Source organism: Otoolea muris (assembly GCF_943193115.1).
Lineage (GTDB): Bacteria > Bacillota > Clostridia > Lachnospirales > Lachnospiraceae > Otoolea > Otoolea muris.
The window spans coordinates 1-57,671 of record NZ_CALPCY010000029.1; the positions used below are offsets into that span (position 1 = coordinate 1).

The 57,671-nt window shown below is 51.9% G+C and carries 22 protein-coding genes (1 of these 22 running past the window's edge); 6 read left to right on the forward strand and 16 right to left on the reverse strand.

The features are described 5' to 3' along the window. The first annotated feature begins 247 nt into the window (after nucleotides 1–247). From tnpA to NFS31_RS27835, 6 genes are all read left to right on the forward strand, one after another. Nucleotides 248–688 (forward strand): IS200/IS605 family transposase, encoded by a 441-nt coding sequence (gene tnpA / locus NFS31_RS16410; RefSeq protein ID WP_251497314.1) that lies wholly within the window; start codon nucleotides 248–250, stop codon nucleotides 686–688. A 392-nt stretch (nucleotides 689–1,080) separates the two neighbouring features. Then, nucleotides 1,081–1,512, forward strand: a complete 432-nt coding sequence (locus NFS31_RS16415; protein WP_069431961.1) for a sigma-70 family RNA polymerase sigma factor — start codon at nucleotides 1,081–1,083, stop codon at nucleotides 1,510–1,512. 5 nt (nucleotides 1,513–1,517) lie between these two features. Then, the gene (locus tag NFS31_RS16420) at nucleotides 1,518–1,754 is read left to right on the forward strand and encodes a helix-turn-helix domain-containing protein (protein ID WP_069431962.1); all 237 of its coding nucleotides are present in this window, start codon (nucleotides 1,518–1,520) and stop codon (nucleotides 1,752–1,754) included. A gap of 437 nt (nucleotides 1,755–2,191) precedes the next feature. Then, a complete protein-coding gene (locus NFS31_RS16425; RefSeq protein ID WP_160259185.1) occupies nucleotides 2,192–2,395 on the forward strand; it encodes an excisionase in 204 nt (67 codons plus the stop codon). Between the two features lie 80 nt (nucleotides 2,396–2,475). Continuing rightward, nucleotides 2,476–3,669 carry a tyrosine-type recombinase/integrase gene (locus NFS31_RS16430; RefSeq protein WP_160259169.1) on the forward strand — a complete coding sequence of 398 codons (1,194 nt, stop codon included), beginning with the start codon at nucleotides 2,476–2,478 and terminating at the stop codon, nucleotides 3,667–3,669. 327 nt (nucleotides 3,670–3,996) lie between these two features. After that, nucleotides 3,997–4,152, forward strand: a complete 156-nt coding sequence (locus tag NFS31_RS27835) for a helix-turn-helix transcriptional regulator (protein WP_334303099.1) — start codon at nucleotides 3,997–3,999, stop codon at nucleotides 4,150–4,152. Between the two features lie 481 nt (nucleotides 4,153–4,633). Here the strand turns inward: NFS31_RS27835 and NFS31_RS16440 are convergent, their stop codons facing one another. From NFS31_RS16440 to NFS31_RS16515, 16 genes are all read right to left on the reverse strand, one after another. Further along, a complete protein-coding gene (locus tag NFS31_RS16440; RefSeq protein ID WP_251497317.1) occupies nucleotides 4,634–5,038 on the reverse strand; it encodes a hypothetical protein in 405 nt (134 codons plus the stop codon). Nucleotides 5,039–5,247: 209 nt separating this feature from the next. Then, complete coding sequence (locus NFS31_RS16445; protein ID WP_251497320.1) at nucleotides 5,248–6,222, reverse strand: hypothetical protein; 975 nt, start codon at nucleotides 6,220–6,222, stop codon at nucleotides 5,248–5,250. A gap of 153 nt (nucleotides 6,223–6,375) precedes the next feature. Next, nucleotides 6,376–8,001 (reverse strand): hypothetical protein, encoded by a 1,626-nt coding sequence (locus tag NFS31_RS16450; protein ID WP_251497323.1) that lies wholly within the window; start codon nucleotides 7,999–8,001, stop codon nucleotides 6,376–6,378. A 481-nt stretch (nucleotides 8,002–8,482) separates the two neighbouring features. Further along, a complete protein-coding gene (locus NFS31_RS16455) occupies nucleotides 8,483–9,364 on the reverse strand; it encodes an Rpn family recombination-promoting nuclease/putative transposase (protein WP_251497326.1) in 882 nt (293 codons plus the stop codon). Nucleotides 9,365–10,498: 1,134 nt separating this feature from the next. Continuing rightward, nucleotides 10,499–30,082, reverse strand: a complete 19,584-nt coding sequence (locus NFS31_RS16460) for a collagen binding domain-containing protein (protein ID WP_251497329.1) — start codon at nucleotides 30,080–30,082, stop codon at nucleotides 10,499–10,501. A gap of 571 nt (nucleotides 30,083–30,653) precedes the next feature. Further along, a complete protein-coding gene (locus tag NFS31_RS16465; RefSeq protein ID WP_251497331.1) occupies nucleotides 30,654–31,541 on the reverse strand; it encodes a hypothetical protein in 888 nt (295 codons plus the stop codon). A gap of 356 nt (nucleotides 31,542–31,897) precedes the next feature. Continuing rightward, complete coding sequence (locus tag NFS31_RS16470; RefSeq protein ID WP_251497334.1) at nucleotides 31,898–32,818, reverse strand: DUF5688 family protein; 921 nt, start codon at nucleotides 32,816–32,818, stop codon at nucleotides 31,898–31,900. Between the two features lie 594 nt (nucleotides 32,819–33,412). After that, nucleotides 33,413–33,937 (reverse strand): hypothetical protein, encoded by a 525-nt coding sequence (locus tag NFS31_RS16475; RefSeq protein WP_160303917.1) that lies wholly within the window; start codon nucleotides 33,935–33,937, stop codon nucleotides 33,413–33,415. A 162-nt stretch (nucleotides 33,938–34,099) separates the two neighbouring features. Continuing rightward, a complete protein-coding gene (locus tag NFS31_RS16480; protein ID WP_160303918.1) occupies nucleotides 34,100–34,309 on the reverse strand; it encodes a hypothetical protein in 210 nt (69 codons plus the stop codon). A 15-nt stretch (nucleotides 34,310–34,324) separates the two neighbouring features. Continuing rightward, nucleotides 34,325–35,080, reverse strand: coding sequence for a single-stranded DNA-binding protein (locus NFS31_RS16485; protein WP_160303919.1), 756 nt, complete (start codon nucleotides 35,078–35,080; stop codon nucleotides 34,325–34,327). Between the two features lie 197 nt (nucleotides 35,081–35,277). After that, a complete protein-coding gene (locus NFS31_RS16490; protein WP_251497337.1) occupies nucleotides 35,278–39,741 on the reverse strand; it encodes a bacterial Ig-like domain-containing protein in 4,464 nt (1,487 codons plus the stop codon). Between the two features lie 293 nt (nucleotides 39,742–40,034). Then, the gene (locus NFS31_RS16495; protein WP_251497340.1) at nucleotides 40,035–49,403 is read right to left on the reverse strand and encodes a hypothetical protein; all 9,369 of its coding nucleotides are present in this window, start codon (nucleotides 49,401–49,403) and stop codon (nucleotides 40,035–40,037) included. A gap of 270 nt (nucleotides 49,404–49,673) precedes the next feature. Next, nucleotides 49,674–55,874 (reverse strand): MucBP domain-containing protein, encoded by a 6,201-nt coding sequence (locus NFS31_RS16500; RefSeq protein WP_251497343.1) that lies wholly within the window; start codon nucleotides 55,872–55,874, stop codon nucleotides 49,674–49,676. A 69-nt stretch (nucleotides 55,875–55,943) separates the two neighbouring features. After that, entirely contained in the window at nucleotides 55,944–56,420 is a 477-nt protein-coding gene (locus NFS31_RS16505; RefSeq protein ID WP_160303923.1) for a hypothetical protein, read from the reverse strand. Nucleotides 56,421–56,565: 145 nt separating this feature from the next. After that, nucleotides 56,566–57,243, reverse strand: a complete 678-nt coding sequence (locus tag NFS31_RS16510; RefSeq protein ID WP_251497346.1) for a hypothetical protein — start codon at nucleotides 57,241–57,243, stop codon at nucleotides 56,566–56,568. 188 nt (nucleotides 57,244–57,431) lie between these two features. Continuing rightward, on the reverse strand, nucleotides 57,432–57,671 hold the 3' portion of the coding sequence (locus tag NFS31_RS16515; RefSeq protein WP_251497349.1) for a hypothetical protein. 21 nt of this gene lie beyond the right edge of the window; only the last 240 of its 261 coding nucleotides appear in the window; its start codon lies off the right edge, out of view; the stop codon is at nucleotides 57,432–57,434.

Sequence of the window (57,671 nt, forward strand, 5' to 3'; positions counted from 1 at the left end):
AGCAGCCACTTCCCTGTGCTTTTTATCATATACGGCGGCTTTGAGAAATCGGAGCCGTCATTTTTTTCTGTCTGCGCTTTTCGATTCATAGCAGGCAATAGTAGGCGGCTTATGAGAGGACGCCGCCATGCTTATTGTCTGTATAATGGGGTTAAAACCCTCGCCTTTAGGCGAAACCTTTAGGTAAACCCCATACCTTCAAGTTTAGATGACATAAAAAATGGAATACTAAACTTGAGGTGAAAATATGGAAAATTACAGGAAATCAGCACATTGCACATATGACATAAAGTATCACTTAGTATGGATAACAAAATATCGGAAACCCATATTGTTAGGGAAAATAGCTGTTAGAACTAGGGAACTAGTCCGAATGGTCTGCCAGAATAATGAAGTGCAGATTTTGGCAGGGCATGTGGGCAGTGACCACATACATCTGCTGGTGTCAGTGCCGCCGCACTTGTCAGCAAGTAAGCTGGTACAATATATAAAAGGCAACACCTCCAGAAAGTTACAGATGGAATATAAGGAACTAAACAAACAATTTTGGGGACAACATTTGTGGGCAAGAGGATATTTTGTGGCAAGCAGTGGAAATGTTACAGATGAAATTATCAGAGAATATATACAAAACCAAGATTTACAGGAAAGAAATAACTCTGATAACTTCGAGGTAGGATCACCGTAGAAAAATAATGATAATCTTGCGGAGAGACAACTTTAGGCTGCTTTAGCAGCAGAGCGAACCTACCGGCTTTAGCCGGTAGTGGTTCAGTTATCTTCGCCCTAATTCACTCAATAACCACTTAAAAAAAGCCTTACCCCGCCACGGGATAAGCTCGCATATGAGTATGAACTATATCGTGTAATTTCATATCGTTTCGCTTCTTTCTTCGCCCGGCTGGTCTGCCACCAGCCGGGCGTTTTTTGTCGTTTTCTGCGGTCTGCTTCACCGCTTAATAAATATTTTGAGAAATTTTCAAATAGGAGGCGATTAGCGGGCAGGCGGCGGAAAACCGTTCGCTTTGTTGGCGGAAAGGGAGAGAACCACCTATACCCCCATAGAAAGGGGGTGAGAAGATGGAAGCTATCCCCCGTGACTATGGCGAACGGTGCCAGTTTGACCGCTACTGTAAGCTGGTGCTGTACCATGAGGCCCTTGACTACCTGCGGGAAATGCAGCGCCGCCGCGACCGTGAAACGTCGTTCGACGCTCTACCGCAGGCAGAAATGGACAAGCTCTGCACGGAAGATCATTACCCCAGTGACAGCTATATTTTTAGCTCTCATGGGTACGACTTATTGATCGACAATGAGCTTGTGGCCGACGCATTTTCCAGTCTGTCCAAAGACGCGCAAAGTATCTTGATCCTGCGCTGCGTTCTGGATATGACCGATCAGGAAATAGCCGACCTTATGGGAATGAGCCGCAGCGCCGTCCAACGGCGCAGGGCGAAAACGCTGAAAGAGCTTCGGACAAAACTATTGGCAATCATGCCGGAGGGAGGTTGAACCGTATGAAGCAGCCCAATTACAAAGGCAGGGAGCTTTTGCCTTATTCGGTGATTGAAGCGGCCCGCGCTGGGGAAGCTGACGCCGTGGATCGCGTGCTGCGGTACTACGATGGCTACATAAACAAACTGTGTACCCGCAAGCTCTACGACGAATACGGCCAGCCTCATGTCCGCGTGGACGAGTTTATGAAACACCGTCTGCAAATTAAGCTCATTCATTCCATCGTCATCACTACCTGATGACACGGCCCCCGGCCAGAGGAAACGGCCTTACCCTTTCCACGTTTCCCTGATCCCCGGAGGCCGCAGGGCTGCACTTTGATAAAGAAAGCGACGCAAGACAACGGCGGCGCAGCATAGGGCAAACGGACACATTCCGTCTGTACCGAGCCGGGCGGCGGGTGCGCCATGATACTTTCCCCTACGGAGAAAGCGGAGCGACCAACACCATGCCGTAATGCAAGCGTGGCAGCTTGCGGGCGATAACATGCAGGCGGGACAATGATACTCCCTTGTCGTCGCAGTCCGAGCGTTAAAAGCGTCGCAGGCAACGAGCAGGGCCGCATGAGAACCATGCGGGGGTGAGATTCCCGTGGAGCTGTGCCAGCAGCCGTCCGTTATTATGCCCCTTTTGTAACTGGAAACCATTTTTCTACTTCGTGAAAGGGGGCAACATGATGGAAACAACTGATGTGCCTATCTGGGAAAAATACACGCTTACCATTGAGGAAGCGTCTAAATATTTCCGTATCGGGGAGAACAAATTGCGTAAGCTGGCGGAGGAAAACACCAAGTCCGGCTGGGTGATTTTCAACGGTAATCGGATTCAGATCAAGCGGAAACAGTTTGAAAAAATAATTGATACTTTGGACGTAATATGATGTAATTTGTCCTTGAATATGCTATAATAGGTGTAGGCATATCAAGGCTCTTTCCGACAGGGAAAGGAGCATGACGCACTATGTCAGAGAAAAGACGGGACAGCAAAAATAGATTATTGCAGTCCGGAGAGAGCCGGAGAAAAGACGGAAGATATGCTTACAAATATACAGATACCTTTGGTAAACCGAAGTTCCTTTATTCGTGGAAATTGACGCCTACGGACAAGATTCCGGCAGGAAAACGCGACGATATATCGTTGAGGGAAAAGGAAGCAATTTTACTGAAAGACCTTAACGACGGGATCGACCCCATAGGAAAGAAAATGACCGTCTGCCAGCTTTATGCAAAGCAGATCAGGCAGAGGGGAAACGTCAGGCACAACACCGAAAATGGACGTGCGCGGTTGATGAAGATTCTCGAACAGGATAAGCTCGGTTCTTGCAGCATTGAGAGTGTGAAGCTGTCAGACGCGAAAGAATGGGCGCTTAGAATGAAAGAGAAAGGCTATTCCTTTAAGACCATCAGCAACGACAAGCGCTCCTTGAAAGCGGCGTTTTATACCGCCATACAGGACGATTGTATCAGGAAAAATCCTTTTGACTTCAAGCTGAATACCGTCCTGAAAGACAATACGGAACCAAAGGTGCCTCTCACACCAGCACAGGAAGAAAGTTTCCTGTCCTTTGCCCAAGGTGACAAGGTTTATCAGAAGTATTATGATGAACTCATTATCCTATTGGGGACAGGGCTTCGTATTTCTGAATTATGCGGATTGACTGATACCGACATTGACTTTAATAACCGGATCATCAACGTAGACCACCAGCTTTTGAAAAGCTCAAAGATTGGCTACTATGTTGAAGTCCCCAAGACGGAAAGCGGCGTCAGACAGATTCCCATGAGCGACAAAGTGTATCAGGCGTTCAAGCGAGTGTTGCAGAACCGCAAAGGTGCAAAACCCATTATCATTGATGGGTACGGCAATTTCCTGTTTTTGAATCGGGACGGCCTGCCGAAAGTTGCAGTCAATTATGACAGCATGTTTAAGGGACTTGCCAAGAAATACAACAAGACCCATGAAGAAGCATTACCCAAGGTAATGACGCCCCACACCTTACGGCATACGTTCTGCACGAATATGGCAAATAAGGGAATGAACCCGAAAGCATTACAGTATCTTATGGGCCACTCCAACATCACCATGACGCTGAACTATTACGCTCATGCAACATTCGATTCCGCAAAGGCAGAGATGGATCGGCTGGCGGCTTAGTAGTACGAGGCGGTTTTACTACTACTTATACTACTTTTGAAAGCGAAAACATGAGAGGATATAAAAGTATTTGTGAGTTTCTTCCACATGGGAAATGCCGGGAAAGCCTGAAAATACAGGCTATACCGGCATATAAGAACTTATAAAAGGATAATCAAAAATTAGTTTTAATTTTGATATAAAAGTTTATACAATGGTATTGACCTCAATATTGGTCTAAGAAAGGAAGATACAAATGGAACAGAAATTACGGAGAGACAGAAACATCGGCAGCAATCTAAATCCCTTCGTGAAAAGCACAACATTTCACAGGAAAAACTTTGTGCTTTGTTACAACGTCGCGGTTGTGACATTGGTCGCTCCACTTACGCTAAATATGAAAATGGAGAATTGAATATCAAAGTCAGTGTCCTCATAGAATTGCGCAAAATATATGACTGCGCCTATGGTGATTTCTTTGAGGGATTAGACATTCAGGAATAGCCTGTTTCTGGCCATACCGTTTTTCGTGATATTATTGCTACTGATTCTTTTTCACTTCATTTTGCCGTCTATAACCGCATGAAAAAAGACTTAAACGCATTTGTCTAAGTCCTCCCACTGTCGGTTTTTTATTTTTTATTCGCACCGGAACGTAACCTCATGTCCCGGGTCTTCTCTGATCAGCATTTTTTTCACGTCCTCAGCCATCATGTGTTATCCAACGCAGCCTGGACGACATCGACCAGCTTTTTCCATCTAAGTATGCCCAGATGGTTTTTGTTTTCTTTCTCTTCATTTTTTCTCCTTTTGCGTGTATTTTTCAGGCATAGAAAGCGTACAGGCGCTTCATAGGATGTTTCCTATGCATTCCAGCAGCTATCCTGCAAGCTTCTTCTTCGTCATGTGCCTGTATGGTACATGGTTCCCTGGTACAGCATCGTGCCAGAGCGGTTCGTATTTCTCATCATAGGCGGCCTCCTTATCAGCAGACAGCTATTTCTGCATCATCTTTCCTGATTTCAAGGTTGTCACAGGCGATCAGATAGCCCTTTAGGATATCACATATGGAATCCCTGTCCATATTCCGCCAGTCATAGCTGCACCCATAATCCGCTGCCCCGAAATTGTCCCAGGAATAATAATCCACGCATCCCAGCGCGAACCGGGCTGGATCATAGGCTTCCCTGGCCATCCCGATGAAGCCCATCACGGCCTCCTGGTCTATCCATGGTTCGGTGACGTCCACCCTGCAATGGCCGAACTGGAACTGGCCTGGTTCGTCCGGGTAAGGATTGCAGCAGAGGATATCATAGACGTTCTCCTCATGCTCCGCGTCAACCAGACGCCCATACTCAAAAAAGTCTTTGTCTCCATAGTTGACATACATGTTTTGCTCTCTCCTTTCTCTTATGCCTGATGTTTGTTCCATGGAAAGTATGGGCATATAGAGGGAGCCTGCCGCGCCAAAAATAAACGCCATGATGGTTTCTTTTAGCAGCCTAAGAAATGTATCTGCTGAAACCGCAAATAAAACAAGGCGGGAGAACCCCGCCCTGCATAAGGGAATATACGAGTTATTTGTTTTTGGGGATGGGCTCAATCCAGGATGGTGATCTTCCTGCATCGGATCTTCCCACCATCATGCACGACTCTGGCGACGTCACAGTAATACACCTTGCAGGCTACTGTCAGGCCGCCGCTGAATAATGCAATTTCCTTCTTTGTCCATACGGAAAAACCAAAGGGATCTTCGGCGCCAAAAGTGTCTGCGAACGTCTCATAGGTTTCCCCTGGCATATACCGGTACTGGAAGTTGAAATTGTCGTATCTGTCATCGCGGATGTTTTTATACGCAATGAAAAAGTCTTTATGGCATTCGTACAGGCCTGTCCGGCGAACCGCCTCCTCCAGTTCGGACGCATTTTTGTAGAGCCAGTTATCGTTTATAGCGTCCCAGTCCAGCAGGGCGCTGTATTCCTGGATAAAACCTTCCGTCAGGTACTGGTGTGCGGAAACCTCTTTCCAATCTACCTTATCTGCAAACTTCCGGATGAAATCTTCCGTCAAAGGCTGATAACCGGAGATCATACGCCAGTCCACCCTGTTCGCAAACTCCCGGATAAAATCTTCCGTCAAAGGCTGATAACCGGAGATCAGGCGCCAATTCACCCTGTCCGCAAACTCCCGGATGAAATCTTCCGTCAGGTACTGGTAATAAGAGATCATGCACCAATCCACCCTGTCCGCAAATTCCCGGATAAAGCTTTCCGTCAGGGGCTGACAGAGTGAGATCCGTGTCCAGTCCACCCTGTCCGCAAACTCCCGGATAAATCCTTCCGTCAGGTGCTGGGCGCTGGATATCCTGTCCCATCTCACCCTGTCCGCAAACTCCCGGATGAAATCTTCTGTCAGGCGCTGGTAATGGGAGATCCGGCTCCAAACCACCTGATCTGCGAACTCCCGGATAAAGTCCTCTGTCAGAAACTGCTCACACGAAATCGCCCGCCAATTGACCGCGTCTCTGCTGAGTTCCCCTCCCTGCAATTGTTGTATCACTTCTTTCGCTGTCATTGAAATCCCGCAGGAGGCCCCGCCTGGATTTTTTAGCCCAGACAGGGCAGAATGCGGCAGGAACCGGACAGTTCCCATAAAGGATCCGCCTGCCGCAACCTCCTGCCCCCTCCTCTCTGTTGTGTTTGATCAAGCTTGTGGGCGGCCGGCGTATTACTCCTGCATGCCATCCGGCCCTGCGCCGCCGTCCGTCACTTTCCAATAATATTCATACATTTCCGGGTACCGGTACATCATCTCACAAATGTCGGAACCAGACTTTGTCGTCGTGTCCACACACCACAGCGCATGGATCCGCCGGATGTATGCGTCATCCATGATCCCCTCCCAGATACGGTCCCACATGGCATCCGTGAGCAGGACATGGCGGTCATATCCCCTGAGGAAACAATCCTCCCGCCCACTCGCGCCCAGTGCCTGGAACTCCCCAAAGTATTTTTCCGAGAACCCGTGCAACTGCCTGCACAGGGTCAGCAGCCATTCTTCCAGCTTTGGCTCGACCCGGCATCCTTCGCGCCATGCGCCCAGGCCGTCTTTGTCCACCACGTCATACTTTTCAGCCAATTCTTCTCTTTCCTTTTCGCGTTCGCCGGCCATCTCTTCCAGCCTGCCGTCATAGAGCATGGACTGGACGCTTTCTTTCTTGTCTTCCCCGGCCTGCCGTTCCAGCGCCCGGCCGATGGTTCCGTCGATGTCGCAGCTTTCGCCGCATACCTCCCTGCAGGACTCCCGGATCTCTTCCAGCGGGACATACGCATTGACATTGTGGTTCCCAAGGCCAAACAGGCCGCCGAACATCCTTTTCATCAGGGCGCCGATATCGTCCACTGTATCCTTTTCCGGATTCTGCCGGTCCGTCCGCGTGAAGTCGTACGTCTCCTTCTCCTGCACATGCAGCTTGATACTGACGATCACCTGCAGGAAATCTTCCAGAGGGAGCCGCCTGCCTTCTGGATCCGACACAAGCATCCGGCACAGGTTCTTGAAGTCTCCATCCATCTCCAGATAACGCCTGACCGTGCGCTCCAACTCCATCGTCCCCGCATCGCAGCCCTTGAAGGCATCCCGGAAATACGCATACCAGCCGTCAGACTCTTTTTCCTGGAGGAAATCCCCCAGTTCCCAACCGCCCTCTAAAGACAACTCGATCATTTTCTCCACAAGTTCCCTGCCTTTAAGCCCGATCGCTGAAAGGCGCCGGTGCAGCGCTTCTTTTCTACATACGGCAGGAAGCGAGACTGGCCTGCCGAGCTCCTGGCTGGCCCAGGAAACTGCCCTCCTGCACTGTGCCAGGTTGATATCCCCGGACACTGCCGCACAGCCTTCCGGCAGCCTGTCCTCTGCCATGCAGGCGATGGCCAGCAGGGGAATATGGCTGCGCTCCCCCTGGGTCTTCCCGCCAAAAACATTCGTGGTGTTCTCAGGCTGGCGCCAATCCGACGCATCCATCAAGACAGCAAGGATATCTGCCTCATCGCTCCCAGGGCCTCCTTCTCCATGCAGATATTCATGGATATCGCTATATAATATATAATCCTCCGTATTGCTTCCCGTCTCCATATCTCCCACGCTGCGCCAGCCCTGGCATTCCCGGCCGAAGATGCCTGTTCTGCTCCTGCTGCGCGTCCCACAGACATAATCGCGCCCGTTCTTAGACTTTTTTACGACGTCCAGAAACGGAAAGGCATCGACCAGCTTAAGTGACTCCTGGTACACCGCCTGCCAGTCCTCCGGGCGAATCTTCCATGGCATGATCTCAAGATTCAAAAAGATCCCCATATCGTTTTCCTCCTTTTTTGTTTGGATGGCCGCCCAGACCATGAAAGGCCAGGCTCCTGATAAAAAGTATGGCTCATATTTTCATCAGGATTTTTCTGCGGATAGATAAAACCGGGGCAGTTTTTTGTGATGAGCAAAGCCAGGGCAATTTGTCTGTTTATTCCATGTCCGGCGCAGTTTCGCCATACAATCACTATTACTTTCACCCGTATAATAAGTTATTTTTGTAAAATTCTCAACAAAATTACGGTTTTTTATTGCCAAATAATAAGGATTGCAAAAGTATGAATAATTACTATAAAATATAGCTTTTTATTGTCAAAGCGATGATGCGGCAGGAAAGCCCCTGCGAGGGCCTTTTTTCTCCGCAGCCGGAAAAATTTTTGAGAAATTCATCCCCACCCATAGAGGGTGATGGATTTCTTGCTGAGAAATGGTAAAAAAACACCCCGGCATGACACAGGGGCGTTTTGGGGAGATACTACTTCACTGCGGCAGATTTTCCTGTTACCTGGTTCATTACCGCATATATTTTTTCAACGTCATATTCAGGTACATAAGAGGAAGCCACAGAAACAATATCCTGGATTGTGGATTCTTCCTCCTCCAGCTCATCTGCGATCACCGCTGTACTTTTTCCTTTGATGATTTTTTTGCATACGGAATCGATCAATTTCAAAATGCGGCCTTCCATGCGGCCTTCCTCACGGCCTTCCTCACGGCCCTCCACGAAGATCCGGTCCACAACGCTTTCCATTTGCTTCGCTCCTTCCTCGGTTTCCTTAAGCCGCCTGTTCTCGGCAGCCAGTTCCGGATAATGCATTTTTTGGGGATCCTTGCACCAGAAATCCTGCATCAGCCTCCCAAGTGGCGTGTCATCCTGATTTTTGCCATTTACGTATATGATATGGGAACCGTCCCTGAACAGCTTCCCAGTCTCCAGGATCATCCGCTCAATATGGTATATCGGCAGCCCTCCTTTCAGCACGTCATTCGCCGTGATCAGGATCACATACTGTTCCGGGAGTTTCCCGTAAGCGTCCCCGGGCAGCGCCGTGTTGGCGTCCAGCAGGCTCCCGTTATACCTGGCCCGTTTCGGCACTGCGCCCGCATCGCTCCTCTGGACTTCGATATTGCACAGCCGCTTATCAGACGCAATGGCTTTGACATCCATCCGGATGGCGCGGCCATACAGGCTGCTGACCGTCTCCTGCGTCTGGACTTCCTGCACTTCGAGCCATGGATCCTCCAGGATGATGCGCAGGACAAGCCTCGCGCAGTCCTTATTCTGCAGGACGGCTGACATTAACAGGTCATCCATCATGCACAGCCCCTTAATATACTCTAGCCTTTTCTGGTCCATTTTCTTGCCTTCCTTTCTTTATATTATATGTTTTTTCTGCTCCCCCGTCAAGGCAGTTTCTTGCGCCAGCATGGCGATCTCCTTCATTTCCATTTCGTTCAGGTTGAAAATCTTTTCCATTGTTCTCCTTTCGTCATAAGACATCTCTTTTTTCCTTTCTGCCCATGCGGCATCATAGCATGGCTTCCAGGGCGCTTTGTTTTTTTACTTTTCTTGAAATCCGTATCCTCTCTTTCTCGATGCCTCGTACGTTTTCACGGAAAGTATGGAAATGGCGGCGTTCCAAAAGATCGAAAAAAAGCCCCGGCATTATGCCGGTTCTTTCTGAACTTTGGGTATTCGCATATTCTCAGATTTTGCTACAAGCCACCAAATTGGCTTAGTAAATCAAAATGAGAATAACGGAGTTACCCAAACTTCAGAAAGAACCATTATGCCAGGGGGGTAAAAAGATACTTGTCTGTACATTGCAGTTCTCTCAATACTCCGTTCTCGCTGTTTTTGTCCTGAGAAATGACTCTATAATTAAGTGACTTTTCTGTTTCCATTAATAGTAAATGCGATGACTTCGCTGCAGCCATAGTCTTCCCGGTATATTGAATAATAATTAACTGACCTAATCTATATTCGATTTTACACCAACAGCTTTGGCTTCTTCCTGGCTGATTTCATCCATCTTAGGAACTGTCTCGAAATAACTTCCCATATTCCTTGTCTTTTTCTCCGACAGCGCTACTCAAAAATCAGTTATAGTGAACGACAAAAATTTTTGTTTTTGGCGTTCACTGCGCCGATTTTGCGCTGCGTGAAACGCAGTATCTACCTTTGCAAAATCGTGCGCATCCCCCGTAGTAAACGACAAATTATTTTGTCGTTTACTATACATAGCCCGCTATGCGCCTGATTTTTGAGCAGCGCTCCCGAAGAATAATCCTGCGGACTAATGGGAAGTTATTTCGAGACAGTTCCTTATCAATATTATCCGCAATCTTATATGTTCCATTTGCAATCCCCAATGTTCTTTTCCTGTTTATTCAGAGTTGCTTCATTGCTGAAAATATTACACAGAAAGCCGCGGGGCGCAGGTCATATCCTGCGCGTCCCCTGCGGCTTTCTGCTTCATTTTATAAACCCTTATGCCTTTTTCTTTCTCTTCTTTCTACTTAGAATGACAATCCCGCTCATACTTGCCGCGAATATTCCGAACAGGTACGGCATGCGGCTGTTATCCCCGTCATCCCCGGTTGGCGGCAGCTTATGCCAGCCTCCGTCGGAATCATACCATCCGCCACGTTTGAACCCGTTCTCATACCTGGCAGTGATCCTGCCTCTCCTTTCCCTTTTGTAATCGTACATGGTCGTTGCGCCTTCAACAGCGCCGTTTTCCGAGACATGGAAGGTGATATATCCGTCCACCACGTCGTACCCTTCCGGCGCTTCAAGCTCAATCACTGCGTAATGTCCGGGTTTGGCAGCCTGGAAGGTGATTTTCCCGTCTTTGTCCGTGACGCCCTCACAGGCAACCCCGCCGTCCTCATCGGCAACGCACAGCCTTGCGCCCTTAAGAAGCGCCCCTGTATCCCCGTCCCGTTTGGTCACGGTAACGGTCGTCTGTCTGTAGTTCGGCGCGTGGAAGGTGGTCACGCCTCCGGCTACGACACCGCTTGTTACAGTAAATGTAAATTCCTGTCCCGCGGCCTGGTAGCCTTTTGCAGCTTCCGCTTCCACGATCCGGTAGTCCCCGTCCGTTAGGGAGCTGACCCTCGCATACCCGTTCCTGTCTGTCTTCACTTTTTTGAATACCTCGCCGTCCCGGTATACCTGGAAGGTTACCCCGCTGATCGGCTCCATGGTGTTCCCATCATATTTGTAGACGGTCACATATGGCCTGGATGGGGTATTCCCGCCGTCTTCAGAAGGCCTGTGGGGCTTATCCGGGCTTGTGGGCCTGGTCGGCTTATCCGGCCTGGTCGGTTCTTCCGGCGCCTCCGGTTCGGTCGGTTTTTCAGGCTCTTCCGGCTTGTCCGGTGTCTTCGCATCATGCATGGTCACTGTAATGAGTCTGCCGTCTCGTGGCGCTGTAAACGTTACATCCGATGCCAGGTCGTACCCTTCTGGCGCTTTCTCCTCATGAAGGATATAATTTTCGCTTCCGTTTAGGAGGCCCGTGATCTCCACTCCGCCTCCCCTTGCTGCAAAGCGTACCGCTTCTCCTTTCCTGATGGAGCCGTCATGCTCCATGGATGGAATCTGTGTGTCACGCAGAGCCTCCAGTATGGAGCCGTCCCCGCGGCGGATCACAAACTGTCCGCCTGCCAGTGCTTCTCCGTTTGTTGACTGTTTCAGGATGACCGCCCTGCTCGGCGCGTCCTTCATGCGGACCACGTTGTCCACAACTTCGATCTCGTACTTTACGCCTTCTGCATGGATATGCCCCTGTCTGTCAACCGCATTCCCGTTCTGGTCGATGGTTACCATGGTATCCCCATCCTTATAAGTCCCGTCAGGCTGTACGGCAATAGCAGTTGGGAATCCGTCCTTATCGTACAGGAGCGGTGTCCCGTCTTTGTCCACATAATGGGCGTCTGTCACCTTTCCGTTCTCATCAACGGTAAATTCAATGTCCTCGCTGTAGCCGTAGCCGTCGGGCGCTTTCTCCTCGTGATAACGGTACGTGGTGCTTCCGGATAACATATCCTCCATCACGTAAGGCTCCCCGCCCGAGATCCAGGAGTCGATCAGGGTCGTGGCGCCGTTTGGCTCCACCCGCCTTAACTCGCATTCTGCTCCCGGGATCTCCTGGCCGGCAAAATCTTCTTTGGTAAATGTTACAGTGTTCGGGAGCTTTTCATCGCTCATGACTGCCTGAACATCCTCCCCATAATGGGAGACAGTGAACTTCACGTCCCTGGCTTTCTTGTAGCCTGCCGGGGCGCTCACCTCATGGAGCCAGTAGCTCTTGTCAGCCTCCAGGACGGCATCCCACTGCTGCCATTCGCCGTTCATGGTAAAGCTGTCGATCAGGATATGCTCCTTGTCCTCGCTGAGCACCTGAAAAACACCTCCGGTCAGGATATGATCCGGATTGTTTACTTCATTTTTCAGCAGCCAGATATATGGGTAATCCGGCTTGTTATCAGTCTGCACGGGGGTATTGCCCTCGTCTTCTTTGTCCGGGATTCCGGGATATTCATCCGGGCCGCCCTCAGTGCCGTCCGGTTTCTCTGCTTTTACATCATAGGTCTTTGCCACGTTTAAGTAACCGCTGCCGTCATCCTGCGCGTGGAAGGAAAGCTTCTCAGGCGCTGTCTGAGCCACTTTCGCGGTAAAGGTCACTGCTGCTTCCTCTCCTGGTAAAATGCGGATCTTCGCCACTGTGGTTCCGACTCCGACGCCGGCTTCCTCTATAGCCTCGCCATCAATCTCTGTGATCGTAAGATCCTCAAAATACTTCCGGATCCGGTAGTCGAACTCGTCTGTCACGTACATGGTTAGAGGCATGCCGCCTGTGTTGGAGATCCGTACCACGTATGTCACAGTGTCTCCCCTGCTGAACCCGTAACGGCCGCTCCCTTCCTTTTCAGGCGCTCTGGCTGTCCTGGTTTTGTCCATGGCGTAGGATGGGTTATTCCCGTTTTCGTCAGGCTCCTGCACCGGCGTGTTGGCTGTATCTTCCTTATCGCCTAACTCATCCGGGTAGTCATCCTTTGTGACGGTCTTTTCAGTGACTGTATCGCCCTTGCCGTCCCCGTCCCTGTCCTCGCCGCTGTACTCTGTGTAGGTTCCGGTTACGTCTGTTGCCCGGGCCGTGTTCAGGTAGCCAAGGCCATCATCAACGCGATGGCCAGACAGGAGTTCTTTTGCCGCCTCCAGCACGTCTGCTTCATAACGGATGACCGCGTATCCGCCGACTGCCAGTTTCAGCTTCACCTCATTTACTTCCATGCTGACAAGCTCACCCATGGTAGTTCCCTCCCGGCCGTCCTGGTGGTAGAACCTTACAGCCGTTGCTTTAGGTGTGCTGAAATAACCCGCCTCCTCAAAGCTGTCTGTCACCGTCATGAACAGGTCTGTCTCGCCCGTGTTGGTCACAGTCACGTCATACAGTACCCGATCGCCATGGAAGAATCCGTACTCCCCTCTCCCGCTCTTTTGGGGCGCTGAGGACACACGCTCCTTTTCCAGTTCGTAATCAGGGTGCGTTCCCTGGGGCTCGGGCTTCGGCTCCGGTATCTCATCCGGCGGCGTCGCCACCTTGATCTCCCGGTTCCGCATTTCAATGATCTGGCTCTTTCCGTCTTCACTGACGGTAAAAGGAACATCGTAACTGTAGTAATAGCCTTCCACGGTTTCCTTCTCATGAAGGATATAGGTCTCGCCCGCGGTCAGCTTTTTCTCCAGCCTGAAGATCCCGGTCCCGTCCGTAGTCCATTCAGCCACTACGTTCCTATCCTTGTCAAGCACCTGGAGCACTGCCCCTGCCAGGGGCTGCCCGGTGGTGGAATCGGTCTTTTTAATAACCACATTGGTCGGCTCATCCGCCATGTCCACCTGGATATCTTCCCCATAATGGGAAACAGTGAATTTCACGTCTTCCGCCGTCGCGTAGCCTTCAGGCGGCGTTACCTCATGGAGCCAGTAGCTGTGGTCTGCCTGTAACATGGTATCCCACTGCTGCCAGGTTCCGTCCATCGTAAAGTTGTCGATTAGAACCTCTGTTTTATCCTCGCTGAGCACCTGGAAGGTTCCGCCCTTAAGGATATGCTCCGGGTCGCCGATGGTATGCTTTAACAGCCAGATGACTGGTTTCTCTGCGTCCGGTTCCTCCGGCTTATCCGGCGGAGTTGCCACGGTAACCTCGCGGTTTTGCATCTCAACTGTCTGAGGGCGTCCGTCCCTATTTACGGTAAAGGTGATGTCGCGGCTGTAATAGTACCCGTCCACGGTTTCCTTTTCCCGGAGTATATAGGTTTCGCCCGCTATAAGCTTCTTTTCCAGTTTAAAGGTTCCGGTTCCGTCCGTGATCCACTCGGCAATAATGTTTTCCTCTCTGTCGAGTACCTGCAGTGTTGCCCCTGCCAGGGACTCGCCGGTAACGGAATCTGTCTTTCTGATGGTCACGTCAGTCGGCGCGTCTTTCATGATGACCGTGTTGCCAATGACGTCAATCTCCAGCTTCACGCCTTCTGCGATAACCTTCTTATCCTTGTCCACGGCGTTCCCGTTCCGATCAATCCGGACTGTTTCGCCGTTTAACTCATAGCTTTTGTCCGCTTTTACCCGGATCCCGGTGGTAAAGCCGTATTTATCATAGAGAACCGGGTTCCCTTCTGCGTCCACAAAATGGGCGTCTGTCACCACGCCGCTTCCGTCCAGGGTGAACTCCATATCAGCGCTGGCAGCGTAGCCTTCCGGCGCGGATATCTCATGGTAGATATAAGTCCCTTCTGGTTTCAGCTTTCCTTTGAGTGTATATGGGGATCCATTGGATACCCATGTGTACGCCTCGTCAGTCCCCTTCTTTCTCACTTCAAGTGAGGCTCCCGGGACGCTGTTTCCGGACAGATCTTCCTTCGCGAACGTCACTTCGTCTTTCGCCGGCTGGTCTGTCATGGAGACATGGATGTCATCCCCATAGTGGGACACGGTGAATTTCACGTCCTCCCCCTTTAAGTAGCCTTCCGGCGGCGTTATCTCGCGCAGCCAGTAGGTCTTGTCAGCTTCCAGGACGACGTTCCACTGCTGCCAGGCAGCGTCCATGGTAAAGTTTTCCATAACAACCGTATTCTTATCCTCGCTCAGGATCTGGAAAGTGCCTCCCGAAAGGATATGGTTAAGGTCGTTCACTTCGTTCTTCAGGATCCAGATATAGGGGTAACCGGGCTTTTCTTCTTCCGTCTGTACAGGGGTGTTGGCCTCGTCCTCTTTATCCGGGATGCCCGGGTACTCATCCGGGCCGCCCTCGCCGCCGTCTGGCTTCTGCGCCCTTACATTATAGGTCTTCGCCACGTTTAAGTAGCCGCCTCCGTCATCTTCGGCATGGAACGCCAGCTTCTCCGGCGCTGTTTCCGCTACCGTCGCGGTAAAGGTAACGATCGCTTCCTCTCCCGGTTCCATACGGATTTTCGCCACTGTGGTTCCAATCCCAGCGCCGGCTTCCTCTATGGCATTGCCGTCAATTTTTGTGATCCTAAGGCCTGTGAAGTATTTCCGGATCCGGTAGTCAAACTCATCTGTCACATACATGGTCAGCGGCATGTCGCCGGTGTTGGCGATATGCACATCATAGTCCACGCTATCCCCGCGGCAAAAGCCGTACTTTCCTTCACTGCCCTTTTCAGGCGCCCCATCCACCCTGGCCTTGTCCATGGTGTAGGATGGGTTTTCCCCGTCTTCATCAGGCTCCTGCACCGGCGTGTTGGCGGTGTCTTCCTTATCCCCTAACTCCTCCGGGTAGTCGTCCGTTGTGACGGTCTTTTCGGTGACGGTATCTCCTTTGCCGTCCCCGTCCTTGTCCTCGCCGCTGTACTCTATATAAGTTCCGGTTACATCCGCCGTCCGGGCCGTGTTCAGATAGCCAAGGCCGTCATCAACGCTATGGCCGGACAGAAGTTCTTTCGCCGCCTCCAGCACGTCCGCTTCATAACGGATGACCGCGTATCCGCCGACTGCCAGCTTCAGCTTCACTTCATTGCCTTCCATGCTGACAAGCTCGCCCATGGAGATGCCTTCCCGGCCGTCTTTGTGGTAGAACCTTACGGCTGTCGCCTCGGGAACGCTGAAATAGCCTGCCTCCTCAAAGCTGTCCGTCACGGTCATGGACAGGTCTGTCTCGCCTGTGTTAGTCACGGTCACGTCATACAGCACCCGGTCGCCCCGGAAGAATCCGTACTCCCCGCTTCCGCTCTTTTCAGGCGACAAGGATACGCGCTCCTTTTCCAGCTCATAATCCGGGTGTGTGCCCTGGGGATCCGGTTTGGGATCCGGGTATTCATCCGGCGGAGTCACAACGATAATCTCGCGGTTTCGCATTTCTACCACCTGCTCCCCTTCCCCTGTTACCGTGAACTGGACATCGTAGCTGTAATAATACCCTTCAGGCGTCCCGCTCTCGCGGAGGGTGTAGGTCTCGCCTTTTACCAGCTCTTTGCTGACCTTAAAGGTTCCTGTTCCGTCTGTGATCCATTCCTTAATGACCTTTTTATCTTTGTCAAGGATCTGGAGGGTTGCTCCTGCCAGGGGTTCCCTGGTGACAGAATCCGTCTTTTTGATGATAACATCAGTCGGTTCATCTTCCATATCCACCTGGATGTCCTCCCCGTAATGGGAAACAGTGAATTTTACGTCTTCTGCCGTAGCGTAGCCTTCTGGCGGCGTTACCTCATGGAGCCAGTAGCTGTGATCCGCTTTCAGCACCGTATCCCACTGCTGCCAGACCCCATCCATCGTAAAGCTGTCGATCAGAACCTCTTTCTTATCCTCGTTTAGTACCTGGAAGGTTCCGCCTTTCAGGATATTATTCGGGTCTCCCACTTCATGCTTCAGTAACCAGATGACCGGCTTCTCTTTATCCGGTTCCTCCGGCTTATCCGGCGGCGTCACCACAGTGATCCCGGTATTCTCCATTGTGACCGTCTGGGGCCTGCCATCCGTGTTCACAGTAAACCCGATATCTCTGCTGTAGTAATAACCGTCCACCGTCTCCTTCTCCCGCAGGATATAGGATTCTCCCGCTTCCAGCGTCTTTTCCAGCTTAAAAGTTCCCGTCCCGTCCGTGGTCCACTGGGCAATGACATGTTCTTTTCCGTCAATCACCTGAATCACCTGCAGAATAGCTCCTGCCAGGGGATTCCCCGTAACGGAATCTACTTTGATAAGTTCCACGTCAGTGGGCGCGTCCTTCATGACCACAGTGTTATCTACAACCGGAATGTCTTTCTGAACGCCTTTTGCCACAATGGTTCCGTCTGCGTCCACGGCGTTTCCGTCTGCGTTAATGGTAATGATGGTCTCTCCGTCCTTACAGGCGCCATCCTCCTGGACGGTGATGGTAGTGGGGTAGCCATCCTTATCGTACAGGATCGTCTCCCCATTTTTATTGATATAGTGTGCTCTGGTGACATTACCATCTTTATCGACAGTAAACTCAATGTCCTCGCTGTAGCCGTAGCCCTCCGGCGCTTTTTCCTCGTGGTAGATATAAGTAACGTCAGAGGAAAGCTTTCCTGTGATGACATGTTCTTCCTTACCGGAAGTCCACGCGTCAATCAGGGTCTTTGTGCCGTCCGCTTCCTTCTTATAGAGGAGGCATTCGGCGCCTTCCACTTCCTTGCCGGCAAGATCTGTCTTGGAAAACGCGATCTGGGTTCTTACATCCTCCATTCGCACCAGTGTCGTCATACCGGGCTTCACGTATGGGATTGTAAACATCACATCATCCGCCAGTTTAAACCCTTCCGGCGCCGCCTCCTCACGCAGGTAATACTCTTTTCCGGCAGAGAGCTGTCCAGTGATATCCACTCCGCTTCCGTCTGTTGTAAACACCAGCTTCTCGCCTTTCAGGATAAACCCGTCATGCTCCATGGATGGGATCTCTGTGTTGGAAATGGCTTTTACCGGGTTCTTTCCGGAATCCAGGATGCTGAACAGCCCCCCGGCTATGCCTCTTCCGGATTCGTCTGTTTTCAGGATCTGTACCTTTACCGGCTCATCCCTGATGACCACGGTATTGCCAGCCGCCGGGATCTCCGCCTGTACCTGTTTTGCCAGAACCGCCCCGTCTGTGCCAATAGCATCCCCGTCTCCATTGATTATAACCGTTTCGCCGTTCAGGGAATAAGTTCCGTCCCCGTTTACGATGATCCCGGTCGGGTATCCGTTCCCGTCACACAGGACTGTATTGCCGTTCGCGTCCACGTAATGGGAGCTTTCCACGTTTCCTTCATCATTTACCGTGAATACCACATCCACACTGTAGCCGTAGCCTTCCGGCGCTTTCTCCTCGTGGTAGAGATAGACCTTTCCCGGCGCCAGCTTGTCCTTAATCACATGCCCGGCAGCGCTGGAAACCCATGACTCAATAAGCATATTTTCTTCCTGGCCGTACTCATACAGGACGCATACGGCCCCGGCTACCCCGTTCCCCGCGAAATCCTGCTTGGCAAAGGTGATGCCGTCATTCTTCCGCTTGTCGGTCATAACCACCTCCACTTTTTCGCCGTAATGCCCGACGGTAAATTTCACATCTTCCGCGGGAAGGTAGCCTTTTGGCGGTGTTACTTCATGGAGCCAATAGGTATTTCCTGCTTTCAGCACAGCGATCCACTGTTTCCAGGTATTTCCGATACCGAACCTGTCATCTCCTGCGTCGAGCACGTCCGTGACTGCCTGGCCGTTTTCATCCAGGATCTGGAATGTGCCGCCCGGCAGGATGTGGGACGGGTCGCTGATGCTGTTTTTCAGCAGCCAGATGATTGGGTACTCCGCCTCGTCTGGCCCTGGCGGGTTCTCCTTTGGCGGCTCTTCCGGTGTCTGGACCGGCGTATGGGCATCGTCCTCCTTGTCCGGGATGCCAGGGTATTCATCCGGTCCGCCTTCTGTGCCGTCCGGCTTCTCGGCCCTTACTTCATAAGTCCTTGCGATGTTTAAGTATCCGTTCCCATCATCGGTTTCAAGGAATGCCAGGCGTTCCGGGGCTGTCTGGCTTACCGTCGCCTCATAGATAACGACTGCTTCCCTGCCCGGTTCGAGCCGGATTCTTGCGGTATCCGTCCCAACACCCATTCCGCTTTCAGAAATATCTTCCCCGTCGATCTTCACAATCTTAAGGCCTTCAAAGTACGTCCTGATCTCATAAGCGAATTCATCGGATACGTACATTTTAAGAGGCATGTCGCCTGTATTTTTGATATGGATCTCATAGGCAACGGTATCTCCCCTCAGGAAGCCGTACCTTCCGGCGCTGTCCTTTTCCGGGGCTTTTGCCGGTCTGGTCTTATCCAGGGCATAGGATGGGTTCTCACCGTTTTCGTCAGGCTCCTGCACCGGCGTGTTGGCGGAGTCCTCCTTATCCCCAAGTTCATCCGGATAGTCTTGTTTTGTCACTGTCACTTCTGTGACCGTGTCGCCCTTGCCGTCTCCGTCCTCATCTTCTCCGCTGTATTCCTTATAGGTTCCTGTTACATTGGCAGTCGTCGCCGTATTCAGGTAGCCAAGCCCGTCATCTGCCGCCGCGCCTGACAGGAATTCCTTTGCCTGATCCCTGACGTCAGCCGAGTAAGTAACGACGGCATATCCACCGGGCCGGATGGTAATGTTGGCCACAGAGCCGCTGATCCGGTTTAAGCTGCCCATGCTGCTGATCTGCCGCCCGGTTTCGCTGGCAAAGAAACGGACCGCCGATACTTCCGGCTCTGTAAAGCCGCCAGGCTCCTCAAAGGCGTCATCCACGTCCATAGTCAGGGTGATCTCCCCGGTGTTTACGACCGTTACGTCGTAGTAAACTTTATCTCCATGGAAGAATCCGTACTTGTCCATTCCGGCTTTCGATGGCGCGGGGCTTACCCGCTCTTTCTCCATGGCGTACTCCGGCTTCGTGCCTTCCGGCTCCGGGGCCGGTTTTGGCAGCTCGTCCGGCGGTGTCTGGACGATAATCTTCCGATTTTGCATCTCCACGACCTGTTCCCCGCCGCCGCGGTTCACGACAAACTCAATGTCATAGCTGTAATAATAGCCGTCAACCGTCTCCTGCTCCCGCAGGGTGTAGGTTTCGCCTGCTTCCAGCCGGCCTGTAAGCCGGAATATACCTGTTTCGTCCGTTGTCCACTCCGCTACCTTGTCAGCCGGATCATACTGTGCGTATGGCGCCTTCTTCTTTCCTTTGTAGACCTGCAGGACTGCTCCGGGAAGGCTTACGCCCGTCAACTGGTCCACTTTTTTGAATACCACATCGGTCGGCTCATCATCCATATCCACCTGGATATCCGCCCCGAAGTGGGAAACCGTAAATTTCATGTCTTCTGCCACTTCGTAGCCTTCTGGAGGCGTTACCTCATGGAGCCAGTAGCTGTGATCCGCTTTCAGCACGGTATCCCACTGCTGCCAGGTCCCGTCCATCGTAAAGCTGTCTATCAGGACTTCTTTCTTATCCTCACTGAGCACCTGGAAGGTTCCGCCCTTCAGGATATTGTCCGGATCCCCCGCTTCATGCTTCAGTAACCAGATGACTGGCTTCTTCTTATCCGGCTCCTCCGGCTTATCCGGCGGCGTTACTACGGTGATCTCAGTGTTTTCCATCATGACTGTCTGAGGTCTGCCATCCCTGTTCACGGTGAACGCGATGTCCCTGCTGTAGTAATAGCCATCCACGGTCTCCTTCTCCCTGAGGATATAGGATTCTCCCGCTGCCAGGGTCTTTTCCAGTTTAAAGGCTCCCGTCCCGTCTGTAGTCCACTGGGCGACGACGCGCTCTTCCCCGTCAATTGCCTGGATTACCTGCAGGATGGCCCCCGCCAGGGGGGCGCCTGTGACGGAATCCACTTTGAGGAATTTCACATCAGTGGGCGCATCCTTCATGGCCACTACATTATCTACAACCGGCATGTCTTTCTGGACGCCTTCCGCCACAGTATTCCCGTCTGCGTCCACCGCATTTCCGTCAGTGTTGATAGTAATGACGGCTTCTCCGTCCTTATAAGTACCGTCCTCCTGGACGGTGATAGTGGTCGGGCAGCCGTCCTTATCATACAGGATAGTCTCCCCGTTTCCGTTAATATAGTGAGCGTTGGTGACATTGCCATCCTTATCGACTCTAAATTCAATGTCCTCGCTGTATCCAAAGCCTTCCGGCGCTTTCTCTTCATGGTAGATATACGTGGTATTGGAGGAAAGCTTTCCGGTGATGACATGTTCTTTCTTGCCGGAAGTCCAGGCGTCAACAAGGGTCTTTGCGCCGTCCGCTTCCTTCTTATAAAGGACGCATTCCGCGCCTTCCACCTCCTGCCCGGCGAAATCCGTCTTGGCGAAGGATACGCCCAGGGGTTTGTCCGTCATTTCGATCCGGTTGTTTACCACCTTGACTTCCGTATCATCCCCGTCATAGCGGGCGTTCCGGATCACCCCGGCTTCGTCTACGGTAAAGAGGATATCCGGCGCCGCCCGGTAGCCTTCCGGGACTTTGGCCTCATGGTAGCGGTAATTCTTCCCGCTCTCCAGGATGCCGTCAAACTCCATGGCCTCTGTGGTGGATCTCCATGTCCGGATCAGGCTCCATGCACCATCCTCGTTCTCCACATACAGCTCCAGTGAAGCTCCGGCGATCAGGTTCCCGTCCTCGTCTGCTTTGGCAAAACGCGCCGGGATCTTCCGGTTCGCCATGGACACTGCCACCCGTTCCGCCTGGTTGTATACAGGGGCCGTAAATGTAACGCCTGTCTGGTTAAGGGAATAGCCTTTTGGCGCTTCGTTCTCCTTTAAGGTATAGCTCTTTCCTGCCTCCAGCAGCCCGTCAATGCGGATTCCTGTTTTCTTTGCCATAAAGATTAAGCTTTCCCCTTTCTGGATCATGCCTTCATGCTCCAGGGATGGGATGCTGGTGTCCTTAACTGCTTTTACAGGCGCGCCGTCCTCACCGCAGATGCTGTAGGAACCGCCTTCCAGGGCGTTCCCGTTATCATCGCACTTGGTGAATATGCTCTTAACAGGCTCATCCTTCATGATAACCACGTTATCCGTTACCGGGATAGCCAGGGCGACTCCCCTGGCGTATACGTGCCCGTTGGCGTCAACCGCATCCCCGTTTTCATTGATCTCAATGGCCGTAGTTTTGTCCCTGTAGGTTCCGTTATCCAGGGCGATGATGCTGGTAGGGAAGCCTGCCTGGTCATAAAGAACCTTATTTCCGTCCGGATCCAGGTAATGGGCATCTATAATCTTCCCGGCCCTGTCCACAGTGAATGCGATGTCATAACTATAGCTGTATCCCGCTGCTGCCAGCTCTTCATGGTACAGGTATGCAGCCCCGGTTTTCAGGATCTTTTCCAGGGTATGGGGACCTCCCTCCGCGCTTGTCCATCGGTCGATCTGTTCCGTTGTCCCGTCCGCTTTTTTCTCTGAAAGCGTGCAGACAGCTCCCACTACTTCCCTGCCGGCGAAATCGGTCTTTTCAAAGGAAGCCGTCACCTGATCATCCTTCATGATAACCACGTTGCCCTCCACCGGAAGTTCCACTGCCGCGCCTTCCACAACTGTCTTCCCTGCTTTATCCACCAGGTTCCCGCCTATAAGTGTCAGCTCCTCACCGTTTAGCTGGTAGATATCCCCTGCCAGCGTCTCAGTGAATATAACATCCGTGGCGCGTCCGTCAGAGCCGTATACCAGGCTCTTCCCTTCCCCGTTTACATACCTGGCGTGAAGGACGCTTCCGTCCTTTCCTAAGGTAAACCGGATTGAGGCGCTGTATGCGTAGCCTTCCGGCGCCGCGGTCTCCCGGTACAGGTACTCTTTCCCTGTCTCTAGGACGCCTTTTATGGCGTGGGGTCCGCCTTCTTGGGAAACCCAGGAATCTATAGCCTTCCAACCGCCTGCATGCATCACCAGGAGCTCACATTCCGCTCCGGCAACCTCCGCCCCCGCGAAATCCTTTTTCCCAAAGGATACCCTGGTCTTTTCATTATAGACCGGCGCGACCACGTCCTCGCCGTAATGGCTCACGGTAAACGCCGTATCAGCTTCCGGCAGGATATATCCGGCAGGAGCCTTAGTCTCCCGCAGGTGATATGTCTTGTCTGCCTCTAGGACGATATCCCATTCCTTCCAGCTTCCGGTCATAGTGAAATGCCCGTCGCCGTCCGGGTCGGTGATCTCCATCACGACAGTTTCCGCTCCGTCCTCCGCTTTGTCGATCACCTGGTACGAACCGCCCGGGATTACCGGCTGGCCCGCCGCGCCCTGCTGGGCCTTGTCGCCTTTCACAAGCCAGATGAAGGGATACCCGCCGGGCGTCTGCACCGGCTCTTCCGGGAACTCCTCCGGTGTCACAACGATGATAGGACGGTTGCGCATCTCAACGGTCTGCGGCTTTCCGTCTGTGTTGACTGTGAAGGTCACATCATAGCTGTAGTAATAGCCGTTTACGGTTTCCTTTTCATGAAGGGTATAGGTTTCCCCGGCGGTCAGTTTCGCCTTCATCTGGAAACTGCCAGTCTCATCCGTAGTCCATTCCGCCACAACGGCGCCTTCCCGGTCAATGACCTGGAGCACCGCTCCGGCCAGGGGCTGCCCGGTTTTGGCGTCAACCTTGTTAAACTGTACGTCCGTTACAGCATCCTGCATGATCACGCGGTCAACCGCCCCGTCTTCTGATACTGTAAAGGGAATCGGCTCAGACACCGTATAGCCCTCTGGAGCGGAAAGCTCTTTAAGAAAGTACGTCTTTCCCGGATCCAGGAGCCCTGTGAACACCTCCACGTCCCTGGCAGTCGTCCAGGTGAGGGGGGCGCCGTCCGCGTCATTTATGGTATTCCCATCTGCGTCTGTGATTGTAAGCACAGCTCCGGCCAGAGGGCTCTGGGTTTCTTTTGCCAGCTTATTTGTTTCCACGGTGCTGGGCCGGTTCAGCAGGATGAAATTGACCACCCGGCATTTTTCATCCAGGCCAAACCCGTACCCCGCTGTCACATGGTCGCGGTCCGACAGCCGGATGATCTCGTTTAAGTAGTAGGACTGGCCTTTCTTTAAGAGAGCCCGGTCCGCGGTGATGTTGCGGGTGCTTACGAACTGCTCATTCACGGTCGCGTCTTCCCCGATCGTCCCCTCCGCTGTCTTACGATCCGTCTTAAACCCGTCAGATACGTTCGTACCTGCGGCGACTTTGTATTCCGTGTTATCAGGGAGGCTGTTGATGACAAGGTAGTCGTCCCCGGTCAGTGTCACGGTAAACGCTTTCTGCTGTCCGTATGCCTCCATCGTGCCGGAGTACAGCCTGGTCCGGTAGTCATAGGAGCCCTGGAGCGGGTTCCCATCCCCGCCTGTCAGTGTCACGGTATAGATAAATTCCGCTGTCCCGTTCTCCGGGTCGGTTCCGGTCACAGCATTGGAGATGACAAGGGAATCATTCCCGGAAAAAGGCCCTGTCTTCCCGCTGGCCACTACAGGATTTAAATAGGAAAGCTGGGAGTTTCCGGATATTACCTTCATCGAAACGGCTGTCAGCGCATCGCTGTTTACATTTGCCGTAATAATCAGCCTCCCGGATTCCTCCGTTGTCTCATAAAGCCAGGAGCCATCCCCCACAGGGAGCGCCCCGGGGGCAGTCCGGCTGATGGTCAGCCCGGTTCCCGGGTATATAAAGATCTTCTTTCCCCTGCCCTGGTAATCCACCTGGTAGGTGATGACATCGCCTGCCTTCACCCCGGAACGATCTTTCCCAGCCCTGCTGTTATCCGCGACCGCCAGGGCAACCGCGTGGCCGGATTGCGGATTTAAGATAACGGTATCCGAGCCGTCCGCGGCGATCTCATAAATCCTGTTCCCCTCCCCGTCTGTGACGGCCACCCTGGGGTCGGAGGCGTACTGCGCCCACACCACAACCTCATTATCCACCAGCTCCGCCAGGAATGTGACCGAGTCCACCGCATGAACGCTTGTGTCGGACATGGTGACATAGGTGCGGGCGTTATACCGGCGCCCCTCTGTCACTTCCTGGGCGGTAAGGAGGATCCTCCCGTTCTTTTCCACGCCCCTCTCAAAGGATGTCCCGGTGTCCAAATCAGTGATAACTGCTTTAGTGCCGGCTATGGTGCGTGTGCTGGTATGCATGGCTTCCACCTCGCCGTTTTCATCTGTATCAAAGGAGATGAACCCGATCTCTTCCGGGTCAGTCCAGATCCTGTCAATTCCAAGCCCGTTCTTGCTGACGTGGAAGAACACGTCTCCCTGCATGGCATACCCGCCTGGCACAGAAGACTCATGCAGGACATAGGAGGTGTCCGGCGTGATTCCCCGCAGCCCAAACTCATCCTCATCATCACTCACAGTCCATGTCCACTCACTCTTTTTATTCCCATCAGAATGCCATTTCCCGTCTGTATATTCCGCTTTGGTAACCTCCAGCACAGTACCCGGGACGATTTCCCCGGAGTAAAGGTCGCGTTTGGAGATGGAAATTCGGGAAGGTTCGTTTTTGACATACAGGACGCCGCCCCGGATACTGTCGTCGCTGTTGCCCCACATGCTGCAGGTATACCCGTCATTCTGCTCCGTCAGGGTAAACTCATGCTGCCTGGTGTCCAGCGCATATCCGGCCGGGGCCGTAGTCTCCCGCAGGACAAAGGTGTACGGGAGGATCGCGCCGTCCTGGCCGAACCTTCCGGTGTCTGCGATATTCATGGCCGCTTCCCCGTTTTCATCCGTCACAAGAGCGCCGATCACTGCCCCGGTATCTTTATTGGTAAGCTCGAATACCGCGTTGGACAGGGGCGTTCCCTTCTGGTCGGTTTTATTTATCCGCACTGCCAGGGGCGCGGGCCGGTTGACCATGGCAAACGCCGCCAGTTCTGCGTCTGTGGTTTCCTGTGTGATGTGAAACTCCACAGGGGCCGCATCCAGCATATAGCTCATGCCCTCCGGCTCCACCAGGTAATACCATCCGTCGCTTACATCCTTCACGGTATGCGGTTTTGGCTGGCCGATCATCTCTTTCGTGATCAGCTCCCGGTCATATTCGTACTGGGTATAGACGCCGTCGCCTCCGGTTGTCCAGCTATCCACAAGCGCTGCCCCGGCCGGGATCTTTCCTTCCTTAAAGGCTTCCTGCGGATCCTGGATCTGCGTCCCGCTCCGGTACAGTTTTAAGTTTACCCCGGCCACAACAGCCGCTTTTGCCCTGTCATTTGTGTAATGGGCTTCATTGCCGTAGTACCCGGCAAAATACTGCCCGTTCCCGTTTACCGTGTACTTGGCGATCTTCATTTCTTTTTTCTTATTTTCGATATCGAAGATCTGGATATCCCCGGTCTCCTGGACTTTAATCTCCTTGTCGCCGGTTACCGCGAAGCCTTCCGGGGCTTCCAGCTCATGGATCCGGTAATTCCCGGCAGGCAGGTAGTCGAACCGGCGGGTTCCGTCAACAGTCAGGTATGTCACGGCCCCTGCGTATTTTCCTTCCAGCTTCTGATACTCAAACTGGTAATCCATGATATAGGACTGGTATCCGGCGGAACTGGAATCGTCATCCACAGACGCGCAGATGTGGATCACAGTTCCGTTATCCACGTTCCAGTATTGGTCGCCCATGCTGGTTGTGGCCGCTTTGTCCTTTACCGCCAACAGCGCCGCTGCGTACTCAAAGCTCCCTGCCCCATCCTCCTTCGCCCCGTAAGCGGCAGCGAAGCCTTCCGGCGCGTCTTCCGGGACAATACCGCCTGTTACGGCCACTTCCGTCCCGTCAGAGATCTTCCAGAGCTCCGCGCCTTGCGTGGAGCCGGCCTTTAGGCTGGCTGTCCTCCTTACGTTCCACGAGATCCTGTCCACGTCCGTGTTCCCATCGTTATAGACAGACTGGAAACGGGTTGTGAAAGCCGTATAATCCGTGCCGTCTGACGCGGCCCTGGCCCTGAAGATACTGGTAACGGCGTTCCACGCGCGGGTAAACAGGTTCCCCGATGGGGCTGTATCCCTCGGGGCGCCGCCGCTGGTGTAATCGCCTGCGTCATCGGTGCGCCAGGAACCCACCAGGCCACCTTCCGCGTCATAAAGCGCAAGCTCCGCCCGCTCTGAATTGCTTAACTGGCGCCTGGTTCCATCCTCATCCGTCCAGTATTTTTCAATCTCCACCTTGATGTGGTCGTCGGCCATGCTGAATACCTGCACGCCCTCGTACTCCCCCACTGTGATGGTCTGTGGCGCCATGGACACGAAACCAGCGGGCGTCTTTACCTCACTGATGGTATAGCTTCCCGCAGGGATCCCTTCCAGGAAAAGCGGTTTTGTGGTGTCAAACTCAATATACCATGTCCCGCCGCTGTTTTTCTTTATGAAATCCGTGCAGGAGGTAATGGATACCCAGTCGCTGAACGCTTTCTTTGTTACGCTGTCCGCGCCTTTCATGGAAAGGGATGCGTTTTTGACATGCCGGTAACTGTAAGCGCCCTTTGCCTCGGGCTTAGTCACATACTCGCCCCCGGCCGTCTTCACAGGCTCGCCGTTTCTGCAAAGCTTTTTATTATAATCGTCTGTGGCGTCTGCTTTCAGGATTTCCACTTTGATAGTATGATCCGTCATTTCCGCCATCTGCACGTTATCCGTCTCATTAAACGTGATCGGCGCCGGCATTCCCTTCACATAACCGGCAGGGGCTTTTAGCTCCTCCATGATGTAGAGGGAACGCGGCAGGCGCTTTAGCATGTCGGCCTGGCCGCCGGAACGGGTGGAAGAAGAATAAACGTCATTTCCCGTGAGGCCGTCATTTGAGATCGTGTTCTTCCCGGCCGCTGTATTGCCAACTGTATCAATCAGGGTTGTATCGAACGGGTCGTTGGGGGTATTTTCCCCGGTCACCCAGGTGTTGTTGATGATGTAGGCATCACCCAGCCTGCGGTAAAGCGGGAAATCCGTGGAATGGATATCCCCCTGCCCGGCGCGAAAGGCCCCGCCGTTGGCGTCAAAGGTGACTGTCATGGTCTTTGTCTGCCCTTCTGCCCCGCGGGAGGAATACCACATCGCTTCCTCTTCTGGGGGCATGGAATTGTTCCCATTCCTCCAGTACGCCTTAACGGTACACTTATCCGTCAACTGGCCAGGTTCCAGGAGCCACCCGGCAAATACGTAGCCTTCCCTTGACGGCGCCGGCACAGTATTATATCCGTTTACGACAAAATTGTTATCCACATCGACGGTAACCTTAACAGACTGCCGGTCCGTGTACTGGTAATGGGTTTCCTGGTTAAACGGGTCGTCTTCATCGGTATTATACAGATGGTAATGGTCATTGATCACATAGGCGTTCTCGTTCCATTCGTCCAGGCCGTCCTCGTAAGTGTAACCTAAATACTCTTCGCCATCATAGTCATACCGGTCATGGCCCTTGACATATTTATCCCCGGATACCCGGTGATAGACCGGATGCCCGTACTGGTCAAGGACAGGGTTTAAGCTGTTCTCAAACTTCCCGTCCGCCAGTGTGCCAAACACATATTCCTCCGCAGTATCGGCGTTGATGGAAGCGGGCCTCGTCGTGATGATCTTCTGGAAGTAATGGCTTCCCTTAGAGTTGTCATCCGCGTTCCCTGTCCCGTCGTAAAACGTATTCACCGGCCATACAAAGACCTTAACGTCTTTATCAGAAAGGAAATAGTCATTGGGGCGATGAATATTATCGTGGGAACCCTCTGATTCCTGCGGCTTGATGTGCTCCGTTACGTAGGCGATGCCGGTTGCAGGATCCACCATGGCGTCACGGTTCCCGTCCTCATCCAGGTGGTACATCCGCATCTTCTTATCCTCGTTCCGGTCCTCGTCATAAAACCGGAATTTCTTGTCATTCTGCGAATAATGGATATTGCGGAAGTTGCTGCCGGTAAACTCAAAAACCGGCCTGGTCTCCCCGTCCTCAAACGCATAAATGGAAAAGTCCCGGTTGTCGTACTGGTCGGCGTTGATGACATTTCCTTCCTTGTCAAACGCATAAAGGGAATCTTCCTTGTTATAGCGCTGGGAGCCGAATACCGCGTCCACTTTTTTCCGGTTCTCCGCCCCGCCTGTCACATACTCGTCATTGGTTGTGACATGCAGGTTATCGAAGCTGTAGAAAAGGATTGGGGTGTCTTCCCTCTGGATAGTCCTGGCAATCCAGACGCCGCTGCCTTCGTCATTAATGGCGTCCTGGTAATTGTAGTTGTCATCCACCTCAGTCCCGGATCCGTCAACCGTAACCTTTTCCCCGTCCTCTTTCTGTATGACGTACTCAATCCGGTTCCCCGCGTGTCCCTTGTTGACATAGACCATCTGGACATTGTTTGAGCCGGGCTCCCGGACTACGGTAACCCCAGTCCATTTGTCATCCATGTCGTAGTCCGCAGACGGGTCATAAAAGATCTCCACCGCGTCATACAAGGTCATGGTGGCGCCCGCCACGTAACGGTTCACGTCATCCGCAGTCTCCAGTGTTTTTGTGATATATGCGTAACCTTCAAAGACGCCCTGCTGGTTATACTTGATATCAATATCTTCATCTACATTCTGCGCTTTCCGCTGTGACAAGTATTCAAGCGTACCCTTAAGCCATCCGTAACCCAAATAGATCCCGCCGGCGCTGTAGGCAAGCTCGATCCGGTCTTTCCCATACCGGTCCATCAGGTCATGCTCTGCGCCTTCGATCCGGCCGGACACCTTGTAGGTGATGGTGTCGGCCAGAGCAGACTCCACGGTCTTCGGGTTCAGGCCCTCGTGATCCCCTTTGGCGGTCTTCACCTTGGACACTTGCAGCCGAACCGGCGTATCGTTGATATACACTTCTTCGGTATTTATGATGTCCTGCGGCCTGCTGCCATTGGGGATGCTCCCGTCGCTGGCTGCCGGCTTATCCGGCGTCACGCCATAGGCGCTGTATGCGCCCAGCCCAGGGGCTATGGCTGAAAAAGCCATCACTCCTGCCAGCAGAAAGCTGAGCCCGCGCCTGGCCGGGCTTTTCGCTTTTCGGTAATCATTCCTTTTTTTTCGCATAGCTCTCCCTCCTAATTTTCTTTCTAAAGTATGGAGCATGCTAAGGACTTTAGTGTGGTGTCATGGGCTGCACGAAACTGGGAAATGATGCTGCTGGCCATGCGGGGGAACGGGAGCTGGCAGATTCAGGGTTTTTGGGACTATGGCGGGCCTTTTGAATTTTTCCGCCCTCCTTTGCCCGGTATTCCGGTTTCTGAGGCGCTGCTGGTTTGATAAGATTTATAAAAACGGTTATCCGCAAAAATCTTTGGGCGCGGCGCTGAGAAGATTTGTGGGGGATCGGGATGGATGCTGTATCTACGGATAGAAATTTGCAGTTTTTTGATTTTCTGTAAAATAAAGAAGCCCTCAATAATTGAGAGCCTCCTTTGGAAGGGCTTGTGGTTTGATTTTTATTCTTTACTGCTGATGTCTGGTACAGTCGATTGTTTTTCTTATAGTCGGATTTAATTTGCGGCAACTGTACAGTCGCTGCTGAATTTTAATTGCGGCCTAACACTATATTCCTTAATATAAATATCTTCCACTGTCCCTCTGCAGCCCGGTTCAGGGACTGCTGGGGCACAGATTCCTAATTGCTGAGAAACTGTTCCAGGGGCATACCGGCATATTCCGCCGCTTTTTCTGCTGTCATTTCACCGGCCTTTACCAGATTTCCCAATATCTCCATGATTCCCTGCCTGCGGCCCTGCTTCCGGCCTTCTTCACGGCCTTCCTGCCGACCTTCTTCACGGCCTTCCTCGCGGATCATCTTCATCGTCTCTGCCTCATTATATTCCGTAATACACAAATCCTTCACCTCCGCCCTGTGCCCGATCAGGAACTGCCGGATTACGAAATCTTCCGGCGTCTCCTCTATCGCCCTGTCCACTGCATTTTCAATTTCCATGCCTGTACGGTTTTTACGGATCCGGTCCACCAGCCACGCATATTCTTTCAATGGCCTGCAGGAAGACAGGAAGCTTTCATTCTTCCCATAATTGATATTGATCAGCCGGACCTTCACCTCGATATCACCTTCCACAGCCTCCCCTTCACAGACGAACGCATCACTCAGCTTCAGGATCTGATCGTCCTCCCCCTCTGTTCCATTGTAGAAAGCCACCAGTTTCGGCGCCGGCAGCCGTACTACCTTCCTCCCATAAAGGCTGAGCTTTTTTTGCTGGATATATTTGTCATACAGCTTTGCCGCGTACATCAACTGACGTACCGGCATGTTCGGATTATAAGTGCTCTGATGTTCATAGACGTTCATGATGTAGCAGAGGAGGAAAGACACGTCGTTCTTCATCCCCATATACACCACATCCTCCATGGTTGTAAACTCAATGTCATCCGGATTCGTATAATCCGTCTGGTTCACCGCGTTGAACAGGCTCAGCGTCCACTCCTTGTTTCCCTTCTCCCCAAACAGAAAGCTGAACAGGCGATCCTTATGTTTTCTATTGATTGCTGCCATCTCTGGATATACGCTCCTTTCATTGTACCCTGTACATACAAAGCTCCCCGGATCCTGATACTATTATTATATCGAAATTGCGCCTGAAAAACAATATATATTTGTCAGCCACCCCGCTCAACCCTGGTTAGCAATATCATTGCCGTATCAACCTCCGTCAAAATAAGCCGCCGCCTTTAGGTCTCCAATTTCGCCCAGCTTCACTATATATGGCGTCCCGGATTATCGGAATACACATTTGTATGGACAATATGGCGCTGACGGATAACATGCGTATTTTCCCACCCCCAGAAAAAACAGGCATCCGTCCGGCTGCCTGTCTTAAAGAGATTTTCAAAATCCTTAATGCTTTCATCCTACACTGCCGTTAATTTTCTCTCCTTTGCAGAATAAAAGTATGCATGATCCGCCAGGATCTCATCCGGTTCCAGCGCGGTTGCGTTGATGTCGCGGATCATCTCTTTCAGAAATCCCGCTTCGCATCCCAAAGCCGGGCACAGGAGTACCTCATGGATGCTGCTCGGAAGCAGGTAAAAATCTCCGCCCATCTTTTCTGCGCATGATTCCAGCACGCCTGGGTACAGGAGCGCCGCCGCTCCCATATACTGTTCCGTGTTGCTCAGGCAGTACAGACAGAGCTCCTGATCTTGTGAGGCGGCCCTGGTAAAATTGCCCACCCCACTGATCTCACCCATTTCAGCCAGAACCGAGAACACACTTTTCAGTTCTGACGGGAACTTTTCCTGCATATTCCCCAGGGCGTCCTGATACATCTGTTCCATGGTGACCCGCCATTGCGAGAATATACTGTTGTTGACTTTGATGGTCGCCCTCCCTGTGCAGTCCTTCCGGCATTCCAGGTAAAATATGATGCTTAGATCCTCAAACGGCATGTTCGGCATTTCAGCGAGCCAGGCCCGGTTCATCGCCGTGTTTACCAGCATCAGTCTCAGATTCTCTCTGACAGCCGCATAGTCGTGGTATATGAAACCGCACAGGGCGCGGGATTGATCATCTGCCTGCTCCAGGGCCTGGATGACGGCTTTGGCGGCTTCTGTGATCACGCTGATATCCTGCGTATCACAGAAGCGCCCATAAAAAGCCTCCATGGATACGGACGCTATGACATTTCCGCCGCGGGTTGCTGTGACGAACATGGACACCGTGCCGTTATTCCCCGTCATCTCCTTACTCCCTATATCGGCTGTGCCTCTGGCGCTCAGATCTACTGTTTTCTTCACTGTATCTATAAATTCTTCTTTTGTGATGTTTTCCATATTTATATTCTCCTTCTTTTATGGTTTTTGTTTTTAAATGGGCGGCAGGCGGCGCCGCTACTGCCACACTGTGCGTTTTTCCGCCCTATTCCACGGCTACCGCATAACCGCGGTTCCTTTATAAACTTACCGTCAGCTTTGTTGGCAGCCTCTAAACCTGTGCTTAATCTCTGAACGCGCATAATTTCCTTCTCCTGTTTAAAGTGTTTGGTTTTGTTCCCAGCTTCCCTCACTGGTTTTTCCACTGTTCGGCAAAGGCCACTGTTTTGTGTTATCCGTTTCTTCCATACCCTTCCTTTCTCTATGCCTTTCATAATTACATTAAAAGTATGGAAACGGCACGCCTGCTTTCACTGGAATTTTTCAGAGTATCCCACAATATACTCCATCGCCTGAAACATAATAGAGCTCTCTATAAAAACTCTGAATGATTTATGCCATATCCTGAATTGCAATATCGGGGATATTGTAAGCTATGTACCATCTGAAAATGATCAAACAATAAAAAAGGACATGCCACACTTCCATGCCGTCTCTCTCCGCCTGCTGCAAAAAGCCCAGGGATATACTTCCCAGGGCTCAAGCGCCATGCATCTATTGTTCTTCTTTTCCGCCTCCCGGTTTTATAGTGGCTCCTGTCGATTCGCCGCATTCTCCTGCCGCCCCGCTGGGATCTTTTTCTGTATTTTCTTCTGCCGCTCCTACAGCCTCGGTAATCCCCCTGCCGCCCCGCTCAATCATGTTCATTATATCATCCGCAGTGTCAACCATCTGGTGAAGCATACGCTTCGCCTCTGCTGCCGGCATTTCCTCCTTTCTGCAGGCAGATCCTCGCCTGATGAGCTCGCCCGCCTTTCCCACAATATTGCCGGGATCCGCATATCCAGAAGATACCATTTCCCTCGCAGCACCATAATTCTCCATGATAATCTTACGCATACCGACTATGATGTCCCAGTCCTCATCTGAGACATATTCCACAGCCGCTTCCTCCTGTAATAGTCCTATCCCCCTGGCTGTTTCAGAAACCGTTACTATTGCAGCTTTCCTGTTCCCACCACATCCTCCGAGGATTAATGCCGCTGCCATTCCGATAACTATCCACTGTTTTCCCATCATATTCTCCTCTCCTGTATTTCCTGTTGCTGTGATTAGTATGGGATATGGAAAACATTTTTGGTGTTTGCGGACAAATCAGCACTCCCGCAGCAGTCGCCAAATGTGCATGCAAGCATGCCCGCTTCGCTTTAATCCCTGTTTAAAAGCATTGTGGCTTGCATTTTATCTGGCTTTCTTTTTCAGCCATTTCATAATACATTTATGGAATTCTCTGTCCCTGCAAATGAGATCCCCATTTTTCATTAAACTGTCACAGCCCTGTTTTCCCGGGCAGCATATTTCACTGGAAAACTTTGCCGCCAGCTCTCTGTATTCCAGGATCAGGGCCGCCGCCTTCCGTTTTTTTCCGAAATATTTTTTGTAATTTGTCATTTCCGCGTACTCTCCCTATACATTATGTCCTGCTTTTGATTCATATTGGAACCGTCTATTTCTGGAATCCAATGGGCTGGCTTCTTCATCGGCCTGCGTTTTGCTTCTTTTTCCTCCCTTATCCTCCAATACCTCCAGAGAGCGGCAGGAGACCTCATATGCGATCCTCTTCTGTACAGTGTCCCCTTCCTTCCCGTGCAGAACCTTGCTGTATTCGCGGCTCTGGATTCTGCCTGCCAGGCGGATATGATCCCCTGCCTGCATCCTGCTTGCCAAAACGGCGTCCTCTCCCCACGCGATGCACGGGATATAGTTCGGATGGCGGGGATCCGGGCTGTTGACGGCAAGGATGAAGTCCGCTATCCTGCGCCCGAGCGGAGTCTTCCGGTAAACTGGCGGTTTCCCTATGTACCCTTCCAGGGACAGGCGGTTTCTGTCCTTTGCGCCGCCAATCTCATCCCCGCCTGTGTTCCTGTCCCCGAAGATAAATTCATCCACGTACAGGAATAAATCCAGATGATGTTTACCATTGCTGTATCGATCCATTGACCGGAAAACGCCTTTTGCCGTCACGGATCGCCCGATCCCGTCAATAGTATCCCTTAAACAGCGTTCTGGTACGATGGCCGGTATGACATCCTCTGTCCCGCTGAACCGCCTGGCGCTTATAAAAACCTTATAACAATGGCCATCCTCCGTTGTCGCACAGGTAAGATAATACGGGGACACGATGGTTCCGGTGATAAACGCTGAATTCTGATTGATGTTCATATATTTCTCCCTCTCTTGTATGATTTTTCCGTCCATGCCGGGCGCTGTCCTGGCATGCCTGATTCTTCTTACAGTATGGCTTACATTTCCGGATTATGGTTTCTGCGGATAACTTTTTTTGCAAAAAAGAACGTTTCCAGGTATCATCCATGAAAACGTCCCTTTTTGCGGCATAGGCTTTTCACCGCCCCTTTTTGTTATTTAATCCATGCCCCGTCAGAGCCCACTTGATAGCCATCCGGGGTAACCTCGTTTACATACATACTCCCACAAGGCTTTGATTTCCCATTGTAGATCCAGCCGTTTATATTATCTCCCACATATGTAGGAGCGTCATTGTGCTGCGTTAAATAGTACCACTTTCCATTTATGAACTGCCAGCCCACCAGCATCGCCGTATCTGACGGGTTCATAAAATACCATTTTCCATCCTGTTTTTCAAAATACCACCCATATAAAGCAGCTCCAAACCTGGCGCCTTCATCCTTATTGAGCATATACCACTTCCCGTTTTCATCCAGGAACCAGTCAAACTTCATCTTCCCGTCAGCGCTGATATAATACCAGTCGCCATTGGAACCGATCCACTCTCCTTTTGCATAAGTTCCGTCAGCTTTTTTAAACTGCCAGTCCTGCCCGGATCCTTCCCATGATCCCGGAGTTTCTGGTACGGCAGGCTTAAATTCTGCATTCATGGATCCATCCGGAAGGATTGCTGACCCGCTGCCTGAACCATTTGCCGTACTGCCAGGGCCATGTCCGTTTGAGGAGGAGCCGCCGGAGGAGGGCCTTGAGCCGCCGCCTGAAGAGCCGCCGGACGAACCGCCTGAAGGTCTTGAATTTCCTCCGGAAATAATACCTGTATTTCCGCCAGAGGGTTTATTGTCAGAATCTGTGTCTGCGCCCGGTTTGTTTCCCTGATTTTTGTCGGGATCCGTTTCGTTTGTCAGGTCATCCCCGGGAACAGACGGATCTTTCTCTGTATCTGACGGATCTTTCTCCGTCCCGGGATCCTTTTTATCATCCTCTATACCAGAATCCGTATCTCCGTCATCCGGGCTTTCAGGCCCATCATCCTTATCTGCGATCCTAAGGATAACCTTCCTAACATCGGTTGTCTTTTCTGTGTTATCAAATATAGCGCCTACAAAATGGTCGCCTGCATCAAGGCCCAAACCTGTGATATAGCCGCCATCCCATACAATCTCATTGCCATCGACATAAAATACATTGCCGGCGCCCATATCAATATCCGCCATTTTCACTACAGTATTTGCGGCAATACCTGCTATCCGCTTGTCTGTTTTCTTTAATCTCTTATCTGGCGCTGCATTTGAAGAAGTTGCCTCCCTGGCCCATCTTGCGTTGCTGTCAGTCGCAATTTTAAACTCCTCTTCATCTATAATCTCTTCTATTGTACCATCGGAATCTTCCGCAAATGTCCTGGCCTTCTGGAGCTGCTTTACATTGGAGCCCGTAAAAGGCAGCGTCCTGCCGTCTGGTAAAATCAAATCATCATCTAACACTAACGCCAGTACATGGTTTGTTTTTAATGAGCCATAACCATGGTCAAATGGCAGCCGTAATGTCTGGCCGCTGAAATCAATGATGGACTGTAATAAGTATGGGGCCGCCCGGTCGGCTGCCGCTTCGTACACGTGAATCACAATGTTGGAAACAATGGTCTTCTGTAAATCATTAAATTGGATTGTTACGTAATATTTTCCCGCTTCGTAAGCTGATAATACATCTGGCGGGATTGTAATACGGCTGTCGGCCAATCCATAGTCTGATTTGCTAAGTAAATTGCTGCCAATTTTTATATGCGTTATGCCAGTTGCGCTGTTTAACTTTACAGGCATGACCACGTAATCCGGGTAATCTTTGTAAAACTCATATACAATTGTATCAAGAACAACCGGAGGCAGCGGCGTACCAGATACGTAAATTTTATAATTACATGTAGCATTCGCATATTTTACAGTAACAGCTTTTATGCCGGCAGTTGATGTATCAAAGCCCTCCAGCATACACTTTGTTAAATTTATCTTATCCGTTGTATCATCTTCGTATACTACAGACAATGTACCATTGCCATCAAACTCATCCCCTAAATTGTAAGCTGTTGTTTCACCTATAAGGGATATGCTCTTAACACTTTTAATAACATCAATGCTGAAAGATGCCTCATGTCCCATATAATTGACTGTAACTGTCTTTGTACCTAATGTACTTGAATCAAATCCCTTCACTGTTGCAGATGCCAGGGACAATTCCTCTGTTGTATAATCCGAGTACGTTACAATTAATTTACCTTTATTATCAAATGGCTGGTTTAACAAATATTGCTCTGTTACGGACTCCACATGCAAACCTGAAATCACTTTTGCCGGTGAATTTATCACTTTTATTTTAGCAGAGCATGCATTTCCTGTTGTTGCGATTGCAGTAAGTGTATATTCGCCATCCGGAAATCTGTTAAATACATTCTTTGTAAACCTGAGGTTAGTTGTGTTTCCATCATATCCAACATAATCAGTTATATCAACATTATCCATTACTATTTTGTAAATATTATACGGCGCCGGGGTATTGTACTGTTTCCAGTAATAAAACGGAAGATCTATATAGTTTAAAGCTTTGCAGTCAAAGATATTCTGGTTCGACCATGTACATTTATGTTCTGTACCATAATCTGCTATACTGTCTACCAAAATTTTTCTTGTGCTGCCATCAGTAAACTGTATTTTTATCTCCATTTTGGGTGTGCTAACAGGACTCTGTTGTATAGTCATTATGCCATTTTTATCAAAATAAAAACGGGAAGCCCTGCTAAAAACATCTGCATCGTTAAACCTATCATGCATGCTGTCAACTTTTGATAAATCCAAGTTTGTAAATAAGTGATATGTCCGCCCATTTGAAAGTACATTGTAATCTCCTGGTGTTTCATGATAATCTATATATTCCCCAATAACCTTATGAGTATAATCAATATCACAAATAAATGTTATAGCTGTACTCCTGGTTCCTTCTGGCCGTTTTATTTCTGCAAATACAGTGATAACACCCGCAGAATTATTAAATATTTTAGACTTTACGATATTTTTAGGTATAAATATTGTAGATACACCAGTCTCGCCGTCATAACTAATTTCGTAATCAGCGCCATTATCAACAGTTTGCCCTTCTGTATAACTGCTTAAGCCTGTAAAATTAAAATTATGGTACTTATCTGAAGCTGCTATCTGTAAAGTTACATCATCTACCTCTTCCATACTGTTAAAGTATATTCTGTCATCCCCAAGGAGCTTTGGGGCATAATCAGTGCTGTCTTTAAACTTTACAGTATAACTGTCACGGTAACTATCAGATTCTTTATCATATTGCCGGAATGTATAATCGAAGGTATTTAAGCCATTCTGCACTTTAAAAAGCTCTTTCTTAATCGTGACAGTAACATTGCTTGTGTCAGGATCATATTCTTGTGAAGATATATATTTATTCAAAATTTCATCTTTAAAATAAACCTCATTATATACTGGATTGGTTCTGAAAACAATAGTCAAATCTTCATCAATGCCTGTTATGTCATAAGTTTGTTCATGGTCAACCACTTTAAAAATATAATAATCGCTGTTTTTTAATATATCTTTATACCAAATAAAAAATTCTTTACATCGTATATAAAAATTTGTCGTTTTCTTTAAATCAATTAAGTTACTGTTAAATGATATTGTATTTCCGGCAATATCGTAATCCGTTATTTCATGATACCCATCAGTATATAATTGCATATCATCTTTTGGTATATTATCAAAAGCATGTTCGTTAAATTTAATATTGACTGCTTCATCCGTGTAAAATAACCTTCCGTCATTTACGCTATCGTATACAATGCTTGTCACATCACAATTTGGGATATCACAGGGAATTTCCTCAACTGCCGCCAAATGTATCTCGCAACCATTATCAGATAAATATTTCAGTGTTTCTTTTAAATTTTCGTAACCGTTATTTGTAACCCTAGATAACCACAAAATCTTTAAATTTCTACACTTTTTAATGAAATCCTCAGTGTCGGAACCATTCCAATAAATGGATAATGTTTCTAAATTCTGCAAACTGCTATCTGTTAAATAGTTAATATAGGGATAATTCCTGGATAGTACAGTTTTTAATGATGTGCATCCATTAAAAACCGTATTTTTAATATTGTTATTTAATTGGTACATATACCCATAACCAGTATCAATTTCAGCTAAGTTAGAACAATTCTTAAACACGCCATAGCCAAGTTCGACATGTGCTGAACAACCATCAGCGAATTTTATGTCAACCAGGTTATATAAATGGTTGAATGTATAGCTGCCTAAGTAGCTCACACCCGGGTTTATTATAATATGTTTGATATCTGCGCTACACGAATCCCAGGGTTTTGCCTGGGATTCTGTATACTCAGCAAAAACACTTCTATTATTTTGGGGGTCGCTCGGTGATAAAAATATGGTATCAATTCCGTCGAACTCAACCGTACACTCCCCGCTCTGCCATTCCTGCCTTTCTGCAGCATATGCATTAATTTGTGTCCCACTTCTAATCCCACATACACAAATAAATAAGATAAGAAGAGGGAATAAAATTCTCATTCTTTTCGCCATTGTAAAATTATCTCCTTTATATACATCTATGCAGGGCAGGCAAAAATACTGCCCTCTTCCTATAGCTTCAGGTTTAGCTGCCCGGCGGCGGCCTTGTCCTTCTGCATCCTTTGTCTTCTCCGTATTTCATGCATACCTCCTCCTGATTTTTGGCGCCTGACAGCCCATCTTTAATCTTGCTGTTATTCTGCTGAAAGTAAAAATAATAGCATGTTTTAAGCCCCTTTTTTATAGATATCATGCCAGCCAGAGGATACACAAGCGTGGGATGCGAGAGAAAAACTATAACTCTGTCATCTGGCCCGCGTCATGACCTTCCCATTCTGGACCCGCTGGCCTTTCTCGTTGACCTTATAGCCGTCTACGGTCGCGCTCCTGTAAAGCTGCCCGCGCCTGCCGTTGGCCTCGGTACCGAAGTAATAGCACTCGTATACCCCGTCCCCATTATCATCGATCCAGTTCCAGCCCGTATACATGTGTCCCAGCCTGCCGTCGGAAATGCTGTGTAGGAAAAACGTATCCCCGTTTTCATCCGTGTGCCATCCGGTGCGCATGAAACCGTTTTCATCGAAGCAAAACCAGTCATAGGCCGGCTGCCCTTTGGAGAGATCCGCATATGGGTTAAATACTGCTGCCCACTCATTGGCGTAGCGGCGTCCCTTCTCGAAGCTCCATCGTCCCTGCGCATCCTGGCTCCATTTGCCGTCCACAACCACAAAGGACGGGACGTTGGCTGCCTCGGCCTTCAACTGTTCCGCCGTGCGGGTCACGGGATTTCCGTTTACATCTGCCCACTGGCCTTTGCTGTTGACCGTATAGCCGCCGACACTGGCATCCTTATAGAGCCGTCCCCGCCTGCCATTGGACTCGGTCTCGAAGTAATAATACTCATATATCCCATCCCCGTTGTCGTCGATCCAGTTCCAGCCGGTATACATATGCCCCAGGGTGCCGTCAGAAACATTGTGCAGGAAGAAGGTATCCCCGTTTTCGTCCGTGTACCAGCCGGTATTCATAAAACTATCCACGCCGAAATGGAACCAGTCATATTCCGCCTGGCCCCTGGAGGCGTCCGCATACGGGTTGTGGACCGCCGCCCACTCGTTGGTGTAGGTGCGCCCGTTAATGTACAGCCATTTGCCCTGGGCATCCTGTACCCAGGAGCCACCTTTGAGCACGTAGGACGGCATGCCGCTTGTAGTTTTGGACACGCTTCCTCCTGGCGTGACGCCTTTGGAGGAGCTGCCTCCGCCTCCACCGCTGCTATGGCTGCCCCCGCCTCCGCCGCTGCTGTGGCTTCCTCCGCTTCCGCCGGAGTATGTGGTGGTGTTATTGACAAATTTAAGGTTAATCCGTACCGGGCATTCGTCTGCTAAGTCTCCCTCGCCGTTTGTCGCCCGGATCATGACCGTCCTGGATGCAATATATGGATTTGCCGCCGTGTACGGATGCCCCAGCGCTTCCTTTAAAAAGGCGTTGGCTTTGCCCGTGAATGCGGTTCCGGTTGCGTTGCCCGGGAGCACCACAGTCACCTGGCCGTTTTTATCTACACTTAAGATCGATGGCTCGCTGGACGTGTAGAGCGGCCCGTGCTCGTCTGTCTGCGTATTCTGCAGCAGGGTAACGAGAGTAGCCCTGTTGCCGGCCACTGTATAGGACGGGTTGCTCCTGGAGCCTGTCGCCGTGACTACCACATCCATCGTCTTCGATGCATCTACCAGATCGGTATTCTCATAGATCAGCTCAAAGTTCACCGTGCAGGTGTCCGACATCGTACCGTCTTTGGTCATTGCAACCGCGGTCGCCCTGGCTGTGCAGATATACGGGTCTTTCTTGTCATATGGGTGCAGCATTGCGTCTTTTAAGTAATCATTGATCCCATTCATAAAGGCATCCCCGCTCATGGAGGACGGCAGTGCGATAAACGCGAAGCCGTTCTCATCCACTGTCAAAAGCTTATCATCGGATGAGCTGTAGACCGCTTCGGCATAATTAGGCGAGTTTACCCTGGCCGCCACGGATACCGGCTCCCCGACAATCTCAAACTCCCTGCGGTACAGGTTCTTTGCCCGGAGCTTTAATTTTACAGTGACTTCTTTATTCTTCATGACAAGGTTCTCGTACATCATCGCCACACGGATAGTGCATTCGTCTTCCTGCCCGTTGCTGTCGCGCACCGTAACCGTTACGTCCCGCGTGCGTATGCTGTCGGGCTTATCCTTCTCATAGGGGAACCTCATAGCCTCCCTGATAAACTCGAATTTGTCCCCGCCCTCGTCTATTTCTTTCATGAACCGCTCATAGTCGGAATAACGGGGCGTTGTCAGGGATACGTTGCCGACTTTGTCCACGGTCAGGATATCCGGGTTGCTGGACTCATAGGTGACGCCTGTATTATTTAAGTCAATAGAGCTGATTATGCTCTTTAAGTTCAGGCTGGTATCCCCGCTGAAGGTGTAATCCGGCGCCGCCGCGTCGCCCACAGCCTTCATTGTGACAGTCATGTTGGCTTCACTCTGGTCTAAGGATACTTCCTCATAGGTCAGGTTTACATGGAGCGTGACGGTATCCTTCATGTGGCTGTATTTCGTCTCAGCAGTCAGGACCACGTCACGGGACTGGGTAACGCCCGGCGCCGCCATAGCGGCTTTCACGAAATCATTGCATCTGGAAAGGAAGTTCTCGCCGGTCCAGTTTGTTTCAGCCCTGCCCGGAACCACCAGGGCGTAAGAACCGTCATCCTTCACGGTCACGATCGGGTCGCTGGAGGTAAAGGTAATGGTATCCTCCGGATCCTGGGAATGGATGTTGAAATCCACCTTCCCGTCAAACTTGCTGATATCGTATGTCTGCTGCTGGCGGTTCAGGGCGCGGATCTTCACGTCCAGGTTCTGCTCTTTTTCCGCCATCTGCATGTCTTCGTAGATCAGGTTCACCTTTAAGTTGCACTGGTCAGCCATACGCCCGTCTTCACTTTGGGCAGTGATGACAGCGGTCGAGGTGGATACCCACCTGCCGTCCTGGGTATATGGGTGCGTCATGGCGTCCTGGATGAATTTGGAAGCCTTATCCTTAAATTCCTGCCCGGACAGGAGTTTGCCCTCTCCATCCTTCGGGAGCGTCAGGCATATCTTCCCGTTTCCGTCCACTTCCAGGAACGCTGAACCTGCTTCATCCACGCTGTACCGGATACCCGTCTCATCCGGGTCATAGGAATGGAGCGCGGCCGGGTTTTCAAGTTCATAGCCCTCTACGATATAAACAGCGTCATCACGCATTCCGGTAGCGCGCAGTGTCACGTTCAGGACAGCCTCATTTTTCGCGAACTCCACATCCTCGTAGATATAATTTACTTTAACGTTACAGCTATCCTTTACCGTGCCTTCGCTGTCCGTTACATGGACCGCGCTGGTACGAAAATCCCGGTAATTTCCATTCGTGATGACTGCTTCCTGCCATGCCTGGCCAATTGCCGGGGCAATCATGCCCGCGTCATTCACGGTCACATATTCCGCGCTGTCCGTGCTCCAATACGGAGTGGTCTGTTTGCCGTCCTGCAGGTGCAGGGAGGCTGCCAACTGCCTTGGGGCGATCTCTGATACCACGCCATCCTTTAACTCGCTCCATACATGGCTCGGGTTATTGGTTCTGGATGTCTGGGTTCGGATGACCGTAAAATCTTCCTGGTTAGAATTAAGCCTTGCCTGATCATAACGGAAATGGATGGTCACCACGCAGGTGTCCTTTGTGCCGTTCTTTCCATTGGCCGTGATAACAGCCGTCCTGCTCCCGGAGAATGTCCCGGAGCCGTACTCCTCCGCCCCGTCAATGATCTCCTGCATCCAGGTATCCTTGTTCACAGTCACGTTCCCGTCCGCGTCCACGCTTACCAGGTCGGAATCAAAGCTGAAATCCGGGGACACGCTGACACCGGATTCGTCCGTAAAATGCGCAGTCAGCTTAAAAGGATCCTCGCCGGACCAGCTGCTCTTCTTGTCATTGGTAAAGGAATTGTCCGTATACACAATGTCAAAGGTCTTCTCATGCTGATCTAAGTAGGCCATATCATAACGGAAGTCGATGGTTACTTTATAGCTGTCCGCAACTCTGAGCTTCCCGGTTTCCTCCTTATAGCAGGTGACAACTCCGCTTACCTGCCCGGTAGTCTCATTCCTGCCGATCAGCTCCTCCCAGTTACCCTTGATGGGCGCCAGGTATCCCTTGTCATCCACTTTCGCGTACTTCGCCAGCTCGCCGGACAGGGCGTAGGTTCCCGTGCTCTCGGCTGCCCCGTTCTCCGTGTAATGGGTGTTGTCAAGCTTTATAATGCCGTATGACCATTTCTTGGTCGCCTCCACATTGGACGTTTTGCTCCCCTGGGTCACGACAACCTTTAAGTTGATGTTGCGGTCTGTCACACTGCCCCTGGATACGTCATAGGTCTCCTCCGGGGTTGCCTCGGTTATATTCTCCGGGGTCGCCTCATAGCCATGTGGAAGCTCCGTGAGGGTCTTTGCGGTCATGTCAAGGCCTTCATAATGGTAATTGATCGTGACAGGGATCGTAACTTCCGAAGCGCTGTTTTCCGAAGTGCCTTTGATAGTAAAGGACACGGTTCCGTGGTTGTCATTGCCGCGCCCGTCCCGGATCCCGTCAAACCAGCCTGCGCCCGTGTTCACGTTCAGTCTTGCCGTGGTCTGGCGGGTATCTCCATCCTGCGACAGGTTGTCAAGTGTCAGGATCCTGTTCATACCTGTAAGCTCTTTTCCATTCTCATCATAAATCTTCGGGATCGGCGCGCCATCGCCGCTTCCGGAAAGTGTCATCTCGAACTCCTGCGGGAGGTTCCCGGTCCATACGGAGCTTTCCACGATATCCGTCCCGTCAACAGTTTTTGCCACAGTCTTTGTCTCCGTGATATCAAATACCATGCCGTCCTGCTGCTCAGAAGAAGCCGTAGCGGCCCGGAACGTAATATTGATATCCTTATAGTCGAACACGTTTGCGTCCCTGGTGGAGGTGGCGTAAATACGGACCGGAATCGTGGTTCCATTAAGCTTTCTGTTATTGATCAGATCCCACACCCATGGGGAATAGCCAAGCTCCGCTTTGTTCTCCGTGTCGCTGAATCCCCGCACAGTGATCCCGCCGGTATCCGGATCGATATGGAGTATATTATTGACATCCAGAAGGCTTCCTTCTGACGCTTTTGGGTTCGCAATGCTCCACACCACGCCGTCATCATACGGGTTATAGTCCGGGTCATTTTTGTCATAAACCTCGCCGTTGCTGCTGACAGTTGCGGAAAGGGTCTGGCCTTTACCTTCCTGCAGGACATCGTGCTTCCCGCCCGCGAGGGTGATCGTCCGGTTCGTGACTGCGGAGTCCACATCCCCGGCGAAGCTGTAGTAGATGTCATACCCATAAACATGGGAAGCGTCATTGATCTGCACTTTTGTGGGCATGATCTCTGTCTGATCCTCGGTCCTGAAATTTACGGTCACAAGGCAGGTATCCGTCACGGAATTCTTGGATGCGTCATGGGCGGTTACCTTCACTAACTTCTGGTAGCTGTGGCTGTCGCCCGGGTTTTTTTTAAGGAGCGCGGTATACCTGGCGTCCTCATCCCTTGCCCACGCGGAGATCGTGATATTCCCGTCCGCTGAGCGGTCCGTCACGCCTTTTAAGTTCACATAGGCGTTCTTATGGCTGTTGGGGCTTAAGCTTAAGTTGATGGTGCCGTCGTCCACGTCCGTCACGTTCTGGACTTCCTCGTTCTTAATGCTGTCAAAATCCTCCTCCAGACCGGTGCTGGTGATGTACCAGTTTACCTGATCCCTGGTGAAATAGTCCGGGTTAAAGGTGGCAATCAGGTCGGACACACTGCCAACAGCGGAATTGGACTCCCCGTTCACCGTGTACTTGACGGCCGGGTTTTTCCGATCGCCGGTTAAGGTGCGGACCACGTCATAGGTGATGTTATTGTGGCTTAATGCCACGCCGTTCACAGCTACCTGGGTCTGGTCGATGATATTGAACTTGATCGTCGCGTCCAGCGTGCCTACCGGCGGATTGTTCTGGTCCGTCGCGTCCTGAACCTGGGCAGTCGCAGTGACGATGGAATGGTACCAATAGGGGCTGGAGGTCGTGATGCTGTTTTTATATCCCTCATTCTTCTGTTTTTCTTCCAGAAGATGGGCCTGCTTCGCGATGGCGGATGTGCTGGGGTCTGTTAAGTTCAGCATAAACGATGCGGTTGGGGCTGCTGTATTCCCATAGCCTGCCGACAGATTATAGATTAGGCCGTTTCCGGCTTCATCCGCCAAAGTGGCATTATTGGAGAACTGCCAGATCAGGTTATAGCCGCTGTTGGCCTGCCCGTTGACCTTGGAACCCATCCAGAATTTGGCGTCAGGCTCTACCCTAAGCGTCCCGTCCTGGGTCTGCGTCGCGGCCAGACGGTTCTCCCATTTGTTCCCGGCCCCGTCTGTGATCACTCTCGCAGAAGCAGAGAGATCCGGATCCGCGTCATAAGCGGTCACGCGCCACTCAATGGTCGGGCGCTCCCTTGTCCCGGTACGGATCTGGGTCACCTCAAACACCACCCGCTCCGGGTTGATCCTTACGGATTCGCCCACCTTCTTGTATACGGCCCCAACGGTCGCATCCGATGCCGGCATGGTGAAATGGTAGCCGCCGGACTTGTTCACGCCGGCCTTCTCCGTACTCTCCTCAAACACAGTAAAGATGTCGCTGTTACGGTAGGAATACCACGGGTTTTGCGCTGCCTCGGAATTTAACTGGTAGTAGGCGTCCGCTTCCTCCAAATCCTGGAAGGATAAGTATACCACATCGCCCTTTGCGAACGCTGCCTGGCTGGCAGCCGTGCATGGCTTGCGGTAATTGTTGCCCAGCACGTAGGCTGTCAGGCGCGCCGCTTCCTTTCCGTCTACAATAGGGGTAGCTACAGTAAGCAGGTAGCCGCGGATCGGGTTTCCGCTGCTGTCGCAGGTGAAATGATCCAGGGTGTCCAGGTTCGGGTCTGTGGCGGACTCGCTGCCTGCCGCCCTTGTGCATGCCAGGATGCCCCGCTCCAGCTCCTCATAGAAGTAGTCGCCGTCTGCGTTGTCCTGGTCGATGGATCCGGAGATCAGGGTATAGCCCTTGTCGCCCGCGTGCCAGTATCCAATATGAGCATCCGTGCCGAAGGTTCCACCCACATCCGCCGGCTTGCCGCCGAACACGCCTTTATCCGCCTTGGATTTGGTATCCGCGAACAGATAGCACAGATCCCCATTCTCGCCGTATGTGAAGCTGTGGCCGCGGATCGCCGCGCCGATGAAGCACGCGGAGTAGTTATAACCGCTGGCCGGGGCGATGATGTCGCCGGAAAACCTTCCGACCTTAACCTGGCCCCCCTCATAGCCGCCAACAATGCCGCCCACCGCATAGGATCCCGTGCTGCCGACCTGGCCGTTTTCCACGTAGGTGTTGATGATGTTGGAGTTTTTGATCGCGCCGGCAACGCCGCCCACATACGCGGCATTCCCGTAAATATGGTTTCCGGAACCGGAATTGGTGTCCACGGACGTATCCAGGATGGACGTGTTGGAAGCGCAGCCCGCTATGCCGCCCACCGCGGAATAGCCGTTACAGAAGCCGTTTGGCGCTGCGGTATCCGTCCATACGGCTACTTCGTCCGCAATACAGTTCTCAATGACGCATCCCCGGTTATTGTCAGCGGTATTGGAGCTGTGCGCGTACCCTACCAGGCCGCCTACATACCCATAGGCGCTCTTCACATACCCGCTGACTACGCATTCCTTGATAGCGGCATCCACTGCCTCGCCGGTCAGGATGCCCGTATAGTCCGCGGAAGCGGCGATATTGTTGTTATCGGTCTGGAGACGCAGGCCCGTCACGCTGGAGCCTGCCCCCAGCTTCGCGAAAAATCCTACATGGGACTGATCGGTCACGCCGTTCACGATGTCCGGGGTGATACCGATCGCCGTATTGGACTTAAAACCGAAATTCTCAATCACCACGTTCTTTTCACATGCCAGATGGCCTAAAAACGCGGTCGGGTTCCTGCCGGGGTTCAGCGCCCCGCCGATGGGGAGCCAGGAGCCGTTTAAGTCATACGTGCCGTTCTCGATCAGGTAATATACATCATTGTTATTATATTTGGACGGATTCTGTGCAATCGTAACCGCGAACAAGCGCAGATCCGCCACACTGTCGATGACATAGGGATTCTCCCTCGTACCCCTGCCATTGCTGTACAGGTCGCCTGTGCTGCCGTAATTGTTCGGCCAGAGGCTGCCTGCGGCGGCAAAGGCAGATGCCTGCGCATTTATTGCCAGGAACTGGAGGAGCTGGTAAGCGGACTTAAACGGGACATGGCGCACCCAGTCATAGATCACGTCATACCGGTAAGAAAAACTGCCGGATTCCTCATCGATCGTAACAGTGCAGTTGTCTGTGAACCACTCCCAGAACTCGTCAGAGTCAAATTCCAGGGCGTAGGCGGCAAGCTGCTCCCCGGCCGCTTCCGCCGTCCCTTCCTTATTGACTTCATACCAGCCGCGTATCTGGTCTTCTGTCGCTGTCTTCAGCCATGCGAAAAACTCGGCGGATCCGAATTCCGGATAGTCCGCGGCTGCGAGCAGGGTATTGGAACTTAAGAAAAATTCGTCCATAAACGCTTTCGCGTCCTCGTATCCCGCATCCACCATCCACTCCAGGATGGCGTCCATGTCATAAAGCCATTCCCCATCCCTCATCTCGGCTGCGTCTTCATAGACCCACGACCAGAAGGCATCCGTCCCAAACGGAAGGACATCCTTTCCATCGTCCTCACTGTCCGCTGTAGAGCTGGCAGCCTTATCTGCGTTCAGATAGAGTCCCGCAGCGTCGTACCATTCGCGGATTTCCTCCTCAGACGCCCCGGAGAGCCATTCCACAAACTCCGCGGATCCAAATTCTGGGTAGTCCGTAAATACCTTTGCGGGCAGATCCGAGTTACCGGCCAGTTCCTCCTTAGTGGCAGCGTCGGCTTCGGTTTCCTTTTCCTGTCCATCTTCTTTTTTCCCAGCGGTTTCCTCCGGCTGTGGCGTCTCCGGAATTTCGCTGCCTTCCAGTACAGCGTCCGCTAAAGTATCGTCGTCATCCTCCTCTGTCTTGCCGGACTCATCATTTTTATCGGTTTCACCGGCCTCAATGGTTTCATCTGCTTCGTCCGTTTCATCTGTCTCCCCATCCCCGGCTGCGTCGGCTCCGCCCGTCTTATCGCCTTCATCCGTCCCATCTGCCTCAGCGGCTTCAGCGGTTTCAGCGGTTTCCTCATCCGTTTCATCGGCCTCTCCGGCTGCGTCGGCTTCGCCCGCCTTTTCAGCTTCATCCATCTCATCTGCTTCGTCCGTTTCAGCAGTTTCCCCGGCTGCTTCACCGGCCTCCCTGGCTGCGCTGGCTTCATCAGCCTGCCCCGCATGCGCTTCCACTGAGGCATCCTGGGCGGCGGCATCCTTGTCTTCTCCGGTAACAGCCCCGTCCTCCTCATCGGCAAATGCAGGTATCGCAGGCGCTACAGCAGGAAGCGCTGTAGAAACTGATACTATCGCGACAGTACAACGTTTCATCAAATTTGCTCTGTTTTTTCTCACTGTGGCAAACTCCTTTCTTTCTGCTCCCTTATGATTCTGTGAAATACGGTTCTATAATAAAGGGAACATGGTTTATGTGCCCGGACGGAATGCCGGCCGGACCGTATCACAAGTAGTATGGAGCACGCCCAAAATTTTTGCGGCGTTTTTCCCGGGCATACCAAAAATATATTTTTATACTGTACTCCATCTGGACGGAGCCGCACAAAAACCGGGGAAGGCGTCCTGCCCTCTCCCGGTTTTCTGCGGATAACTATTTTTACTGTTTTTTTAGTGCTCCTGATATACCGCATACATCGGCCTGATCCCGACGCTGCAGGTCTTCCCGACTGCTTCCCGGTCCTCTCCGGCTTCTGTTCGCCGCACCGTATACTTCCCCGGCTCCACTACGTAGGTGGCCCCATCTGCGCAAAGCTGCCAGGTCCGGCCATCCATGGAACATTCATACCCATATGACGTCCCGTCTATGCGGTATCTGACAAGGGATGCCTGCTCCCACAGCCCTTCCGGGTTCTCCTTCCGGCGCATGATATAACTTCCTGCCTGGGGAACCAGCGTAAGCTTCTGCCCGCACGGGTTCCAGGTCGTTCCGTCATCCGCAGACCACTCCATGGACGGATCCGTGGACATCAGCGCCTGCACTGCCGCCAAAGCGTCCGCCTGGTAGGAATGGCCCTTCACTCTCACCAGACATTCCCGGCTCACGCCGGCCGCTGTCTGCCCGTCCGAGCACGGGTTCCAGGTCGCCCCGTTGTCCGTGGAATACTCCTGCCCGCTGGTGGTTCCTTCCAGAACGTACATCCCGCCTGAGAGTACGGGTGTCACGGCGTCCCCAAAAGCCTTCTCCCTCACCAGATAAACGCCCGGCGCCGGGACTGCCGTGCTGCCTTCTTCGCATGGCTTCCAGGTATTCCCGTTATCCGCGGAATATTCCATGTACCTGTGGGTGTCCGGGATCCCGTATTCCTCCTTAACCGGGTGCGGTTCGATTGTGCCGTCTTTTAAGTTTACCGTATAAACCAGGTCATCCGTCCCGTACACAGGCGTCCTGAGCCAGTAGGATGTCAGATACTGCCCGTCGTACACAGCGTCGATATTATCCCTTTCACTCCGGTCAAATTTCCAGAGGTAATCCCTCATATCCAGGGCTTCCTCCACGGAGGGAATAAAAAGCTTTTCCTCCAGGTACTGGGAAACATTCCGTTTATGCCTGGTCAGCCTCTTGTCATCCAGGGCCTCAAAGCTCCCCGGCGCGGTCGAGCCTTCGTATTCGTTTTTTACGCCTGCGTCCATAGTGACCAGGCTCCCGGTCTCCCTCTGGTTTTCCCGCAAAAACTGCCGGATGGCGGAATACCGGTAATTGTTATTTCCGCCGAAGGATCGGGTATCACGTTTGGTATTGTCCTCATTAAATCCAAGCCCCTCGCAGGACGGGATGACCGTGTCGCACAGGAAAAGTGCCATGGCCTTGTCCAGGTTCGAGTTGTCCTTATAGTTGTCATTCACACAGCGGAACAGATAGGATTTGTCCCCGATATGCCTGGACTGGTAATCCCCGACTTTCCAACGCCCGCTTACCGCGCCTTCCGTCATCCCGCCAGCGTCAAGGAAAAGGATCGGGTGTACCGGCTTCTCCCCGGCTTCTTTTGGCGTTACCCTGGCTCCGCTGCTTAAAGCCACCAGCCCATCCTCCCCTGTTTCCTCATGAAGGATCGTAAGCCCTGACGGGAACTTATAAACATTCGCCGCCTGCGCCTTATACTCCCTGTACTCTTCCGGTGTCAACAGCCCGACAGACCGGCCGCTGGCAGAAGCGAGGACATCACGGCTGCTTAAGCCGTCCAGGAACTCATCTTCCAGATAGCGCTTTAAGTCGCTTGACACATAGTCTGCATGTCCATCCGCGCTGTAACACCCGTAATATCCGGGCTGCAGCCCGTCCACCGCGTAGAGGAGCTTCTTTCCGGTCCCCTTATAGTCCGTGTCAATGCAGATGAAATTTATGTCCACAGGATTTTTGCCAAGCGATCCCGGGTTCCACGTCACTGTAATCTCATCGCCGATATTCATGGCCATCATCGAGCCGCATCCGTCGCACATACCGTCATGGTTCCTGTCCTCATGCCCGCTGGCATGGAAGTAAGTTGTCTCAGAGTAGCCGCATTTTTTACATGTGCGGGTTTCCATGCCGGTCACCTCGCAGCCGGCCTCCACCCTGCCCGTTACCTCCATATCATGGGTACAGCTCTCCGGGTTCCATACGCGGCTGAATGAGATGGCGATGACATGGTAGGTTACCCCGTCTACCACGAACTCATCCAGCTTTTCTGTCGCGTAGTTGGCGATGCCGTACCGGGAGATGACAGAGCTGGTCTCGGCGCGGGATGGATCATAATCCCGGCCGATCACGATATAGGAATGTTTCCCCGCATCCACTGTGAAAACCGCCGCTTCCGTCAGAATCCTGCGGGCGTCCTCCACGCTGTCCGCAAACAGGTTTTCATTCTTGTTCGCGTAGTACCGGTGATAGGTGATCTCAAACTGGTTCGCGTCCAGGTTCCACATGGCCAACTGCTTCGGGCCTTTTTCGTCCGCTTCCCAGATATCCCCGTTCCTGTCCCGGAAGGTGTCCGGATAATGCAGTGTCATATAGCTGTAACTGTTTCCTGTCTCAAATGCCATATACCCTTCTGCTGGATTAAGCACGTCATTTCCCAGCCCGTCCGTGAACCGGATCCGGTAATCATTCTTTTCCTGATTCATCGATGGTTTCCCGTCAACAGGCTCACAGTAGAACACAACCTGCTTTCCATTTTCATCCAGGAGGAAAGTATGCTCCCTATCATCCGGCAGCCTGTATCCGGGAATCTGGATCCCCTGAACAGATATAGTCTCGCCTTTCCCGCCTACACCCGCGTATACAGCCACATCGTTCCAGGAATCCTCCTCCCGGTAAGTCACAGTATATCCGTATGGAACCGTTCTCCGGATAGAGTCAAAAGCCGCCTGCGCCTCTTTTTTCCATTTGTCCAGGAGATTCCTGGAACCGTCTCCCTTCCTGTATTTGATGTTATACTGGCGGTAGACTGTACCGTCCACGCGCTCCACATAAGGCCCTTCCTTCACTGCTCGGTAGACAGCTCCGTCCTCCCCATAAATGGTATCCGGGTAATCGGTGTACAAAGTGTCCCCCTTCCTAGTAAAACCATACCTCCAGGGCAGGAGCTGGTTGCCCTGCTCGTCCGTGAAGGTCATCAGCCATTCGGCCCCGTCATATTTCCCTGTGACGCTGTTGATCTCAGGAGAGTTTCCATTTACCCGGTACATCGGTATGGTTACGTAGTTCTCATCAGCGTCCGGGGTTACTATGAAAAAATTTGCCTCATCCGCACAGAACGCGTATTCTGGGAACGTATTTCGGTAATAGATACGCGTCCCTGGCTTCGCCTTCCCGGTCATGACTCCGAGGACGCTCTTCGTATCCGCAGCACGCATCTGGATAGAGTAATCCACCTCAGCCATTTCCTCGCTATCGAATTCTGCCGTCCTGTAATAATAGACGTAGAACTCGTTGACATCCACCTGGGATTCCACCGTAAACTCCAGGGTGTCGCCCTGGGCGACGGCCTCATAAGTCCCATCCGGAAGATTCACCTTTGTCAGGAAGGAGACTTCGATGTCCGTCCCCGCAGGAGCCGTCCCGACCCGGTCATCGAAGATTTTCATGTTTCTGTCATGGTATGACACGAAATGGATCACATATGCCCGGATATCCTCAATTTCCACCGGCTCCTGTGTTTTCCTGACGTAGATGTTCATGGTGTTATTCGCCGCGTTGGATGAGATCATCACGCTTGCCGGGATGCTGCTTAAAAGGTCGTACCCCTCCTGGGCAAAGTCTTCCTCTCTGAACGTGACATTTACCCGGCTCCCCGCGCGGTCTTCCAGTTCCTTTACCCCAAGCAGCTCACCGGTATCGATGTCTGTGATGCAAAACTCAAATTTCATGACGCGATAGGGGATATATAACACCTCAAAGGTAAAGTTTTCTTCTGTCACGGTGAACTCGTATTCATTCTCCATATCCATGTCATACCCGTATATCTGATAATCCGGGCGTATCACGGCGCCGGACAGCGCGGCGCCGGAAAAAGTCCTGATGACATTCCCGTCCGGATCCACACAGCTTACTGTGTATTCCACACTCCCCGCCGGCAGCGTGTATTCATCGCTGACACACCATACCGTGAAGCGGTTCCCCCTGGGATCCTCCGTAGATTCCACAATAAAGGGAGAGTTATCCGCCAGTGTGTATCCCTCCGGGGCCTGCCCCGGCGCGATCCCGTTCCCGGCCGACGCAAGGCCCGACTCCGAGGCGATCAACTCTCCTGTGTCCCGATCGCAGTACCGGAGCAGGTAATAATAGGTTCTCTCCCGGGCTGCGCTAGGTGTCGCGTCCCCTGTCCAGCCTGTCTCTTTGCACGGGATGGCAAATACCTCCCCGTCTTTTTCCACTGTGAAGGCGTCCTGTGCCGTATCTGCCGTTTCATAGCCTTCCAGCACGATGTCCGGAACCTCCAGGATGTCTCCCCGTTTCGCAAACCCTGTTTTTGACCCGATCTGCCTGCCTGACCCGTCCGCGAAGATAAAGCTGTAGGAATATTTCTCCTCTTTATCCGTGTCTTCTTCCTCGCTGTCCGGGTTCATTCCCGGATCTTCTCCGGGAACAGGCAGTTCCTCTTCCCTGTCATCCTCGCGGATGGCTTCATATTTGATGGAGAAGATGCTGCCGTCAGAAACGGGCGTCACAGTATGGCTCTGGTTCTCGATCTCCCGGTATCCTTCAAATTCCCTTACCTCAATCTCCACTTCCGACCCCGCCGGCGCTTCCCCGGCCTCCTCTCCCAGGAGCGTTCCGTCCATGGCCGCGTAGCGGATGGTATAGCCGTGCGGGGAATCCCCTTCTGTCAGGTAAAGCAGCGTGAACGTCACGTTCCCCGCCGGGAGCGTCTTTTCATGGCTTTGGCCCTCTTTTTCCCGATACCCGTCAAAGGACAGCGCCTCAATGGTTATCCTGCTGCCGGCCGCCCCTTCCCCGGATGCGGTATGCAGGATCCTCCCGTCCATGCCTACATGGTATATGGTATAGGAGCAGGAAAGGCTTTCTTCTCCCAACTCCCTTTCCCCGCCCATGCCGGCGTAATACAGGGTGAATACCTGCCCTTCCAGTTCAAGGATACCGTCCTCACCCTGTTCCCCTGACAGATGGTATCCGTCAAAAGAGCGTGGTATGACACTTACCGTGTCCCCGGCCTTCCCTTTCCCAGGTTCTTCCAAAAGAAGCTCTCCCTGGGGGCCGATGTGGCGGACTATATAACTGTACTGTTCCTCCATGCCTTCCTCTATATAGGCAACATCAAATACGGCATAATCCTGATCCAGCGTCCGGATTTCCTCCTGCCCCGGTTTCTTCTGGTAACCATCAAATGTCTTGTCAGGGATCCGTATCTCATCCCCAGGCATACCCTGCCCTTCTTCCTGGAAAAGCACAGCGCCATCCATGTCCGTGTAACGTATGGTGTAGGAGTATGCGGCCTGGCTTTCCTGTGCTTCTTTGCCTTCCTTTTCGTAAACTACAGCGAATACCGCATGATCCATTGTCAGGTGGAACACCTCCTGGCCTTCATCCCGTTTCCGGTAGCCGGCGAACTCCCGGACATCCGCAGTGATGACAGAATCCTTAGGCGCCTTTCGTTCATAGGAGGCCAGCAGGTTTCCTTCCGTATCGATATAGCGTATGGCGTATTCGTATATGGTTTTAGTATGGACGCCGCCTTCCTGCAAAGCCTCCATACCTTCCGCTGTTCCTGGTATCCCTGTTTCCGGAGTGTCCGTACCCGCCGGCTGTCTCCCCGCGGATGTGCCGCTTCCGTTCCCAGACGATGATCCGCCGCCTCCCATTTTGCCGTCGGATGCCCGCGCTGCGGATGCCGCCGGCCCGCTCCCCGGCGCAGGTTTTGTCTGATACCCTCGCCCAGGCACGTAAACGGCGGTTCCGTTTTCAGTCCACTGCCCGTCCCTGTTTACGGTAAAACCGTCCGGAGTCACACAGGCCGCTGCCATCTTCCCATCCGCGCCGAAATAATAGCAGTACCCGTCCACCCAGGCCCAGGCATTCTCCATGGCCGCGCCGAAAAAGCCGTTATGCTCATTGTCCAGGAAATACCAGACGCCATCTATCAGCATCCAGCCGGAATCCATGACTCCGGCCCCGTTTAAATGGTAAAGCCGGCCATCCTGCGGATCCCTAAGCCACGCGTCCGAAAGGTATACCCCATCTTCCCCTTTGTACATCCAGTCCCCATTCTTTACTTCCCATACCCCGGCTGCCGCCGCGAACGCCGGCGTAACGCACTGGGTAACGGCAAGGAAGGCCGCAGTGCATGTTCTGAATCTTTTTTTTCGATGCATACGTTTTTCTCCTCCTGTTTTTGTGATAGTTTTCCCTGACCCGTTACGGTATGCCGGCTGCTGCCCGGCTTACGTTTTTCCCGCCTGCCTGCCCTCTTCAATGACCTCCTGCCTGCGTCCTAAAAACTCTTCCGATGCCTGAAGCGTCAGGTGCTCCCGGCTGATCCCGGATCTGTCCAGCATAATCTGCGCTGCGGTTAAGAAGTTCGTCTCGAACCTCTTCGCATCATCCCCGCTCATCTGGTGTACAGCCGCCACTGTGGATGACACGAGCAGGCTCACCGCGTCCCCGGGATGCTTAAAACCGGCCATCTCAATGGAGCCTTCCCTCTTTTCCATAAATTCAGAAGGATCCTCCCTGGAACGGGCAGCTCCTGTCACCTTCTCTGACAGGATGATCGCGCTTTCGCATTCCGTGACAGTTTTCATTGTGTGTTTAGCTCCCGGCAAGCGGCTCTCCATCGTCACGCGTACCGGACGTGTCAGGTTCCCAGGCTTTTTCTCCTCCTGCGGCATATATGCGTTTGGCTCTTTTAATCTTTTCATGGCTGTTGCTCCTTTTCTCTTATTTTTTCCGCCATGCTGCGTAGCGGTCTAATAAGATTATGGAGTATGCAGCCATTTTCCCCGGGAATTCCTGTTTCTGCGACAGGACATCCCTGTCTATGGGGCTTCCCGCTCCCTCCCGGGCCTATTTTCCTGCCTGGCTCCTTTTCCCAGAAGCTGTGTATATCTTTTGGTAGCCCATGCAGAGGCTGACCCGGTCAAGCATGCCAACCAGCGCAAGCGCATCCTGGATATACGCATCCGGAGTCCGGTATCTCCGCTTCATGACATAGTACAGCTTTGCTTCCCTTAAAAACGGAACCGCCTGCCTGGACGCCATAAACCGGATGCAGCCCCCTGTTGTACGGCAGCCCGCGAATATCTGGAGCGCGTACATCAGACAGATCCTCGCGTTCTGCTCCGCCCCGTACCCGCCGGAGAAAAAGCAGCGCGGAAATTCCTCCCTGCGCCCCATAAGCACAGACTGATAAAAGGCTGTCACAAAAAAAGCCTTCGGCAGCTTTCCCAGATACTCCGGGTACATCAGAGAATAGAGGTAGATCCTCTTTTCCGGCGGCGAGATCTCCGGCGGGAGTTCCATCTCCTCCACCAGGTTGTCCAGCTTCATCATCCTTAAGACCGGCCTGGACAGTTTCTGTATGGTTTCTTCCGGCCCCCAGTGCAGGTAATATTCGCATGCGTACCGGCACAAAAAGCCAATGTCACTGTTAAACAGCATATCCCTGTCAACCTCATGCAGGATTGTTTTGCTGTTCCCGCTGAACACAGAATCATACAGGTAACACAGATCCGTTTTTTCCATATTTTTTAATTCCTCCCTCATGGATACTTTTTTATAATGATGGCGGATAACCTCTATTTTTCATTCACAATTTGCGGATACTCAAAAAAGGCGGAAAATCTCCGCCTTATCTTTTGTGTGTCGCTCCTGGTGCAGCCCCGCACAAATAGCTGGCGCTGAATTCACCATTATTTCGAGATAGTTCCTAATCATCCCAGGTGAAAAATCTGCAGGAGCAGGCGCCTGGATTCTGGATTCAGCGCCATGATGGCCCCGATAAAGGCAAGGGCCGCATAGGCCAGATACCATATATGCGCCGCCCCATCCTTTAGGTAGGATTTCCATGTCTTTTCCTTTAAGTAATACCCAGTGTTCCTTATCCCGCTCCCCTTTCGGAGCTGCTCCTGCTTCTTTTCCTTTAGCCTTGCGTTTTCGTTCCTGCGTTCCAG

Excerpts from the sequence above, each read along its gene's own strand:
- NFS31_RS16485 (WP_160303919.1), bottom strand. The coding sequence starts at position 35,080 with ATGAACATCAATCAGAATTCAGCGTTTATCACCGGAACCATCGTGTCC.
- NFS31_RS16465 (WP_251497331.1), bottom strand. The coding sequence starts at position 31,541 with ATGGCAGCAATCAATAGAAAACATAAGGATCGCCTGTTCAGCTTTCTG.
- NFS31_RS16455 (WP_251497326.1), bottom strand. The coding sequence starts at position 9,364 with ATGGACCAGAAAAGGCTAGAGTATATTAAGGGGCTGTGCATGATGGAT.
- NFS31_RS16470 (WP_251497334.1), bottom strand. The coding sequence starts at position 32,818 with ATGGAAAACATCACAAAAGAAGAATTTATAGATACAGTGAAGAAAACA.
- NFS31_RS16480 (WP_160303918.1), bottom strand. The coding sequence starts at position 34,309 with ATGACAAATTACAAAAAATATTTCGGAAAAAAACGGAAGGCGGCGGCC.
- NFS31_RS16445 (WP_251497320.1), bottom strand. The coding sequence starts at position 6,222 with ATGACAGCGAAAGAAGTGATACAACAATTGCAGGGAGGGGAACTCAGC.
- NFS31_RS16490 (WP_251497337.1), bottom strand. The coding sequence starts at position 39,741 with ATGGCGAAAAGAATGAGAATTTTATTCCCTCTTCTTATCTTATTTATT.
- NFS31_RS16420 (WP_069431962.1), top strand. The coding sequence starts at position 1,518 with ATGAAGCAGCCCAATTACAAAGGCAGGGAGCTTTTGCCTTATTCGGTG.
- NFS31_RS16440 (WP_251497317.1), bottom strand. The coding sequence starts at position 5,038 with ATGTATGTCAACTATGGAGACAAAGACTTTTTTGAGTATGGGCGTCTG.
- NFS31_RS16500 (WP_251497343.1), bottom strand. The coding sequence starts at position 55,874 with ATGCATCGAAAAAAAAGATTCAGAACATGCACTGCGGCCTTCCTTGCC.
- NFS31_RS16510 (WP_251497346.1), bottom strand. The coding sequence starts at position 57,243 with ATGGAAAAAACGGATCTGTGTTACCTGTATGATTCTGTGTTCAGCGGG.
- NFS31_RS16460 (WP_251497329.1), bottom strand. The coding sequence starts at position 30,082 with ATGCGAAAAAAAAGGAATGATTACCGAAAAGCGAAAAGCCCGGCCAGG.
- tnpA (WP_251497314.1), top strand. The coding sequence starts at position 248 with ATGGAAAATTACAGGAAATCAGCACATTGCACATATGACATAAAGTAT.
- NFS31_RS16505 (WP_160303923.1), bottom strand. The coding sequence starts at position 56,420 with ATGAAAAGATTAAAAGAGCCAAACGCATATATGCCGCAGGAGGAGAAA.
- NFS31_RS16415 (WP_069431961.1), top strand. The coding sequence starts at position 1,081 with ATGGAAGCTATCCCCCGTGACTATGGCGAACGGTGCCAGTTTGACCGC.
- NFS31_RS16425 (WP_160259185.1), top strand. The coding sequence starts at position 2,192 with ATGGAAACAACTGATGTGCCTATCTGGGAAAAATACACGCTTACCATT.
- NFS31_RS16430 (WP_160259169.1), top strand. The coding sequence starts at position 2,476 with ATGTCAGAGAAAAGACGGGACAGCAAAAATAGATTATTGCAGTCCGGA.
- NFS31_RS16475 (WP_160303917.1), bottom strand. The coding sequence starts at position 33,937 with ATGATGGGAAAACAGTGGATAGTTATCGGAATGGCAGCGGCATTAATC.
- NFS31_RS16450 (WP_251497323.1), bottom strand. The coding sequence starts at position 8,001 with ATGGGGATCTTTTTGAATCTTGAGATCATGCCATGGAAGATTCGCCCG.